We start from the raw sequence: 57,671 nt of genomic DNA, 5'->3' as shown, positions 1-57,671 counted from the left end.
GAGGTGTTTGAAAGCTTTCTTCAAGCAGTGGAAGAGCTTCTGAATAGACATGAGGAAAAGAGAGAGCATGTGACTTATATGGCTTTTTCCAGTGCCATGCACAGCCTGATTCTCATGGATGAAAAAGATCAGCCTTTGACAAAAAGCATACTCTGGTCTGACAGCCGTGCAGAAGAACTTGTGGAGGAGTTTAAGAAAAGAGAGGATGCAGGAGCTTTTTACCAAAAAACAGGTACGCCCCTTCATCCCATGAGCCCCTTTTTTAAACTTCTTTGGTTTCAAAAGAATACGGATCTTCTGAAAAAGACAAAAAAGGCCATTGGCATCAAAGAGTTCATCATGAGAAAACTCAGTGGAGAATATGTGGTGGACTATTCCATAGCCTCCGCCACAGGTCTTTTTCATCTTCAGGATTTGGTTTTTGATGAGGAGATTCTACAGGAGCTTTCCATGGTGCCTTCCCAGTTTTCAAGGCCAGTGGATGTGGAGGAGATGTTTTCATTGAAGAATCTGGAAGCTCTTTCAAGAACGAAACTGCCCTCCAGCTGCAAGGTTCTCATTGGCGGGTCTGACGGCTGCCTCGCAAATCTTGGGGGAGATGTGACAGAGCCTTATGAGGCTGCAGTGACCCTTGGCACCAGCGGCGCGGTGAGGATCACCTCTGACAGGATTCTTCTCCATCCGGAGGGGAAGATCTTCTGCTATTATCTCAGGAAGGGACAGTATGTCCTGGGGGGAGCAGTGAACAACGGAGGAAATGTTCTTGCTTATCTTAGTGGTCTCTTTTACGAGCATCCGGATCATTTTTACAGAGATCTTTCGAAGAATTTATTAGAGTCAGAACCGGGAGCTGAGGGGATCACTTTTATACCCTACCTTTATGGAGAGCGGGCGCCGTATTATGATGGCCATCTTTTTGCAGGTTTTGTGGGAATCACACCCAGGGCAGAAAAAAAGCATTTCATCCGTGCTGCAGTGGAAGGGATCTTTTTCAATCTGAAAGAAGTGTTGACGGAGATTGAAAGGCTTCATGGGAAGATCAGTCTCCTTAAGGTATCGGGAGGAGTCTTCGAGAATCATGAGATGGCAAGTATACTTGCTGAAGTCATGGGCCGTGAAGTACAAAGAGTGGATGCTGCCAGCAGCTCTTCTTTAGGGGCTGTCCGCTTGGGCATAGAAGGCATAAGGCTGAACACGAAGAAGAAAGAGATGTTTTTGCCGGGTGACAAGGCTCTTCAGTATGAAGAGAACTTCAAAAGGTATCAGAAAATCACCAAAGCTGTGGTTCGTCTCAAATATCTCTTGGATGAGGAAGACTGACAATCATAAACTAAATGAAAAAAGCGGTGCACAGTCCTTTTTTGGGGACCGGCGCCGCTTTTGCATTTATCGGATTTCAATGGTGTAGGAGAAGGTTCTGGATTCGTTTTGGTGTAAAAGGACATTATCTTCTTTTTCCAGATAATCCCCCTGGAACCCTTCATAATCCGCATGTCCTGCCCAAGGCTCCAAACAGAGGAACGGTGCATCATCGTCGGTGGTCCAGATGCCAAGAAAAGGGAATTCTTTGAAATGGAAACGGACAGTACCTTCATTTTTGAAAGACTCCAAAGAGACATAAGAGGACTCAAGATTCTGGAATATCAAGGCATCTTTCTTGAAAAGACTCTTTTGGAGGGGAATCCTGGAAGCTTTCTCCATGAAGGGTGTCTTTGGCTTTTTCAGGAGTCCGGTTTCGATATTGATGGGAATTCGTTCAAGACACTCCTCCTTTTCAAATACCAGAGCATAGTCTGTGAATTGGCCATCCTTATGGAATGGGACCCAGAAGGCTGGATGTGCACCAACAGAATAGGGCATTACTTCACTTCCTCTGTTCTCCACCTGATAGGAGATGGTCAGGGAGGTGTTTTTTAAGGTATAGATGACCCGGAATAAAAAATCGAAGGGATAAAGGGACTTTGTTTTTTCGCTGGAGATGAGATCGAAAACCAAGGTATCTTCGTCCTGGGAGGTTACCTGAAACTCCATGTTTCTGGCAAAGCCATGCCGTTTCTGAGGATAATCCTTGCCCTCATGACGAAGCGTCGAATCCTGAAGCATCCCAATGACAGGGAACAGATGGGGAGCGGTATAGCCCCAGTACCTTTCATCTCTCATGAGGTATTCGGTTCCCTTGGTGTCTTTTAGGGAAGTCAGTTCAGCGCCTGTGGTTATAAATGTTGCGGTGAGGTGTTCATTTTTAAGTTCTAGCATAGAAGACTCCTTTTTTCTCAATTGATATTATCTTCAGTATAGCATCTGATGTAAATTTTATTCACTTTTTTCAAAAAAGCTTTGCTCTTTTTGACTAAACTGCATAATTCAGTAGTGAAAGGGGTTGGTAAATATGACAGTATCACAAGAACTACAGTCCAAGGAGCTTATTCTTACCTTTACGAGGCTGAACGACCAGGGGAAGAATGTGGGGGAACTGAGAAGAGTCAAAAACTTCAAGGTTACTGCTCTTGCAGAAGACATTCATGAGGTGGCTATGCTCATTGCGGATCTTTCTGAACAGACCTTTGAAGGGGTTTCAGTTCAGGAAACCAGCAAAATTCAACTAGTGTAGGAGGTAAGGCAGTATGAACACATTAACCATGACATTCCTGACCAAAGAAGGCAAAAAGTGGAGCTTGAGACTTCCAAAGGTCCGTGAGGATATTTTGGATGAGGAAGTGGAGGCGCTCATGAGTGCCATCATTTCTAAGAATGTTCTTTTTGAAGGGGAGAAGGAGCTGGTGGACATTGAGTCAGCTTCCATCAACCGTGAAGAGGAACTCATCGCATAATTCTGTTAAAGGGCACTTGAATCCGGAAATCCGGATTCAAGTGCCCTTTTTCGTTCATGCCTTTTTCTCCTTTTGTTTACGGAAGAGAAAGATGGAAAGGACGTATCTGTAGTATAATAGAATTATATTTTCGTGATTCTGGGAAAAAAAGGAAGTGAAAAGATGAAGAAAGCAATTGATTTCATCATGGGATTCATCAAAAAAGTAGGCGCAGACGAGAGCATGGTCTATGCATACAGACTGACCTATGGTCTCCTTCTGTCCATTTTTCCATTTCTGATTTTTCTTTTATCCGTGATTGCTTACCTGGGTCTGGATGCGGGGTATATTCTAAATCTTATGGAAAATTCACTGCCCCAAGAGATTTATGAGCTCATCAGCGGTCCGGTGCTGGATCTGGTCCTGGTTCAGAGGGGTAGCCTTCTGACAGCATCGATTTTTGCAGCAGTTTACACAGCGTCTGGAGGTTTCCGGGCTTTTATGATTGCCATGAACCGGGCCATGGATTTTAAAGAGGACCGCAATATTATTAAGAAATATGTGGTATCCTTCCTCTGGGTGGTGCAGCTGGCCTTTGCCATCCTAGTCGCTTTGGTTGGTATTGTTTTTGGCAGAACGATTCTCAACATCATCTCCAGTTATTTCCCTCATTTTCCCACAGAAGGATTCATAACCCTCATCAGAATACTGCTGCCTGTGGGACTTATATTGGGGATTCTCATTCTAGCTTATATGTTTATTCCGGTAAAAAGCATCCGCTTCAGATATGCGTATCCCGGCGCGGTTTTTTCTACACTGGTTTGGATATTAGCCACACTGGGATTCCAGTACTACATTAATAATTTTGCCAATTACTCCAGGTTTTATGGCACGCTGGGCGCTGTCATTGGTCTTCTTCTTTGGCTTCTGCTCACATCCAGCATCATGGTTCTGGGAGCTGAACTCAATGCGTATCTTATTTTATACAGGAAGGTGGAACGGCCTTATCTTCGCAGCATCAGGGACTGGAGACGAGGGAAAATGGACAAGCAACCTGAAAAGAAAGAGGAAGCATTCGATTCCGCTCCCTTAAGCAGAACAGAAGGGAAATTTCAGAAACTGAAAAATCAGTTGGAGTCTTCAAAAGAGAGTGAAGCCAATGACTGATCCTTGGACCCGGAATGCCGGGTCTTTTTTATTGCAGTTCTCCATGGAGTGCTTCACTGTGCTGATGGATTTATGAACTTTTTGAGAATAATTTTCCGCGATGGAGCGAGAATGCTACTTTCATGAACTTTGAAACGATATAATGATAGAAATGAAAGGTGGGAGAAATGATGATTCTAGGTTCTGGTGTCGATATTATTGAGATTGAGCGGGTAGCGAAGACCTTCTCCACAAGAAAGAAAAAAGAACGTGTCTTTACGAAGAAGGAGATTGAGCGCATCGGTGAGCTGAATAAAGCAAGTCTAGCGGGATGTTTTGCAGCGAAAGAAGCTTGTTCTAAGGCTTTGGGCACCGGAGTCAGAGGCATTTCCTTTGTGGAGATGGAGGTTCTGAAAGATGAGCTTGGTAAACCGTATTTCAATATGGAGCTTTTATCTCCGCACTTGAAGAGAGTCTATGGAGATAAAAAAATGGCAGTACATCTTTCTTTATCCCATGATAAGGATAGAGCCATTGCCATGGTTATTATTGAGGAGGTCTGAACATATGGAGATTATGGATGTCAAAACCTTACGGTCCATGGATGAGAGAGCCATCAAAGAATATGGGATACCGGGAATCCTCCTCATGGAGGCAGCAGCCTCTTCTTTACTGCGTCATATCAATCCTTCTTTATCCTATGCAGTGATCCTGTGCGGGCGTGGAAATAATGGTGGCGATGGTATTGCACTGGCCATTAAACTGTTTCAGATGGGCAAAGAGGTGGATCTTTATCTTCTGAATGATGCGGACGAGATCAAAGGAGATGCTTCTGTATTTTATCAGATGGCAAATAACATGGAAATCCCTATGACAATACTCAGGGAAGAGGAAGACCTTTGGAGTTTTCAGGAGGCGCTTGGTGATGCGGATCTTATTGTGGACGCATTGTATGGCACGGGGTTTCATGGAGAAATGCCTCCATTTATAGGTCTTGTCATTGACATGGTCAATGAGTATCAGGAGAAAGTCATGGCGGTGGATGTTCCGTCAGGCATTCTTCCAGATCAAGGGACTCCTTCTCCTTATACGATTCATGCAAACAAAACTGTGACTTTTGAAGCGTATAAGAAAGGTTTTTTCTCCTATGAGGCCATGCCATATCTTGGAGAGGTTCTTTTGGAATCTGTGGGCATACCGAAGAAGTTGAAAGCTGAAATGACACAGTCCACATATTTTGTTACAGAGGACACTGCATGTGCTCTTCTTCCCAGAAGAAGAATCACCGGTCATAAGAATACCTACGGCAGAGTCCTTGCAGTGGCTGGATCACAAGGTTTTACAGGTGCGGCCATGCTGAGCGTGGATGCTGCAGTAGCCTCGGGATCGGGTCTAGTGGTCCTTACTTCCTTTGATGAAACCTTAAGGATTCTTGTGCCGAGGCTTACGGAAGTCATGAGCCTTCCTCTGGAAAAACTGGAAACTGGCGTGCGCAGTGCCCAGGCGGTAGCTTTTGGGCCGGGTCTTGGACAGCATCGGGATGTGTACAAAATGCTCTTAAGGACTGTAAAAACACTTCAGGAAGAAAAAGAAAGCCGAAAAACTCTGGTATTGGACGCTGATGGTCTCCGGGCGATGGTGGGAAAATGTGATCTTTTTGAAGAGATGTCTTTTCCTGTGATCATTACACCTCATCCGGGAGAGATGTCCATTCTTTCCGGTGTTTCCAAAGAAGAGCTGGAGAAAAACAGGCTGGAAACTGCAAAATCCTTTGCGAAAAAACATGGGGTTGTGGTGGTGCTGAAGGGATATTATACCGTGGTCACCGATGGGGAAAGGACCTATGTGAACTCCACAGGGTCTTCTGCCATGGCACAGGGAGGAATGGGAGATGCGCTTACAGGCATCATCGCTTCCTTTGCGGGCCAAGGGCTTCATCCCCTTGATGCAGCCGTCCTTGGGGTATATATCCATGGGGCCATCGGTGATGAGCTGTCGCAAACGAGATATACAGTGAAACCCAGCGAAGTGGTGGAGAACATACCCAAGTATCTGAAAAAGCTACTGGATAAAACCATTGTCAGAGAACGGGTATCCAAAGCTGGTGTATAAAATATCCGAAGAAATGGATGAAACATCATTGAGACCTATGTTAAGATAGAAGATGGATTTATTTTTAGGTGGAAGTGGAACTTCCGCTTACATCACAGGGAGGATACTGAGCTTGATGTTTACCGAAAAGCTACGTCCGGTATGGGCGGAAATTAATCTGGATCATTTGGCATATAATGTGAGAAATATAAAAAAACTAGTTGGAAACAGCCGTCTTATCGCCATTGTGAAAGCGGATGCTTATGGACATGGTGCTGCAGAGGTGGCAAAAACCATGCTGGCCAATGGAGCGGATGCTTTTGGTGTCGCCATCGCAGGAGAAGCTCTAGCTCTCAGGAAAAGCGGAATCAGGGAAGACATCATTGTGATGAGCTATACGCCCCCTGTTTTTTATGAGGAGGCAATCAAAGAAGATTTGACCCTTCATATGGTAAATTATGACGATGCGGTGATTCTTCATGAGGAGGCACTGAAGCAGGGGAAAAAAGCAAAGGTGTTGATTTCTCTTGATACAGGTATTGGACGTCTTGGTTATTCTCCAGAGAAGGACGGAACGGATGAAATCATAAAAATCAGCCGCCTGGAAGGCCTTTTCATGGACAGCATCTACACTCATTTTGCGGCTTCCGATGAAGAGGATAAGAGTCTTACTTACAGACAGCTTGAGAAGTATCATAGAGCCATGGAAGAACTTCGGGGGCAAGGAGTTCATTTTTTGCATGAGCATGTGGCCAACAGTGCGGCAATCGTAGACCTTAAGGAGACGTATCTTGAAAGTGTACGTCCAGGGATCATTCTTTATGGATATCATCCTTCCCATGAGGTAAGAAAAGAAAATCTATCTCTGAAACCGGTCATGAGCCTCAAAGGAACCATTGCGCAGCTGAAGACGGTGCCTAAAGGAACGGGAATCAGTTATGGACACCGTTTTGTAACAGAGCGGGAAGAAACAAAGATTGCAACCATTCCCATTGGATATGCCGATGGTTATTTCAGAAATCTTTCTGGCAAAGCGAAAGTCATTGTGCATGGCGTGCTCTGCCCCCAGGTGGGGTCTGTCTGCATGGACCATATCATGGTGGACGTGACAGAAGTTCCGGATGTGAAGCGTCTGGATACTGTAACACTCATGGGGGAAGAAGGCAGTGTGGTCTTTAATGCAGATGATATGGCAAGGATTCTTGGTACCATCAATTATGAGATTACTTGTGCTGTTTCAAAAAGAGTTCCCAGAGTCTACCTCAGTGAGGGGAAAGAGATTCTAAGTAAAGTTTATGTGTAGGAGATTGTATGAAAAAATCTAAAGAATATATTCTTATAACCATTGGAGCTCTTCTCGTGGCAGTGGCCATCCAGCTCTTTTTTGTTCCGAACCAAATCGCTCCAGGAGGGGTGTCTGGTATCGGTCTGATACTGAACTCCATTTTCCCTGGCGTATCGGTATCGACTTATGTCATTGTGCTCAATGGCATTCTTTTTCTTCTTGCGTTTAAACTGCTGGGGGGAGGATTCGGTTTTAAAACCCTCTACGCCAGTTTTTCCCTGTCGGGCATCATGTGGATCATTGAAAATGTAATCAGACCGGAAAAGGTCACAGGGGATCTCATGCTTGCAACCCTCCTGGGCATCCTTCTTCTGGGTACAGGACTGGGCATGGTTTTCAATCAGGATGCTTCCACGGGTGGGACGGATATCATTGCGAAAATACTGAACAAATATACCAATCTTTCCATGGGCGTCTCCATGACCATCATCGATCTTATGGTGGTGGTTCTCGTGGCAGCATTCTTTGGAATTGAGCGGGGACTCTACGCAGGTCTTGCTACTTTCCTTAATGGGGTGGTCATCGACAGAGTCGTTGGCGGATTCAATGAGAAGAAACAGGTCTTTATCATCACCAGAAACAAGGAAGAAGTGAAGTCCTATGTGGTGGATGTTCTGGAAAGAGGCGCCACCATCTTCACCGGAGAGGGTGCCTACTCGGGAGAAGGAAACTATGTGATTTATACGGTACTTTCCACCAAAGAGTTTGTTAGTCTAAAAACATTTCTCAGGGAGTTTTATCCAGATGCCTTTGTCACCGTCACAAGCACGACAGAGGTACTGGGGCAGGGATTTTCACTGCCAAAGAGAAAACCTGATAAGAAGGGGGTTATGGGATGAAAAGAATATTCAAGGATTTTAGCGTAAAAGACTTTATCATGATCACCATTGGTATTTTTCTGGTGGCTTTTGGCCTGGAGTATTTCCATATTCCAAACAACATTGCAGCCGGAGGAGTCTCGGGTCTTGCCATCATCATCAACAGCTTTCTTAGTATGATTCCTGTGGGAGCCATCATTTTAGTACTGAATGTGATTTTGTTTGCAGTGGCTTTTGTCACCGTGGGCGGTGGGTTCGGGGCTAAAACACTCTATGCTTCTTTTGGGCTGTCTGTGATCATGTGGGTGATGGAAACATTTTTTACTCCTGGAGTCCTTTCGGAAGACCTGTTTATCAATGCGGCTGTAGGAACTTTTGTCATCGGCATTGGAATGGCCATGGTGTTCAACTATGGTGCGTCCACTGGAGGCACAGATATTCTGGCAAAGATTCTTCATAAGTACATCCACATGGACATTGGAAAAGCGCTTCTTGTGGTGGACTTTGTCATAGGTCTAGCAAGTATTGCCACCTTTGGCATTACGGCGGGACTTTATGCGCTTCTAGCTGTTGTCATCAACGGGACCCTCATTGACCGATTGATCCTTGGATTCAACACCTCTAAGGAGCTGATGATCATCAGTAAGAAAGAACAGGAGATCATCAAGTTCATCATTGAAGAGCTGGATAAGTCCTGCACAGTGCTCAATGGATATGGTGGCTATACTTCAGAGGATATTCAGGTGCTTTATGTAATTTTAAGCAGAAGAGAATATATTAGACTAAGAGGTTTCATCAAGGAAATTGATCCAAGGGCCTTCATCTCCGTCAATGAAGTCCACGAAGTGCTCGGTGAGGGCTTTATTGATATCAAACTCTAAGAGGCTCAAGTGATAGCATGCACCTATGCTTCTTCATAAAATCTTCACATGGTTATGACATAATGTATAATCGTGAAGACGTGAATCACTTCAGCACCAGCTGAAGTCAGATGTGCTGATGGACAGCATAGTGAAGGGGAAGCTTCATTATGCAAAAAAAGAAACTTTGGGAGATGTAAAATGATTGAATTTAAGAATGTAACCAAAAAATATGACAATCATGTAGTAGCATTAAATGACATAAGTATAAAGATTGAGCCCGGCGAGTTTGTTTTTCTCGTGGGTGCCAGCGGCGCGGGTAAATCCACTTTTATCAAAATGCTTTTGAAAGAGATTGAACCGACCATGGGAGAGGTTGTGGTAGGAACCAAGAGCCTCAGAAATGTCACAAAGAAGGATATTCCGTACTATAGAAGAAAAATCGGTATGGTGTTTCAGGATTACCGCCTGATTCCTACACTGAATGTATATGAAAATGTGGCTTTCGCCATGAGAGTCATCGATGCTACCCCCAAAGAAATCAGAAGACGTGTACCTATGGTACTGGCTCTGGTGGGACTTTCCGACAGATCCAAGAGTTTTCCCAATGAACTGTCCGGTGGAGAGCAGCAGAGAGTATCCCTTGCAAGAGCCATCGCAAATAATCCCACTGTACTCATTGCGGATGAGCCAACGGGAAATCTGGACCCTGAAACAGCCAAGGATATCATGAGACTCATCATGGATATCAACAAGGCAGGAACAACAGTACTTATGGCAACCCATGCCAAAGATATTGTAGACTCCAGCAAGAGAAGAGTAATCGCCTTGGAAAAGGGTAGAATCGTTCGAGACGAAAAGAAGGGCAGGTACGAGTTCAATGCAGAAGTTTAAGATGTTTATCATAGATGCGCTGAAGAGTCTTAAAAGAAATAAGACCATCACCTTCGCAAGTATCATTACAGTTGCAGCAACGCTGTTCATTTTTGGTGTCTTTCTGATTGTGGCCCAGACCATCAATATGGGTGTGGAGTCTGTGGAGTCCAAAGTGGAAATCAAAGCCTATCTTATTGATGAGATCACCACTCAGGAACAGTCGAATATTGAGACCATTCTTCAAGGTGTTGAAGGGGTCAAAGAGATTACCTATGAGTCCAAAGAGGAAGCGTTTGACAAGTTTAAGGAAAGGCTTGGCGAAGACAATGCCATCCTTGCCGGATTTTCCGAAGATCGGAATCCGCTGCCAAACTCCTTTGTAGTGAGCTTGGAAGAACCTGAGGCGGCCATGCGTGTAGAAGAAGCCCTTTCTGGGGTAAGAGGCGTGGAAGATGTGGGTAATGAGAGAGAGACGGTGGAAAGAATCATCGGACTAGCGAAGATCATCCGAACCATGGGTGTTGTGATTTTCATCATCCTTGTGCTGGTATCCCTGTTCCTGATCTCCAATACCATCAAGCTGACAGTATATTCCAGACGAAGAGAGATTGGTATCATGAAATTTGTCGGTGCCACAGACTGGTTTATCAGATGGCCATTCCTTATAGAAGGGATGATCATGGGACTCATTGGAGGCATCATTGCTGTGGGTGTGGTTTTCTTTGCATACCAGCTGGTCTATGCAGATATCACACAGAGTCTTTTTTATGCAGGCCTTGTGAAGCCCAGTGAAGTGCTCAACAGCTTCTCCTGGCAGTTTGGACTTACCGGACTTGTCATAGGTGCACTGGGTAGTTTTATTGCACTAAAGAGATTCTTGGATGTATAATTGAATTCTTAGGTAAATGTAACGTTTGGAGAGTGATAGCTGTGTACGAGGAAGAAAAAAGAGGTTTTCCCAAAATCATACTGGTGATTCTGTTTCTGGTGGTAGCCATCGGATCCTTTTTCGGCGGATCCATTTATGGCTCCCTGAACAGTCCGGTCATACTTCCCGATGGCGGCGGAAGCTCAACAAATGACAGTTCTTTTGATAAGCTCTTTGAGGTCAAGGATGTGCTGCATCAACAATATTATCAGGATATTGATGATGAGGCTCTTCTGGAAGGGGCCATCAAAGGCATGGTAGATGCCGTGGGAGATCCTTATACGGTGTTTTTCAATCAGGAGGAGTATCAGGAGTTTCAAGATGATGGCCAAGGCAACTACGTTGGCATCGGTGTCATGGTAGGAATCAAGGAAGATAAAATTGTTGTCATCACACCTTTTGAAGGGTCACCTGCCTATGAGGCAGGAATCCGTGCTGGAGACTTTATTCTGAAAGTGGAAGGTGTGGAATATAAAGGTTCGGAAATGGACAAAGCGGTATCTGTAATCAAAGGGGAAGAAGGGAAACCTGTCACCTTAACCATTTCACAAAATGGAGTTGAGAAAGATGTGACCATTGTCCGTGCCAGCATAACCCTTGTGAATGTGCAGTCTGAGATGGTTGCTGGGAATATTGGACATGTGACCATGCTCCAGTTTACAAACAATACGGCAAAGCAGGTTCGTGAAGCCATGGAAGAGCTGAAAGCCCAGGGTGCCGAAGGATATATTCTCGATCTTCGAGGAAACCCCGGTGGATATCTGGATGAGGCTGTGGATACTGCATCTCTCTTTGTGGAAAAAGGAAAGACAGTCCTTTATACCCTGGATAAAGCCCAGCAGAAACGGGAATATCTTTCCAAGGGTGGAGATTTCATCGGTGCGCCTTTGGTGGTGCTTTTGGATGAAGGCAGTGCTTCTGCCTCTGAAGTTGTGGCTGGTGCTCTGAAGGATTATAAAGCCGCAACCATCGTTGGCCAGAAATCCTTTGGAAAAGGCATTGTTCAGATGGTGTTTAATGTGGGCAACAAGGAAGGTGTGAAAGTAACGGTATCTTCCTACTATTCACCAAATGGCATCAATATTCATGGGGAGGGAATTCTCCCGGATGTGGAAGTGCAGCTTCCAGAAGGTGTAGAAGCTCCACTGACCATAGATAATGATACACAGCTTCAGAAAGCTGTGGAGATTTTACAGGACGGCTTGCAATAAGAAAAGAGGAACATTGTATGTATAGTGAGATACTGCAGGGATATAGAAGCCTGCTTCATTCTCCGCAATGGATCATTTTAATCGCCGCAGCTGTGATGTTCTATTTGAAGAATGTCCAGGAAGCGTCACTGAGAAAATTAGTACTAGGGGAAAGTGAAAACCATCCCCTAGTTTTAACTTTTTATCAGGTATTTTATGGTCTTGTTGGCGGATTTGCCATCAGCCTTCTGGCTGGTATGTTTCAGATTGCCTTCTTCACCTACTTAGAAGTGGCCATCATTTTTATGCTGAGTATATTTTCTGTCACCCGATTTTCCGGTTATGTGAATGTCGGGTTTCATGCTCTTTCGGTTTTTCTTCTCATGTATCTTCTCCAGGGAAGACTCATCTCTTCCCATGACCTCATCCAGATTTTTTTGTTTCTTGGCATCTCCATGTTGGTTCAAGGGCTGATTTTTCTCGTATCCTATGAGGGAGGCACTTTGCCTGTTCTTTTCTCTAGAAAGGAGGAGCTCCGGGGAGGATTCCGTTTAGAGAAAAGTTTTATGCTTCCCTCTGTAGCTGCTTTTGTCACTGCAGGAGGAAGTATTCTGGGATCTTCTCTTCTTTTTCTGCCTGTGCTTCAGTTTTTCTCCATAAAAGAGACTGTGATGACTTTCGGAAAAAAAGAAGGAAGGTTTGTATTGAGTGCTCTGAAAATTCTTTTCGGCACAATGATTCTCCTTCTCTCCTATCTCATCAGTTTCCATATGGAGTGGACCTATCTTCTCCTTGCTTTGGTTCCAACACTTCTTTATCTGGAGCCTCTGGTTTTCCGGTATATGGAGAAGAGAAGAGCACCAAAGTTTGTGTCCAGTGAGGAAGAGATCACAGTATTAGAGGTTCGTGAGAATTCCGGAGCCTATCTTGCTGGGCTGAGATCTGGAGACAGAATCTATCAGGTGGATGGAAAGCTCAATCCAACCTATAAGAATCTTTTGGCCTTCATGGGTACCTTGTCTTATGAGCGGACCATTTCTCTGGAAGTCCGTTCAGCGGACCGTGTCCATAAAAGTATACGGTTTACCATCCTTCCGGGCACCAGCACCGGAATCCTTGTGGTTCCTCCCAGTGCGGAGTTTTTTCAGATGAAAAAGGACGGGAAACTGTAGCTGTTAAGAATAAGTGAACATATGTACTTTTTAAATAGAGAAGTGTATAATAGATGAGGAACAAGCAAAAAGGAGGGACTATGTTTTGGAAGGAACCTTTACCATTGCATCAAAATTCAAACCAACGGGTGATCAGCCGGAAGCCATAAACACACTGGTGAACTCCATTGAAAGTGGAAACAGAGGACAGACACTTTTAGGGGTGACGGGTTCTGGTAAGACCTTCACCATGGCGAATATCATTGAAAGAACCCAAAGACCCACCTTGGTTCTGGCACACAACAAGACCCTCGCTGCACAGCTCACCTCGGAGTTTCGGGAGTTCTTTCCAGACAGCGCCGTGGAGTATTTTGTTTCGTACTATGATTATTATCAGCCGGAAGCCTATGTGGCTCAGACGGACACCTATATTGAAAAAGACTCCTCCATCAATGAGGAGATTGATAAACTGAGGCACTCTGCGACTTCGGCTCTGTTTGAACGAAGAGATGTCATCATTGTCGCCTCTGTGTCTTGCATTTATGGCCTGGGTAATCCGGATGAGTACAAGAATCTCTCCATCTCCTTGAGACCCGGTATGACCAAGGATCGGGACGATATCATCAGAAAGCTCATTGAGATCCAGTATGAAAGAAATGATATTGATTTCGCCAGAGGTTCCTTCAGGGTTCGGGGAGATATTCTCGATGTGATTCCTGCCAACGAGTCCAGCCGAGGCGTCCGTATCGAATTTTTTGGTGATGAGATAGACAGAATCAGAGAGTTTGACGTTCTTACCGGGGAAATCCTCCATGAACTTTCCCATACGGTATTTTTCCCTGCTTCCCACTTTGCCACTTCCTATGAGAATCTTCAACGAGCCATCAAAGAGATTGAGGAAGAGATGGAGGCAAGGGTCCGGGAGCTGAACAGCCAGGATAAGCTTCTGGAAGCCCAGCGTCTGAGACAGAGGACCAACTTTGATATCGAAATGATGATGGAAATGGGATACTGCTCTGGTATCGAGAACTATTCCAGAATTCTTGATGGAAGACCACCACATACACCACCGAAGACCCTTCTGGATTACTTTCCAGAGGATTTCCTCATCTTTATCGATGAAAGTCATGTGACGCTACCTCAGCTGAGGGCCATGTATGCAGGAGACAGGTCCAGAAAACAGAATCTGGTGGAATATGGTTTCCGCCTGCCATCAGCTTTTGACAACAGACCGCTGAAATTTGAGGAATTTGAAGAAAAAATCAATCAGGTGCTTTTTGTCTCTGCCACACCTTCACTTTATGAGAAGGAGCATTCTGCTGTCATGGCAGAGCAGATCATAAGACCCACAGGTCTTCTGGACCCTGAGGTGATTGTACGCCCTGTGAAGGGACAGATTGATGATCTCTATGGAGAAATCAATAGAACCGTGGAGAAAGGCTTTAGAGTCCTCATCACTACGCTGACAAAGAGAATGGCGGAGGACCTCACCAAATATTTCCAGGAGCTGCGGGTCAAGGTGACTTATATGCATTCAGATATCGACACCATGGAGCGTATGAGAATCATCAGGGATCTAAGACTTGGTGAGATCGATGTGCTTGTGGGCATCAACCTCTTGAGAGAAGGACTGGATATTCCAGAGGTTGCTCTTGTAGCGATTCTAGATGCAGACAAGGAAGGGTTCTTGCGTTCAGAGACTTCACTCATTCAGACCATCGGCCGTGCTGCCAGAAACAGTGAGAGTAAAGTCATTCTTTATGCGGACACCATCACAAAATCCATGGACCGGGCCATGAAAGAGACGGAACGAAGAAGAAAACTTCAGGAAGAGTACAATACGAAGAATCATATCACGCCAACTACCATCATCAAGGACATCCGTGGAGTTCTGGAAATTTCACAGATTGTGGATGAGGTGCAGGAATTTGAGTCACTGGAAGATGTGGTGAAGTATAATAAAGAACAGCTGGAGAAAACCATCAAGAAGTTTGAGACAGAAATGTATAAAGCATCCAAAGATCTGGAGTTTGAGAAAGCTGCTTATCTCAGAGATGAGATTGCCAAACTGAAGAAAGAACTGATCAAGAACAGGAAAGGGTAGCTTTCCGCAGGTAGGAGTAAAATATGAGAAATATTGTCATCAAAGGCGCAAAAGTGAATAACCTGAAGAATATTGATGTGGAGATCCCAAGAGACAAACTGGTGGTTCTGACGGGCTTATCCGGGTCAGGCAAGTCTTCTCTGGCTTTTGACACTCTTTATGCGGAGGGTCAGAGAAGATATGTGGAGTCCCTGTCTTCCTATGCAAGGCAGTTTCTTGGCCAGATGGACAAACCGGATGTGGAGTCCATAGAAGGACTCAGCCCTTCCATTGCCATTGATCAGAAAACCACTTCGAAAAATCCGAGATCCACGGTGGGGACCGTCACAGAGATCTATGATTATCTGAGACTTCTCTATGCCAGGCTCGGTGTTCCCCACTGTCCCATCTGCCACCGGGAGATCTCTTCTCAGAGTGTGGACCAGATGGTGGATAAGATCATGGAGCTTCCGGAAAGGACAAGAATCCATGTGCTGGCGCCCATGATCAAAGGGAAAAAGGGAGAGCACGAAAAGATTTTTGAGACCATCAAGAAATCCGGATATGTCCGAGCAAGGATTGACGGAATCATTGTGGACATCACGGAAGAGGAAGTGAATCTGAAAAAGACCCTGAAACATAATATTGAAGCAGTGGTGGACAGACTGGTCATCCGCGAAGATATCAAGGGAAGACTGACTGAGTCAATAGAGCAGGCGCTGAAACTGGGGGAAGGAACCGTCATCATCAGTGTCATCGATGGGGAGGATCAGATATTCTCCGAAAAGTTCGCTTGCCCAGAGCATAACATCGGGCTGGAGGAGCTGGAACCAAGGCTGTTCTCCTTCAATGCTCCTTACGGAAAATGTGAGCACTGTGATGGTCTGGGAACGCTTCTTGAGATCGATGAGAACCTTGTGATTCCAGACAGAACAAAAAGCATCATGGATGGGGCCATGGCCTCCTGGGGAGACAGCAGACTGAAGGAAGATTCCTGGACATATGGTATTCTTCAGGCGCTTTCCAAAGAGTATAAGTTTGATCTCAATACCCCGATCGAAGATCTAAGCGATGAAGTTGTGGATATTCTTCTTTATGGAACCAGAGGCAAAAAGCTAAAAGTATTCTATACCAAGAATTATTCCAAAGGAGAATACATGTATGCCTATGAAGGGGAAGTGAACAACCTCAAGAGGCGCTATATGGAAAGCTGCTCCGATTACATCAAGGGCGAGATTGAGCAGTTTATGAGCAGCAACCCCTGTCCAACCTGTAATGGAGCAAGGCTGAAGCCGGAGGTGCTCTCCGTGACCATCGCAGGAAAGAATATCTTTGAGTTCACCACCATGAGCATTCAGGAAGCGCTGAACTTCATCAGAAGCTATGAGCTCACGGAGCGTCAGGTGATGATTGGCGAGCAGATTATGAGAGAAGTAGAAGCCAGGCTTCAGTTTCTGGTGAATGTGGGACTGGATTATCTGAATCTGGCCAGAAATGCTGGAACGCTCTCTGGAGGAGAAGCCCAGAGAATCCGCCTGGCCACCCAGATTGGTTCCAGCCTCATGGGAGTGCTCTACATTCTGGATGAGCCGTCCATCGGGCTTCATCAAAGAGACAACGATAAGCTCATTGAAACCTTGAAAGCGCTACGGGACAACGGGAATACCCTTGTGGTGGTAGAGCACGACGAGGACACCATCCGAAATGCGGACTATATTGTGGACATCGGACCAGGTGCAGGAGAGCACGGTGGTGAGGTGGTTGCCAAGGGAACGGTGAAGCAGGTCATGAGATCAAAGAAGAGCATCACCGCGAAGTATCTCACAGGAGAGATGAAAATTGAGGTGCCTTCAGAAAGAAGACCTGGTGACGGAACACACATTATTGTAAAAGGTGCAAAGGAGAACAATCTGAAGGACCTCACCGTTGAATTTCCACTGAGAAAGCTGGTGGCCGTGACAGGGGTTTCAGGATCCGGGAAATCCACCCTGGTCAATGAGATTCTTTATAAAGCCGTACATCGGAAGGTGAACAAGGCAAGAGTCCTTCCAGGAAGGCACGATGCGGTGACGGGGATCGAATACATTGATAAGATCATCGACATTGACCAAAGCCCCATCGGCAGAACCCCACGCTCCAATCCTGCCACCTATACAGGCGTCTTCGATAAGATCAGAGATCTTTATGCCAATACTCCGGAAGCCAAAGCAAGAGGCTATAAGCCAGGCAGATTCTCCTTCAATGTGAAGGGGGGAAGATGTGAAGCCTGCAGCGGAGACGGAATCATCAAGATTGAAATGCAGTTCCTTTCGGATGTCTATGTACCCTGTGAAGTATGTAAAGGAAAGCGGTACAACCGAGAAACCCTGGAAGTGAAATACAAAGGAAAGAACATCGCAGATGTCTTGGAAATGACCGTGGAAGAAGCAGAGCGGTTCTTTGAGAACCTTCCTTCCATCCATAGAAAGATTGAAACACTTATGGATGTAGGTATGGGCTACGTTAAGATGGGACAGCCTTCTACGCAGCTCTCCGGAGGAGAAGCCCAGAGAATCAAGCTCGCCTATGAGCTGTCTAAAGTCAGCACAGGCCAGACCCTCTATATTCTGGATGAACCCACCACGGGACTTCACACGGATGATGTGAAGAGACTGAACGAAATACTCCAGAAGCTGGTTTCTTTAGGAAATAGTGTCATCGTCATTGAGCATAACCTCGATATCATCAAATGCGCAGATCATATCATAGATCTGGGTCCAGAGGGTGGAGACAAAGGGGGTACCCTCCTTGCTGTGGGCACACCGGAAGAAGTGGCAATGAACGAAAACTCTTACACAGGACTCTACCTGAAAAAAATGCTGTAAAAAAGACTCCTTTTCCAGGGCGGATTTCTTCGGACCTAATCCTGGAGAGGGAGCCTTTTCTTTAGTTTTTCTGTATTTCTATGACTTTCATGGCAGATTCTTCAGACTTCTAGTAGAATAGTCCTAACAGAATTTTAGAATGATTTCAAAGATTCTTCATGTTTTCCTAGTAAAATAGGAATATCAATGCAATGTGCAAGGAGGCTTTATATGGATATCGAACGATTTATTGGATTGGTTTTTACAGGTTTTTTCGTCCTTATTCTTTTATATATCATCATCCGGTCTCTGATTCTCATGTCAAAAGACATGAGCGGAGAGGAGGTTGTGAGGGAGAAAGCTCTGCAGCTTCTTATCCTCCGGACCGGGGAGAATCATAAACTCAGCGAAGGGGGAAAGTTCAACATCAAAGAAGAGACCACCTTCGGCAGAAAAGAAGACAATACAGTGGTGCTGGAAGACCCCTATGTCTCAGGATACCATTTCCGGATTTTTCCCCATGAAGGGCGGTTTGTCATTGAGGACAATGAATCCACCAATGGGACCCTTCTCAATGACAAGAAACTGAAACAGAAGACGTATCTCAAGAGAGATGACGTGATTAAAGTGGGCAATCTCACCATGAAGGTGAAAATGCTCTAGGAGGATACCATGAGAGATTCTAAAATCAGAATGCTGATGCCCATTTTTCTTTTAACTTTTGGGCTCTTTTTCAATATTGCCATCTTCCAGCCGGTATTTGATATCGGGGCCATGGTCATGGCAGGGGTCATGTGTGTACTCATTGCCTATGCCCATTTTGTCATCAATAAATTTTTCGGGAATGGAGACAAGTTCCTTGTAACGTTTGTTTCGGTGCTGCCTGTCATTGGTATCGCGGTACTTTACAGACTGAATCCTTCCATCGCCATCAAACAGGTGCTGTGGTTTATCATCGGTATCAGCACCTATATTTCCCTGGTGATCGTACTTCCGGATCTGAAACGCTTTATGAAGTTCAGGTACCTGTATCTGGTGGGAACTGTGGTCTTCATGGCCATGGCCACCTTCATCGGCGAAACCCGATATGGTGCTAAAAACTGGGTGGACTTAGGGTTTATCTCTTTCCAGCCCTCGGAGTTTGGGAAGATCTTCTTCGTTTTTTATCTAGCCAGCAGTCTGAAGGATTTCAAGACGCTGAAATCCCTCATTGAGCCAGGAATCATTGTCCTGGTATCCATTGGGTTCATGGTTCTTCAGAGAGATCTGGGCTCTGCCATGATTTTTGCCTTCATTGGCATCGCCATGATCTTTGCGGCAACATCCAAGGTAAAGTATTTACTGGCTTCTTTCGGCATTGGTGCTGTAGGCGCTGTCCTCAGCTACTTTATCTTTCCCCATATCAGAAGACGTGTGATGATCTGGAGAAATCCTTGGGAGTATGCACAGAATGAAAGCTATCAGATTGTCCAGGGGCTTTATGCCATGGCGTCGGGTGGTCTCTTTGGAAGCGGCCTTGGACATGGGGCTCCGCAGTATATTCCTGTCCGTGAATCGGACTATATCTTTGCGGTGATCGTGGAGGAGCTCGGCATGATCTTTGCCTTCCTCATTCTCATCATTTATTTTCTGATGTTCTACCGGAATATCAGAAGTGCGCTGAAGGCGACGTCCACTTTTACATCCCTTCTTGCAGTAGGGTTTTCCGTGATGATTGCCATGCAGGTCATTGTCATCATCGGTGGTGTGCTGAATATGATTCCTCTGACAGGTATTACACTGCCCTTGATCAGCTACGGTGGAACTTCCATGCTGACGGTTTTCTTCAGCCTTGGCATCATTCAGAAAATTTCAGAGGAGGCGACGTCATGAATGAACTGGAACGAAAAAAAGCACTGAACAGAAATATCAAAGTCATCTCCGCTGTGATTCTTGCCCTCTTCATGGGTATCATGGGCTATATGCTCTATTTCCATGGTGTTCAGGCAGAAGAGATTGCTGCAAAACCTGGAAATGTGAGAGAGCAGGCCAAAAGAAATGAGATACTAAGAGGCGCAATTTTTGATAGAAATGGAAAAGTGCTGACTTATAGTGAACGGCAGTCGGACAACACACAAAAAAGAATCTATCAGGGGGCAGAAGCCTTTGCTCAGGTCCTTGGGTATGAGCAGAGAAATACGGTCACTGGGCTGGAATACGCTTTGGATGACATTCTCACCAAGGACGAGTTTGTCTTTGATTTTTCTAAGGAAGGCTTTCTGGAGATGCTGAAGGATCCTTCCTCTGTTTTAAACAGAACCAAAGAAGGAAACAGCGTTGTCACAACTTTAGATCAGGAGCTCCAGTGGAGAGCCTATGATCTTCTAGGAGATGAATTGGGAGAAAAAGGAGCCATCGTGGCCATGAACCCTAAAACAGGAGAAATCCTGGCCATGGTGAACAGACCCAGCTATGACCCCAACGGGCTCAAGGAGAATTATGCATCTCTTAATGAGAAGCAGTATGATGATGGTGTGTTCTTAAACACTGCAGCCAGAGGAAGTTATGCGCCTGGTTCTACCTATAAGATCATTACGCTTCTTGCAGCTTTGGAAAAGCTGGATGGCATTGAAGAGAGGACTTTTAAAGATAATGGAAAGCTGGATGTCAATGTAGGAAAGGATCTGCCCAACGTCAATGGAACTATCCATGGCAACATCAAGCTGAAGGAGGCCTTTGCGGTTTCCTCCAATGTGGTGTTCGGCACCCTGGCCATCGAGCTTGGTGGAGAATCCCTGGCGGAAGTGGCGGAGCGGTTTGGATTCAATAAGGAGCAGTCCTTCCCCTTCCTCAATATGAGCACTTCCAAGGCACCCAAGTATCCTAAAAATGAGGACGGTGCATTGGCTGCCTCGGGAGTGGGACAGACGGGGGTTTCGGCCTCTCCGCTTCAGATGGCCATGGTGGCTTCCGCCATAGCCAATGATGGGAACCTTATGACACCGATGATGGTGAATTCTGTTCTGAAATACGATGGAACCCAGAAAGAGAAGTTTGAACCGAAACTGTACAATACTGTAGCGGATACAGAAACTGCCCAGACGGTGAAAACCTATATGAAAAATAATGTGGATACCAGCAGAAATGAGACCATGAAAGCTTTGGCAAAACTGCGGGGAGCTGGAAAGACAGGGACAGCCCAGGATTTCTACCAGAAGACCGACGGCACAAAAATCGAGGTGGTGAATTCCTGGTTTGTGGGCTTCGCTCCTTATGAGGATCCTCAGATTGCTGTAGCTGTGGTGGTACTGGATGGTGGTTCAGGTGGCGGAAAAGCTGCCTCCATCGCCACAGAGCTCATGCGCTGGTACACAGAAAACAGGTGATGAAGTGTTTGATTTTGACTATCAGCTGAGTATACTCCCGGATAATCCGGGCGTATACCTTATGAAAAATGAATTGGGTGAGATCATCTATGTAGGAAAAGCGAAGAATCTCAAAAAGAGAGTGAAGTCGTATTTTCTGAACTCCAAAAACCACTCGGAAAAAACCAGAGTCATGGTCAGTAAAGTGGCGGAGTTTGAGTATATCCTTACGGACAGCGAGATGGAAGCGCTGATTCTCGAGATGAACCTCATTAAAAAATACAGTCCCCGATATAATGTGCTGCTGAAAGATGACAAGCACTTTCCCTTCATTAAGATCACCACCAATGAGGATTTTCCAAGGGTTTACGTGACAAGGACCTTTGCCAAGGATGGGAACCGGTATTTCGGTCCCTACACCGATGCCACAGCGGTCCATGAAACCCTTGATACCATCAAGAAGATTTATCCCATCCGGACCTGTAAAAGAATCATTCTGGAGTTCGGAGAAAGAACAAAGCCATGCCTCAATTATCATCTGGGTCTTTGTAAAGCACCTTGTGCGGGATACATCTCTAAGGAAGAGTATGGCTTTATGATCGAAGATATCATCCGTCTTCTGGAAGGAAAAGATGTGAAAATCAAAAAGAGTCTCAAGGATGAGATGATGGAAGCGGCTGAAAAGCTTGATTTTGAACGTGCTGCAGGACTTCGGGACAAACTGCTTTCCATTGAGAAGACGGTGCAGAAACAGAAAATTTTCACAGGTAGAATCGACGACGAGGACTATATTGGTCTCTTCAAGGACGAAGAGGATGTCTCCGTACAGGTCTTTAATGTACGGGATGGAAAACTCATGGGCAGAGAGCACCATATTCTGAAAGGCTTCGCCAAGGAAGAAGATGAGATCATTCTCATGGATTTTATGAAGAGTTATTACAGCGGTACGGCTTTCGTGCCCAAGAGTATCTACACTAGAGTGGAGATTACGGAAGAGGTGCTCCAGAAATGGCTGGAGATGAGAAGAGGAAAGAATGTTCTGCTCCACACACCCAAAAGAGGAGAGAAGCTCAATATGCTTACTTTGGCAGAGAGTAATGCCAGAGCCACCATGGAGCAGTTCAAGGAAAAAATCCTCAGCGAGTATGAGAGCAACATGGAAGCTCTAACGGATCTTGCCACACTGCTGGAGCTGGAGGATCTGCCGCGGAGGCTGGAAGCCTATGACATCTCGAACATCCAAGGGGTGGATTCTGTCGGCACCATGGTGGTTTATGAAGATCACAAGTTTAAAAAGAGCGACTATCGAAGATTCAAGATCAAAACCGTGAAAGGCGCCAACGACTATGATTCTATGAGGGAAATTCTCACCAGGCGTTTTCAGCGCGGCCTCAATGAGATTCGAGAGATACAAGCCCAGAAACTGGATTACCAGGGCGGAAAGTTCTCTATTTTTCCAGATCTGATCATTATGGACGGTGGAAAAGGGCAGGTGAACATTGCGCTGGAAGTGATGCAGGAGCTGGGGCTGGAAATTCCGGTTATGGGTCTTGTGAAGGATGATGCACATCGGACAAGAGGCATCATCTATAATAATGTGGAATACGGCTTGAGAGACCGCAAGGAGGCTAGAAACCTCCTCACAAGGATCCAGGACGAAGTCCACCGGTTTGCCATCACCTATCATAGAACTCTACGGGATAAAAGAACACTTCACTCCATTCTGGAAGATATTCCTCGAGTGGGAGAGAGAAGAAGGAAGAATCTTATGATGAAGTTTGGCTCCATTGAAGCCATAAGAGGGGCATCTGTGGAGGAGCTGAAAAAAACTCCAGGAATCAATCTGGAAACCGCCAAGAGTATCCACAGCTATTTTCATGGCAGAAAAGAAAAAGAGGCAGGTTCATTGCAAAATCCGCAGTCAGAATGATGGAATTCTGGAAAGGGTTTTATCAGGAAGAAGGAAAAAATTCACAATTTTTTTTCTCGTCATGATTCCTTAACCATTTCGTCAAAGAAGAGCGCTATGATGGGGATAGAGACAAAGATACATAGAGTCTCAAGTAACATTTGTCTTTCATTCTGTGCGAATGCCTATTTATTTCTTCCGCAGGATTGTGTATAATGCATAGATGGAATGAACTGTAAGGAGCACTGATGATGAACAAATATTTGTATGCCTATGAAGATTTGGCATCGATCCTCACCAAAGAGGAGATTTTACTGGACGAACCCATGAGAAACCATACTTGGTTTGAAATTGGCGGGACTGCAGATGTACTGGTTATACCGAATTCTGTGGATAAACTGGTTCAGATTATTGAATATGTAAGAAAAAAAGACATCCCTACTTTCCTCATTGGAAATGGCTCCAACCTTCTGGTGAAGGATGGGGGAATCCGGGGAATTGTCATTAAAACAGATAAAATCAACGGCATCACTGTCAAAGAAGACACCATTGTCGCAGAATGTGGAGCGCTTCTGGAGGATATTTCCAAGAAAGCCCTTGATGCAAGTCTCACAGGCTTTGAGTTTGCCTGCGGTATTCCGGGGACTCTGGGTGGAGCGGTGTTTATGAACGCAGGTGCCTATGATGGAGAAATGTCTTTTGTGCTGGAAAGTGTCCGGGTGATCACAAAAGATCTTAGAGTGATTACACTGAAAAAAGAAAGTCTGGAGATGGGGTACCGCACATCCATCATTAAGACGGAGAATTATGTGGTGCTGGATGCGGTAATCAAGCTCACGCCAGGCAGGGTAGAGGACATCAAGGAAAAGATTGATGATCTTACCCATAGAAGAGAAGAGCGTCAGCCGCTGGAGTTTCCCTCTGCAGGAAGCACATTTAAGAGACCTACAGGACATTATGCAGGAAAACTCATTCAGGATGCAGGTCTGAAGGGATATCAGATTGGCGGTGCTCAGGTTTCTGAAAAGCACAGCGGATTTGTCATCAACAAAGACCATGCGGAGGCGAAAGATGTGCTAAATCTCATCAGCTATATTCAGTCTACTGTTCTGGACAAGTTCAACGTCGAGCTCTGCACTGAAGTGCTCATTGTTGGGGAAGACTAATTATAGATCTTAAGAAGTTTAGAAGGAAAGATTCTTTGAATAGAACTCTCCTTCTTTTTTTTGTCTGAAACCAGTACATTCCAGAATAAAATCCCGGGTTGATTGACATAGGTACATAAGGTATCATGGGAGTATACGATTTCATTCAAGGGGGAAGAAAATGGAATTTAGAATCAGAGAAGAGATCAAGGCGATGAAACGCTATGTGGCGGGGAAGCCAATTTCTGAGGTTAAGCGTGAACTGGGGCTGGAAACTGTTGTTAAAATGGCATCCAATGAGAATCCCATGGGTGCCAGCCCAAAAGTAAAGGAAATGATGAAAAGAACACTGGAGGACATCAGCCTTTATCCGGACTCAGGGTCCTACGGCTTACGTCATGAACTGAGCCTTCGGACCGGAAGAGCCATGGAAGAAATCATCATCGGAGGAGGATCAGATTCACTGATTAAAGTGATTTCGTCCACCTTTCTGTATCCAGGGGATGAGATCATTATGGGGGAGCATTCCTTTTCACGTTATGAGGACAATGCGAAGCTCATGGGTGCAAAGGTTGTGAAAACAGCCATGGAAGATCTGACCCTCCATCTGGACCTGATGCTGGAGGCGGTTTCAGATAAAACAAAGATCATTTATCTTTGCAATCCCAACAATCCCACAGGTTCATCCTTTGGGAAAGAAGAGCTGGAAGCATTCCTGAAAAGCGTGCCATCTTCTGTCATGGTGATTCTAGACGAAGCTTACAGGGAGTATGTGACAAGAGAAGACTACTTTGACGCGTTGAACTATTTGGACGCCTATAAAAACCTCATTGTGCTCAGAACCTTCTCTAAAGCCTATGGTATGGCTTCGTTAAGAGTAGGGTATGGATTTGCAGATCCTGAGCTCATCGGATATTTCTACCGGGTGGTGGATCCCTTTGATGTGAATCTCTTTGCCCAGGAAGCTGCGGTGGCAGCCCTTCAGGATGAAGAGTTTTTAGATGAAGTAGTGACAGAAAACACCAGAGGGAAAGAGTTCTTCTACAAAGAGCTGGAAGATCTGGGACAGTCCTATGTGGTAACGGATGCGAACTTTATCCTCTGGGACACCAAAAGAGATGATATGGAGATTTTCAGAAGGCTCATGCAAAAAGGATATATCATAAGACCTGGCGGCTTCCTTGGAATTCCAGGTCATATCAGAGTATCTATCTCCACCATGGATCATAACATCGGATTTATGAAGGCATATAAAGAAGTTTTAGCAGAAATGGACGGCATCTAAAGGAGGAGTATCGTTGGACAATCAGGAACCAAGAGACAAAAAGAAAATATCTCCGGAGAGGAAAGGTCTGTACTATGCAGGCATGGCCATGATGGGCATTGGCATCATCCTCTTCCTGTCAGTCTTTTTCATCGCCTTTACAGGAGACCCTTTCGCTCATGAAGGAAACTTCATGCAAAACGGGTTCTTTGGCTTTATTCTGATCGGCATCGGATCCTTTGTGATGAATCTAGGGGCCAGAGGAGCCGCAGGGTCTGGCCTTGTGCTTGACCCTGAAAAAGCCAGGGAAGATCTCACTCCCTATACGAAAGCCGCTGGGGGGATGCTGAAAGATGCACTGGAAGAGATAGATCTACCTTCTTCGAAAAGTGTGCAGAAGGAAGTCGTTAGAATTCGCTGCCCCCATTGCAAGGAACTCAATGAAGAGGACGCCAGGTTCTGTAAAAGCTGTGGGAAGGAAATAGGCTAAATACCATCAGGATGCAGTGTGAATCGTCATGCTGCATCTTTTTTTGTTGAAGATATCCTTTGATACTCCAGTAATAATAAAGAGATTATATGGAGAAGATTGAAGAAATAAGGTTTGTAGTGTAGAATTTTTAGAAGAGAATAGAATTTGTAGTTTTATGAAATGTTCAAACCACAATGAGTGTGGTTTGAAGTCAGTATAGGGAGATAGAAGAATGGTGACGATTTACGATATTGCGAAAAAGGCTGGTTGCTCGTCCAGTACAGTCTCAAAGGCGCTCAATAACTCATCGACAATCAGCAAGAAAAGAAAAGAAGAAATCATTGCGATTGCGAAGCTTATGGGATATGTTCCGAATTCCAATGCAAGACAGCTTGCCACAAAAAACAGCTGGTCTATAGGAGTGCTTTTCAGCGAAGATATGAATATCGGACTGGAACATCATTTTTTCAGTGGTGTGTTGGAGGCGTTCAAGACCTATGTGGAAGACTTGGGTTATGAAGTGACTTTTGTTTCTAAAAAAGTGGGCCATCAGTCTCTGAGCTATCTTGAATGGTGCAAGTATAAGAATGTGGATGGAGTCTTCATTGTTACTGTCGATGTGGATGATGTCAGTCTGAAGGAGCTCACAGAAAGCGGAATCCCCATTGTCACCGTGGATAATGGCGTTCTCAACGTACCTACGATCATTTCAGACAATTATCAGGGTACAAGGATGGTTTTGAACTACCTGAGGCTAAAGGGGGCCAAGAAGATTGCCCACATCGCAGGACCTATGAGATCCTTTGCTGCGCAAGAGCGTATAGAAGCGTATAAAGACGTTTTAAGAAAGGCCGATGTGGAAATCGATGAGAAGCTGATCATTGAAGCCAATAACTATGATTTCAACAGCGGTAAAAATGCTCTTTATCAGCTAATCAGCCAGTATGGAGGTGTTCCGGATGCTATTTATGCTGCCAGCGATGATATTGCCCTTGGTGCAATCAGAGCGCTGAAAGAGTTAGGGTACAGAATACCAGAAGATGTGAGTGTTGTTGGATTCGACAATATCGAGCTGACCAAATATACATCGCCTTCCTTGACGACCATTGCTCAGGACAAGATCAGAATAGGCAGAGAGGCGGCAAAGCATCTCATTGCCCTGATCAATCATGAAACAGAGAGTGTTCCCGGTATTGTAAAGCGAGTTCCTGTGGAACTGGTGATACGGGAATCGACGATATAAGATAGAATAGTCAAACCTGGAAAAGAGATCTGAGGTGATACTTCAGATCTCTTCTTCATTTTAGAGTTTCCTGAGAGGCCTGAATTAGAGGGCTCTGATGAAAGGTGTTGAGGAATCTGGTTATATCAAAGCGTAAAACTAAAAGGGCGTTCCTAAAGGGAAACCTTTTGTTTGCTTTAAGGAAATCCTATGATATTATAGAGTTAACGAAACCGATTTCGTTAACTGGCATTTGGATGAAAACCTAGATAGCAGAGAGGAAATCGGCGTAATTTATTCGATGTATATCAGGGGGTACTATGCGCTATTATTTTAAAAATAAGGATTTTATCATAGAAAATTACGATAAAGGGAAACCCTTTTCCAGTTTTCTGCCAGGGATTGCAGGGTTGTATGGAATTCCTTTATGGGCATTTTATGCCAATCGGGGCCAAGGCATCACCAGTTTTGGTGTTCGAGACAAAAATGAGCCGATACAGGAATTCTTTCCCGCCAATACGAGCTATCAGTATGTGGACCGATATGGATTCCGCAGTTTCGTGAAGGTTGATGGGGAAGTATACGAACCCTTTGCTGTGAGCAGCCAAGATGAAGTGCAGAGAGATATGCAGATTTCCCGGGGGCATTTTTCTATAGTGGAAGTCAATAAGACCCGTAAGATTACGTACAAGGTCACATATTTTGGACTTGTGAATGAACCGGTGGCTGGGCTTGTCAGAAAGGTTGAAATCATCAATGAAGGAAGTCAGAGAGCCATTGAGATTGTAGATGGTCTTGCTAATATTCTTCCCTCAGGCACAACCAATGAAACCTATAAGAATATGTCAAATCTCATGGTTTCCTGGATGGGCGTCGAGAATATAGAAAATCATATTCCCTTTTATAAGTTCAAAGCATCCAGTGGGGATGATGCAGAAATCTCCATGAATCAGAAGGGGCATTTCTATCTTTCTTTTCTGGAGGATGGAGAGCTGATCAAGCCGGTTGTGGATCTGGAGAAGATTTTCGGATATGACACTTCACTTACTGTGCCGGTTCATATGGAGAACCAAAGTCTTCAAGAGTGGGATCTTCAGAATCAGATACTGGTCAATCAAGTACCTTGCGGCTTTACGCCGGTATTTAAAATCCTTGGGGCTGGAGAGCATCTTCACCTCCATACCATCATCGGCAATGTTTCTGATGTGGAGATCATCAACGAGAGAGCTTCCTCTTTTGCCAAAGGAGCCTATATTTCTCATAAGCTTCTTGAGGCGGAGAACATCATCGATGATATGGTTCGTGTCATAGAAACAGAATCCGGATTCCCTGTTTTCGATGCGTATCTGAAACAGAACTTTTTGGACAATACCTTGCGCGGAGGCTATCCGCTCATCTTTGGGGAAGGAGATAAGAAGAAAGTCTATCATGTGTTCTCCAGAAAGCATGGAGACCCAGAGCGGGACTATAATTTTTATTCTCTAGCCCCCGAGTTTTACTCTCAGGGAAATGGAAACTATCGGGATGTGAATCAGAACAGGCGTAATGATGTTCTTTTCGTGCCAGAGGCGGGTCTGTTTAATGTGAAGATGTTCATGAATCTTCTGCAGCTGGATGGATACAACCCATTGGGGGTTCAAGGCACTACTTTCACCATAGATACGGAAGCTGCAAATAATCTCCTGGAAAACTATATTCTTTCGGGTCAGGAACAGCTGAAAGAGATTCTTGCTGATCATTTTACACCGGGAGCTGTTATGATGAGGATCCAGCGTGAAGAAATCAAGCTTCTTGTCCGTGAAGAGGAGTTTTTATCAAGGCTTCTGGAAATGTCTGAGCAGCATACTGAGGCGGTATTCGGAGAAGGGTACTGGTCTGATCATTGGACGTATAATTTTGATCTGATTGAAACTTATCTCAGTGTTTACCCGGATCAGCTTCAGGAGCTTTTGTTTGAAGATAAGACATACCGGTATTATGAGAGCCCTGCCTATGTGCTGCCAAGACATGAGAAGTACGGGCTCACTGAAAATGGGACGATCAGACAGTATGGTGCCATCAAAGAAGAGAAGCATTCCATCCGCTTTGAACAGTCTAACTGGAGAATGGTGGACGGAAGAATCTATGAGACGAACCTTGCTCAGAAGCTTCTGAATCTTATCCTTGTGAAGTTTACTACACTGGATCCTTATGGAATGGGGATGGAAATGGAGGCCAACAGGCCTGGCTGGAACGATGCCATGAATGGTCTTCCAGGGGTATTTGGTTCTGGGATGAGCGAAACTGTGGAACTGGTCCGTGTGGTGAGATTTCTCAAGAATAATCTGACAGACCCTGTGAGTGTGTTGGATGTAACTTATGAACTCTATCGGGGGATTGTAGAAGTCCTTTCGAAGGGGCTGTCTCTTTTTGACCAATGGGATGAGATGTCCTCTCTTAGAGAAGGTTTCAGAAAGAAGATTCAGTATGAAATCACCGGTACAGAGAAGATTATGGGAGTCGAAGAAACTGTTGAGTTTCTTGAGCTGATCGAAAGGAAACTCCTGGATGGAATTGACCGGGCGAAGTCTTTCCATGGCGGTATGCTGCCTACATATCTGCATTATGAAGTCAGTGACTATGAAATGCTGGAGGGGCGAACCTTTTATGGGTTACAGGCCGTTCGCGCAAAAGCTTTTGAACTGATAAAACTTCCGTTTTTCTTGGAAGCTCCTGCAAGATACTATAAGATTGGGTCGCGGGAAGAAAATCAGAGGCTATATCACCTGGTCAGGAACTCAGGTATCTACGATGAGGTGCTGAATACTTATAAGACCAGTGAGTCTCTGGAGGAGATGAGCTACGAAATTGGCAGAATCAGAGCTTTCTCGCCAGGATGGCTGGAGCGGGAGAGTAATTTCCTTCATATGACGTATAAATATCTTCTGGGCCTATTGAAGGGAGGTCTTTATGACTTGTTCTTTGAAGAAATCAAAATGAACCTGGTCTGTTTCATGGACCCGCAGATTTATGGGCGTTCCACACTGGAGAACTCAAGTTTCATCGCAAGCAGTCTCAATCCAAACAGAAGTGTTCATGGTCAGGGATTTGTGGCCAGACTCAGTGGGTCCACTTCGGAGATGCTCAGTATCTGGCAGCACATGATGTTTGGAAAAATGCTGTTCACCTATACAGACACCTTGAGGTTTACGCCCGAACCAGTGCTGAATGTGGATTTCTTTGTGGAGGGACGTTTGAGAACGACACTCTTTTCAGAAATTGAGTTCATTATTGAGAATGCTACGGGGCTCCCAACCTATTCAGAACAGGTGGCTGTTGATTATTATAAGGTGGATGGGGAAAAATGTTCATCCATAAGCGGTGAATTGGCGCATAAAGTTCGAGAACGACAAGTGAAGCAGATTGTCATGGTGTATAAGGTTAAGGAGGAATTATGAAAATTAAAGCGGTAAGGTCTGAAAAGAGAGAATTGAAATTCTGGAAAACACTGCCTGATAGGGAAATGGGGTCTTATGATGCAAAGAGGCCTGTGATCGTCGTGAACAGCCAGATGGAGTATCAGGAGTTCATGGGCTTTGGTGGCGCATTTACGGAATCTGCGGCGTACACGTTATCCGAAGCTCCTGAAATGGTGAGGCAGGAAGCGCTTCGTGCCTATTTTTCGAAATCGGAAGGTTTGGGGTATGTTCTGGGGAGAGTTCATATTAATTCGTGTGACTTCTCGCTTGAAAATTATGTTTATGTGGAAGAGGGGGATCAGGATCTTCGCAGCTTTGATCTCTCCAGAGAAGACAAGTGGGTTGTTCCGATGATCAAAGATGCTGAGGGGTATGCAGGGGAGCCTCTGAAGCTTCTTGCGTCTCCTTGGAGCCCGCCGGGTTATATGAAAGATACAGGTGAAATGAACTATGGCGGAAAACTTCTTCCGGAATACAGCGAAACCTGGGCGAAATATTATGTGAGATACATTGAGGAGATGAAGAAGCGTGGCATTGACATCTGGGCGGTGAGCATACAAAATGAACCGCTCGCCACCCAGACTTGGGATTCCTGTATCTATACGGCTGAGGAAGAGAGAGATTTTATTAAGAATCATCTTGGGCCAGTGCTGAAAGAAGCTCATCCCGGTACAGAGATCATTGTGTGGGACCACAATAGGGATGTTCTCGTGGAACGTGGGTCTGTGGTGCTTTCAGACAAAGAAGCGGCAAAGTATGTGTGGGGTGTGGGAAATCACTGGTATGTCAGTGAAGCTTTCGAAAATCTTACAGCGCTTCATAACTTGTATCCAGAGAAGCATCTCCTTTTTACAGAGGGGTGCGTGGAGCTGACAACCACCTCTGAAAATGCGGTGCACAATGGGTATTTGGGCTCTTGGTCCAATGGGGAAAGATATGGCCGAAACATCATTGGTGACTTTAACAACTGGAGCCGAGGGTGGATTGACTGGAATCTCGTGCTGAATGAGATTGGGGGACCGAACCATGTCCACAATTACTGTGAAGCACCATTGATGTATGACCGCAACCAGAAGAGGCTGATCTATAATAATTCGTATTACTATATTGGTCATTTTTCGAAATATATCGCTGTAGGGGCGAAAAGGCTGGAGATCAGTGTCACAAAAGAAGGGGTATATGCAGTGGCGTTCCGTAATCCTGACGGCCGGATTGTTGTGGTTGCTCAGAATGAAGGTTTTATCGCGGAGCTGGCTCTGGTGGTGGATGGTCAAGGGATAAACATCAATCTTCCGGATCATTCCATTACAACATTTATGGTTGATTAAAGGAAAGCGGTTTCGAAAATTGCGGGATTAAGCGCTGAAACAGTCCGTTTTCTTCATGTGGGTTATGACTGGGGTTCTAGATCATTTTATTCTGATCAGGATGACTTTTCTGAACGGCTGTTATCTGCTGAAAAGTCGAAAGTCATTGAATATCAATGTGTTAGAAGATTAAATCAATCTTTTTTAATGATGGAGAGCAAAATGGCATCTTCGATGAGTGGTGGTTCAATAAAGATAAAAAGGTTTTCATTTTTTAAAAAATCTTTCGAAAAAGCATTGAAACCGCTTTCGTGATTGTGTTATATTATGGGTACGACATTACTGTGTGTTGAAAAAACTTTAAAAAGGGGTTAATCGGATGAATATCAAAAAAATTCTTTCATTCTTACTGGCGTCTATGGTTGTTCTTTCTGCCTGTGGCAAGAAAGAGGATGCACCTTCTGTGGAGGTTGATCCAAATAAGGACTATTCCAATGAGAAGTTGGTAATCTGGTCTTTTACAGATGAACTTCAGACCGCTGGTGATATTGATAACTTTAAGGAGCTGTATACTGCAGACGGAAAGCCGTTTGCTGGAATGGAAGTAGAATTTGTAGCTGTATCCATTCAGGATGGTTACATGGATAAGATTTTACCAGCTCTGTCCTCCGGAAATGGACCAGACGTTTTTACAGGCGAGCTCGATCATATCAAGCAGTTTATTGAAGCTGGATACTATGCGGATATTGAAACCATGATGGAGAACGATAAAGATGTGGATCTGGCTGCTGAAAAAGCGGATTATGCTGAATACATCTGGCAGTCTGGAATTGATCCTGCAACCGGAAAGCTTGCCGCATTATCATGGCAGGTAACACCAGGCGCTATTTTCTTCAAGACAGATATGGCTGCTGAAGTTTGGGGAACAGAACCAGGCTTCCCAGCTGAGGGTACAGATGATTATAACGCTGCTGTCACAAACTGGATGAACGAAAACAAGTTCAATACCATTGACAACATGCTACAGGCTCAGGTGGAAGTGAAGGAGTTCAATCCAAACTGGCGTTTATTCCCAGATGATCAGGCTGTAAGACACTTTGCAGCAGGAACCAATGATCCTGCTAAGTGGATTGGAGAAGATGGAAAGCTGAATCCTGCGAAAATCAAAGAGCAGATTCCTTACATCAATCTGGTTAAGGGTATGTATGGAGAGACCATCAGTGATTCCTTGACAGCCAATGCAGCTGAGTGGAGTGGTCCTTGGTTTGATGCCATGGATAAGGATCTGACAGATGCAGAAGGAAAGAGCTGGCAGGTTATGGCATACTCCATGCCAACATGGGGTCTAAAGTATATTATCGAACCAAACATGGAAAAAGTGGATGCCAGTGGCAACACACTGCCTAAGCCAGCAGAGGACGCTGACCAGGCAAAGAAAGACGAGTATGAAAAGGCAGCGTTTAAAGGCAACTGGGGTATGGCTTCAGGTCCTAACTCTTATTTCTGGGGTGGAACTTATCTTGGAGTTAACGCAGACTCAAAGAATCCAGAAGCAGCATTTGCATTCCTGAAGTCCATGCTGTTTGACAAGGAAAGACTTGCAGAGAGACAGGCGGCTGACGGAGACATGTATTCTGTTGAATCTGTTATGGCACCAGTCATCGCTGACTATGCTGGAAGAGAATCCCTAGGCGGCATGAATCACCTGGAGGTGTTCAGTGAAGAAGCTTCCAAGATTGATCTATCCAACGTTACTGTGTATGACAGAGGACTAAATGATCTTCTAGGCATCCATATCACAAATTACAAGCAGGGTTCTGCAGGTTATGCTTCCGTAGCGGATGTGCTGACTGCATTCTACAATGATGTGAAGGTAACATATCCTGAAATCTATGTGGATGGACTGCCAACTGAATAAACAAAAACTATGCAGAAGTAGACGTAATGTCTACTTTTGCATATGGAGGTAAAAATGAGAAAAACAAAGGAAAGGAAAGGATATTTTTTCATCACACCATTTTTCCTGGTGTTTGCATTATTTAATGTATATCCGATTCTGTTTACACTCTATCTTTCTATGACCAGATATAAGGGCTATGGACCACAAGTGTTTATTGGAGCGGAGAATTTCAAGCTGGTTTTCAATGATCCCAATGTGGTGGATGCGTTCTTCAATACCATCAGAATCTGGGCTGTGAACATATTTTTCCAGATCTTTTTGGCATTTCTGCTGGTGATGATTTTTTCAGACATCAAATACAAAGTCAAAGGGCTGGGATTCTTCCGCGTGGTGTTTTATCTGCCGAATCTCATCGCTTCTGCGACCATAGCGTTGATTTTCTTTAAACTTCTAGATCGGGATTATGGAGTGGTGAATCAGGTTCTCTTTAACATCGGATGGATCGATCAAGCCATTGGTTGGCTTACAAAGCCTATTCTGGCTCAGATGAGTGTTTCAGGTATTCAGACTTGGATGTGGTTTGGCAACTCGTTTATTCTGTTCATGGCTTCTGTGCAGGCAGTAAGTAAAGAAACATTTGAAGCTGCAAGAATTGACGGTGCCACCAGACTTCAGATCATGAAAAACATCACCATACCCTCTATTAAACCCATCCTGATGTATGTCATGGTGACAGGGCTTATTGGTGGTCTTCAGCTTTTTGACATACCGTTTCTCATTACCGACGGCAAAGGTTTCCCGGAAGGCAGTCTGAACACAATGATTGTATACATCTATAACATGGCTTTTGTTTATCGAAACTACGGTTATGCATCCGCCCTTTCCTTTGTTTTATTTTTACTCATTATGGTCTTTACCGCTGTTTTTACCATCGCAACAAATAGACGAGAAATTAAAGAGTTTTTTATGAACCATAAAGAGAAGAAGTTGAGAAAGAAGCAGGCACTGATGATGAAAGGTGGTGATTCTCTTGAAAGGCAATAGAATCGTAGAGCGCAGCGCTCCACAGACCGAAGAGGAAAGACGGAGAGAAATTCGAAGAAATAAAATCAGAAAAGTGACGGTATATACGCTGATCTATCTTTTTCTGGCGTTTTTGGTGGTTATTGCAGTGATACCCTTCTGGATAGTGCTCATCAATGCCACCCGAGACGGCATGTCTATTTCGACTCAGGGAATCACGTTGATACCTGGAAAAAGTTTAATGGAAAACTATAAAATTCTCGTGGAGAACGTTGATGTGATGCGTGGTTTCAGAAACTCTCTGAAAATAGCCGTGTCCGTTACGGTTCTTTCAGCTTATTTTTCCGCTCTGACAGCATACGGGTTCCATATCTATAATTTTAGAGGGAAAAATGTTCTGTTTGGGCTGATTCTGATTTTCATGATGGTTCCCAGCCAACTGGCATTTCTAGGGTATGTCAGACTCATGACACAGATTGGTCTCATGGACAATCATCTTGCACTGATCATACCGTCCATTGCCTCTATCGGCACGGTATTTTTCCTCAGAGCCTATATCAGCTCATCTTTAGGAAGAGAGATCATAGAGGCTGCGAGAATAGACGGCGCAGGAGAGATGTACATCTTCCATAGGATCGCACTGCCTCTTATGGCACCAGGAGTTGCAACCATGTCCATCTTCACCTTCATCGGATCTTGGAACAATTATCTCAGTGCGCGAGTGATTTTAAGTTCCAAGGAAAATGAAACACTGCCCATGGTTATTTCCTCGCTGAAAGCGCTTCGGATCTGGTATCAGAATCAGGGAGCAATTTATCTGGGATTTGCCATCTCGATTGTACCAATTGTTATTGTGTTTATTTTCGCCTCGAAATATCTGATTGAAAATATCTCAGCAGGTGCAGTAAAAGGCTAACCATAGGATGAAAGGATAGTAAGATGAGAGATAAGAGTTTATATATCGGGGATTGTATTTTACAAGGAGATTCACCGGAAGTTTCTTTGAAAACAGTGGAAATGAACGGTGAAACATTTTTCAGAATCAGTGATTTTCATGAGATGCCTCCATTTTTCATGACCATTGTCAATGATGGGGATTTCTGGATGTTTGTGTCCAGTACCGGTGGTCTTACGGCGGGAAGAGAAAATGCGGATAATGCTCTGTTTCCCTACGTCACCGACGATAAAGTCCATGACAGCATAGAAACCACAGGACCAGATACCGCATTGATCGTTTCCTTGGGAGACCGGAGGGTTTTCTGGAAACCTTTTACGAACCATAATGCGGATTTATATAAAATCCAGAGAAATCTATACAAGAACACCATGGGGAACAAAATAGTATTCGAGGAAGAGAATCTTGATCTCAACCTGACCTACCGATACTCCTGGAAAATGAGCAGCCGTTATGGGGTGGTCAAAGAGTCAGAGATTGTCAGCAGCTGCGGCAAAACTGTAGAGATTTCTGTGCTGGACGGGATTCGGAACATCCTCCCTTATGGGGTCGATGCACTAACCCAGACAAGCCGAAGTACGCTCATTGATGGATACAAAAGAAATGAACTGATAGAAAGCGCTGCGCTTGGGATTTTTACACTGAGCTCCATCATTTCGGACCAGCCAGAACCCAGTGAATCACTGAAAGCGACAACGGTTTGGACAAAGGGCTTGGGGGATGCCAGGTATCTTCTCTCCGAAAAGCAGATCAGAAATTTCGCAAAGGGTCTTGAAGTGTCCACTGAGCATGATATCAAAGGACAACGAGGAGCGTTTTATGTCTCCGCTGAACTGATGCTTGAACCTTCTGACATAAAGAAGTGGGTGATTGTTTCAGAGCTGAAGCAGAGCGCATCAGATGTGGAATCCCTGATGAAAGAGATTGCGGATGGAGACAGCATACTGACTTCCTTGGAAGAGGATCTTGTAAGAGGTGACGAAAAGCTCAAAAAACTGGTCTTTGATGCAGATGGGTTCCAATTCACAGAAGATCGGTTGGCCGGGTACAGACATTTTTCGAATACGCTTTATAACATCATGCGTGGTGGGATTTATGCGGATGGGTATAGGATTACCACGAAGGACCTCATTGCCTTCATTGGAAAATGGAACAGTTCTATTATGGCGAAATACAAGGAAGAGCTGGAGAACTTGCCTGGGGAGATCAGTTATTTGGATCTGCTCGCTATGGTGGAGAAGACTGGAGACCCTGATTATGAGCGGTTGGTTCTTGAATATCTGCCTCTGACCTATTCCAGACGTCATGGAGATCCCAGCCGTCCATGGAATAAATTCAACATCAAGATCAATGGTGAAAATGGGGAACAGAATCTGAATTTTGAAGGCAACTGGAGAGATATTTTCCAGAACTGGGAAGCCCTTTCTATTTCCTTCCCAGAATATATTGAAAGCATCATTTCCAAGTTCGTGAATGCATCTACACCGGACGGATACAATCCGTACCGAATCACGAAGGATGGAATTGACTGGGAAGAACCGGATCCTTCTGATCCCTGGTCTAATATCGGTTACTGGGGAGATCATCAAGTGATCTATCTTTTAAAGATCCTGGAGATGTCAAGAAACTACCATCCAAAGAAATTGGGTGAAATGCTCTCAAAAGAAAGCTTTGTCTATGCCAATGTACCTTATAGAATCAAAGGAATAGACGGCCTGATCGAAAATTCGAAAGATACCATCGTCTATGATGAAGAATGCGCGGGACTCATCGAACAAAGAGTGGAGAACTGTGGTGCTGACGGCAAATTGCATTTTAGAGGAGAAGAGATTTATCATGTGAACCTGATGGAAAAACTCCTTGTGGTGATGCTTTCTAAGATGTCAAACTATATCCCAGGAGGGGGTATATGGATGAACACACAGCGTCCGGAATGGAATGATGCCAACAATGCTTTGGTTGGAAATGGCGTATCTATGGTTACGTTATACTATCTCTACAGGTACTTGAGCTTTATGGAGCGGCTGATGGATGAGGTATCTGGAACTGTAGATGTATCCTCTGAAGTGAAAGCCATGTTCGATCAGATGCTGAAGGTGCTTTCAGAAAGTGAGGAAGCTCTGGAGAGAGGGCTCACGGAAGAAGAGCGGTTTGAGATGGTCAAGAAACTTGGTAAGATTGGAGAATCCTACCGCCAAGCGATTTATGAGAATGGTTTTACAGGTGAAAAGATTCAACTTGATTATCTGGATGTCAGAAGATTTTTGAATACGGCAGAACGGCATCTGATCACGACCATCAAAGAAAACAGAAGAGAAGATGGACTCTATCATTCCTATAATCTGCTGAAGTTCTCTGGACATACCTGCACGCTATCTCATTTATATGAGATGCTTGAAGGCCAGGTGGCGGTGCTAAGCTCCGGAGCCTTAAGCGAGGATGAAGCGCTGAACGTGCTGGAAGCTCTCAGAAACAGTAAAATTTACCGTGAAGACCAGAACAGCTATATGCTGTATCCTGAAAGGGATTTGCCGAAGTTTTTGGAGAAAAACATCATTCCAGCGGAAGCGGTGGAATCCTCTCTGATTTTGAAGAAGGAACTTGAGATGGGTTCCCGGAAATTTGTGGAAAAGGATGTCAATGGTCAGTACCGGTTTAATGGACAATTCCGAAATGCCAAGGAAATCATGGATGCTTTAAGAAAAACTGATGCCTATGAGCATAAGGATATTCAGGCTGTGGGTGAGATATTCAGCAACTTGTTTGATCACCATGCCTTTACCGGCCGATCGGGGACCTTCTTCAAGTATGAGGGTCTAGGAAGCATTTACTGGCATATGGTTTCAAAACTGGTGCTGGCTGCGAAGGAAAATCACGACCATGCGGTTCTTAGGGGAGCTGCGGATGAGGCGGATCAGCTGAAAAAGCACTTCAGAGATTTAAAAGAAGGCATTGGCGTGACAAAATCACCAGTAAAATATGGCGCGTTCCCAACGGATGCCTACTCCCACACACCAAGTTTTGCTGGTGTCCAGCAGCCTGGCATGACGGGACAGGTCAAGGAGGATATCATAACAAGATTCAGTGAGCTTGGTGTCTTTGTATCGCAAGGGGAAATCTCCTTTGCACCGACTCTTTTATCGGAAGAGGAGTTCATAAAGAGCCCTGTGGATTGGATGCTGCCTGGACGGAAGCTGGATATTAGGGAGAACCAGCTCGGATTCACCCTATGTTCTGTGCCTGTGATATATGAATGTACAGACCATGATGCTGTCTCGGTGTTTTATGAGAATGGGGATAGATACACCTTTGAGAACTGCCTTAAGCTCAATAGAGAAATCTCATCCAGTATCTTCAGACGGGAAGCTAAATTTGACAAAATCATCGTACAGATCAACTGGGAGAAGGTAAAAAGCAAAAGATAATGTGCATGAACGATGTAGTTCATCTATATTGAATTGGTGAAAACCTGATTTTTAAAGGGAGAGGCTATGTTATCATAGTCTCCCCTTTCAGTTTGAGGAAAAGTGGCAGCTTCCACATGATGCATAAGAAAAGAGATTCTTCACATATGTATTTGAGTGGGACCTTATGGGTGCACTTTGTCTAGGGAAATGCGAAGTAAAGTTCAGTGCTAAGCTAAGAAAAGCATTGCCCGAACATCGTATGCCATACAGAGATTTGAGTTTTATCGACTTTGGAGCCAGAGGAGAAACAGGGATTCCGTGGAATTTACCGCAAGAACTTCTTATGTACTGGCGATATGTTCCCTATCCAAGCGGCTGTGGTATAATCTATGTAATAAATATGAGGGATTTGTGGTGCATAACTATGAAGATAAAAGACTGGCTTAATATGGGTGTGGGGTTGAAAAGATGGTTTGGACTGGGGATCGTAGGCATAGGACTCCTAATATTTGCGATCATAGAGCTTATTTTCAGACGCTTTGGAGAAGAAGCCTATAGCGTCTATTATGTGTATCTTCTGATACTGGGAGCTTCCACCTTGTATGTATCTACTGCGGAGCTTATCAAAAGCTTTATGAGTCTTGTGCAGGATGGTCTCATTCATTTCAATATGGACTCCAGGGAGATCGGAAGTCTCATTCATGACAAGAAGCTTCTGGTCCAAGGACCAAGAGTGGTCATCATTGGTGGAGGAACAGGTCTTTCCACCATATTGAAAGGGATCAAGAACTACACCAATAATATTACCGCCGTGGTGACCGTGGCCGATGACGGCGGCGGCTCAGGCGCGCTCAGAGAGGATCTTGGCATCCTGCCGCCTGGTGACATCAGAAACTGTCTGGTGGCCCTTGCCAACACAGAGCCTCTCATGGAGGAACTTATGCAGTACCGTTTTAAAGATGGTACGCTGAAAGGACAAAGCTTCGGTAATCTTTTTCTGGCGGCCATGGATGGAGTATCAGACAATTTTGAGGATGCAGTGCAGAAGATGGCCAGCGTCCTTGCCATCACTGGTAAGGTGCTCCCTGTGACCTTGGATAATGTGAAGATTCATGCGGTGCTGGATAACAATCAGCTGGTGGTGGGAGAGTCCCATATTCCAGATGTGAGTATCAAAGAAGGAGCGAGGATTCAAAGGCTCTATATTGTGCCCGAGGATGCAGAGGCATTAGAAGATGTGAAAAATGAAATTCTACGGGCAGATGCCATTATTTTAGGTCCAGGATCGCTATACACCTCTGTTATTCCAAACCTTCTGGTGAAAGGTGTGCCTGAAGCCATTAAAGAAAGCAGAGGCAGGAAGATTTACATCGCCAATGTCATGACTCAGCCTGGTGAAACAGATGGCTTTAAAGTATCGGATCATCTGAAAGCGCTCTATGCCCATGGGGACATCGGTCCGCTGGACTACGTTTTTGCCAATGATATGAAGATCAGAAATGATCATCTTCGGGAAAAGTATCATCGAATGAACCAGTTTGAAGTGGAGATTGATTATGAGAACCTTAAAGAAGAGCCTTTCAAACTGATCCAGGGAGACTTTATAAAACCAAGAGAATCTTCTGTACGGCATGATGCGGATAAGCTCTCACAGAAGCTCATGGAGATTGTTCTGGAAGAGACCTTGGTCAGTGACAAGAAGAGAATTCTGGAGTATGTGGCGCTGTCTGGAAAACTCAAAGGGAAGAAGCAGTAGGATTGAATGTAAAATTAGACCGGAATCTTTGATGTGCAGTCAGAGCTTTCGGTCTAATTTTATACGACGTAAAGGGGTCTTTTTGCGATGCACCAGGGATGGTTTATGTTATAATTGAAGGGTCAGCTGTACTAAAACTGTCTTGAAAAATACAGAAGATACAGAGAATTATCGAACTATAATAAAACAGGCTGGTGAGCTATATGTCTTTTTCCTCTACAGTGAAAAATGAAATCACGAAAAATACAGAAATTACAAGGGCAGAAATCATTGCTCTTTTATCCGCCATCATGCGTCTATCCGGAACCCTGGCCTTTGGGTCTGCGAAGCTGTCGTTTAAAATCACTACGGAGAACCCCTCCACAGCGAGGTTTATTTTTAAGCTTCTCAAGGACCATTTGAAAATTCATGGAAGGCTTCTCGTGAAAAAATCCGGATCTCTCAAGAAAAACAATGTCTATGTGATTGTCATCTCCGAGGATATGGGCCTTCGGGAACTTCTTCTGGAGACAGGAATACTGAAGGAAGAGGAAGGCGCTGTGGGGCTGAACTACTCCATCAGTCCCAATCTGGTGCATACGGATGCGCTGAAGAAAGCCTATATCAAAGGCTCCTTTCTGGGATCTGGCAGTGTGTCAAATCCGGAGAAAGCCTATCATCTGGAGTTTGTGGTGAACTCTCTGGAACTTGCAGAAGAGCTGAAAGAGCTGATTAATTCCTATGGGCTGACTTCAAAGGTCATCGCCCGAAAGAACTCCCACATTGTCTACCTGAAAGAGGGAGAACAGATCGTGGATATTCTTTCCATCATCGGTGCCTACAATAGTCTTTTTGAGTTCGAAAATGTCCGCATTGTCAAAGATATGAGGAACAATGTGAACCGACTGGTGAACTGCGAGACAGCAAACCTTTCAAAGACCGTTAATGCAGCGGTTCGGCAAGTGGAATCCATTAAGCTCATCGAAAAGGAGATTGGTCTGAAAAGACTCTCAAAGCCCCTGCGTGATATTGCAGAGCTGCGGCTTGAATATCCAGATGAGTCATTGAAGGAGCTTGGAGAAATGCTCGATCCGCCGGTTGGGAAATCCGGAGTGAACCATAGATTGAGAAAAATAGAAAAGATTGCAGATGAACTGAGAAAGGGAGGACTCTAATGGCGAAGATCGACCGTATCATGGAACATATTAAAGAAATGCAGCTGGGCACAAAACTCTCTGTCAGAACCCTGGCAAAAGACCGGGGAGTCAGTGATGCCACGGCTTATAAAGCCATTAAGCTCATGGAGGAGGAAGGGTATCTGGAAACCCTTCCCCGAACAGGAACCATCCGTGTGGAGAGTGAAAAAGAGAAAAAGATCGAATCCATCACCTACAATGAGATCATCCGTATAGTAGATGGAGAGCTTCTTGGTGGCAGAGATGGCATTGAAAAGACCATCTACAGGTTCAACATCGGAGCCATGACCATGGAAGCCATGAAAAAGTATCTCACAGTTGGTGGCCTTCTCATTGTGGGCAACCGGGATGAAGTGCATAGCCTTGCCCTCAACATGGGGGTTGGTGTGCTCATCACCGGTGGCTTCAAAGCTTCGGAGAAGAATGTGGCCCTGGCGGACAGGCTGAAGATTCCAATCATCTCCTGTTCCTATGACACATTCACCACAGCATCCATGATCAATCGTGGCATCTCAGAAAATCTCATCAAACAGACCATTCCCTATGTGAAAGACATCATCCAGAAGGAAACCTATCATCTGACAGTGCGGGACACCATCCATGACTATATCAGGCTGTCTGAGCGTTCTGGCCATGAAAAGTTTCCGGTGGTGGATGAGAAAATGGTGGTCCAGGGCATTATCACCCCCAAGGAAACCCTTGGCAGAGAAGACAGTGACCGGGTGGGAGAGGTGCTCCGCAAGGTGAATCTTTCTGTAACGCCCAAGACCACGGTATCCTATGTGGCACACATCATGGACTGGGAAAATCTTCCGCTGTGTCCTGTGACTGAAGATGGAGTCCTTGTGGGCGTCATTACGAGAACGGACATCCTGAAAGCTCTTCAGGAGCGTCATATGAAGCCCATGGAAACAGATACCATGGAGGATAAGATCATCCGGCACTTGACGGTGGAAAAAAGAGAAGGGAAGTTCTACTACAGTGGCGTGGTGACGGCAGAGTTTCTGGATCCCTTGGGTAATGCTTCCAGAGGACTCCTTTCCATGCTCATGTCAAAGACTGCCATCTCCCATCTTCAGAACCAGTACTACAGCTGCAGCCTGGATAAATGCGCTACGGACTTTTATGAAGTGCTGGGCATTGATGCGAAGTTCACCATGGAGATCAACATCATCAAGACATCTAAGCTCCACTCTAAAGTGGATGTGAATCTGAAATCAAGAGACAAGCTCATTGCCACATCCAGACTCAGTATTTTGCATACGCTGGATGAGTAAGAACGAAGGTGTAAAGAAAGCACATGGAGTAAATAGGGGGAAATCATATGTTTTATCATGTTGTGATGTTCAAGTTAAAAGAAAACTCTAAAGAGAATATGGAAAAGGCAAAGGGGCTGCTTCAGGCCATGGAGGGAAACATCCCCCAGCTGAAGCATCTGGTGGTAGGTCAAGATGAGTTGTTCACGGGAAGAAGCTACGACATCTGCCTCATTTCAGGTTTTGACTCCAAAGAAGCCATGGATGAGTATCAGGTGCATCCGTACCATGTGGATGAGGTGCTGGCGCACTTAAGACCCATGCTTGAAGATTCCAAAGCCTGTGACTTCAGCGCATAGGAACCTCTATTTGTCTTTGGTATAGAAAGGACTGAATTTATGGATAAACCATTTGCCCATCTTCACCTTCATACAGAATACAGTCTTCTGGATGGCTCGGCGAAGATCAGCGGAATCATCAGCCGTGTGAAAGAACTGGGCATGAAGCATGTGGCCATTACGGACCATGGCTCCATGTACGGCTGTGTGGATTTTTACAAAGAAGCAAAAAAAGCAGGCATCAAGCCCATCATCGGCTGTGAAATCTATGTGGCTGCGAAAGATATGAACATCAAGAACCAGGATCCGGAGAATACGACCCACCATCTTGTTCTTCTCGTAAAGAACGAGAGGGGCTATGAGAATCTCATGAAGATTGTGTCGGAAGCCTCCTTGTCTGGGTTTTACTATAAACCAAGGGTAGACCACGCTTTTCTGGAGAAGCATTCAGAAGGGCTTATTTGTCTTTCTGCTTGTCTCGGTGGCGAAGTGCAGGAGTTTTTCAATCTGGGGATGCCGGATAGAGCCAAGGAAGCCGCGAAGTTCTATCATGGACTGTTCGGGGAGGATTATTATCTGGAGCTTCAAGACCATGGACTGGAGGAGCAGAGAAAGGTCAATAAGCTGAACATCGCTTTGGCCAAAGAACTTGGGATCCCTCTTGTCTGCACCAATGATGTTCATTACCTGAAGAAAGAAGATGCCAGAGCCCATGACATTCTTCTTTGCATACAGACAGGAAAAACAGTGGAGGAAGAGAACCGTATGCGGTATCCTTCCGATGAGTTCTATCTGAAGTCCTATGAGGAAATGGAAGATCTCTTTTCCCATGTACCGGAAGCTCTGGAGAATACGGTGAAAATTGCGGAGATGTGCAGCTTTGACTATGAGTTCCACGTGTCGAAGCTGCCAAAGTTCCCGCTGCCAGAAGGAGCGGACCCTTACACCTATCTCACAGAAAGGACCTACGAAGGGATGGTGGAGAAGTATGATGCCTTCTCAGCCTATCGGGGTAAGCCTATTCATGTGGAAGAGCTGAGAGGTCTGGTGGAGAAAGAGCAGAAGGAGATCATCACAAGAATAGATTATGAGCTGAAGATCATGAATGATATGGGATATGTGGATTATTTCCTCATCGTATGGGACTTCATCAAGTTCGCCAATGACCATGGCATAGCCACTGGCGCCGGCAGAGGAAGCGCTGCGGGGTCTTGTGTGTCCTATTGCCTCAACATCACGAAGATTGACCCCATCAAGTATCAGCTGCTTTTCGAGCGTTTTCTCAATCCGGAAAGAATCTCCATGCCGGATATCGATTCGGACTTTTGCTACGAAAGGCGAGGTGAAGTCATTGACTATGTGGTAGGAAAATATGGAGCAGACAATGTGGCTCAGATCATCACCTTTGGTACCATGGCTGCAAGAGCTTGTATCCGGGATGTGGGCAGAGCCATGAACTACCCCTATGGGGAAGTGGATCAGATCGCCAAGATGATTCCAACGGTTCTGGGCATTACTTTAGAAGGAGCCATTGAGATGAATCCGGAACTGAAACGCGCCTATGAAAGTGATGGGCGTGTCATGGAGCTTCTAGACATCGCAAAGAAGCTGGAAGGTCTTTCAAGACACGCCTCCACCCATGCGGCAGGAGTTGTGATTTCTGAAAAGCCGCTGGTGAATTATGTTCCGCTTCAGAAAAATGAGGAGTCCATTGTAACGCAGTTCACCATGAACACCTTGGAAGAACTTGGACTTTTGAAAATGGACTTCCTGGGTCTTCGTACTCTCACCGTCATGCGGGATACCGTGGATATGGTGAAAGACAATAGAGGCGTGGACATTGATATCGACAACCTGCCTCTTCAGGACCCTGAGGTCTATAAGATGATTGGAGAAGGAAAAACCGTGGGGGTTTTCCAGCTGGAGTCTGCGGGCATGACAAGCTTCATGAAGGAGCTGAAACCAGACTCTTTAGAAGACATCATCGCGGGCATTTCTCTATACCGTCCAGGACCTATGGCGGAGATTCCAAGATACATCGAAAATAAGAACCATCCGGAAAAAGTCACCTATCTTTGTCCAGAACTGGAGCCTATTCTTTCAGTCACTTACGGAGTTATAATTTACCAGGAGCAAGTGATGCAAATTGTGCGGGACCTTGCAGGATACTCTCTGGGAAGGTCTGATCTTGTAAGGCGAGCCATGAGCAAGAAGAAGCATGATGTCATGGAAGAAGAGCGAAAGAACTTTATTTATGGACTGGATGATGAAAATGGAAATGTCATTGTGCCTGGCTGTGTTCGAAATGGAATCTCTGAGCAGGTAGCCAACACCATCTTCAACCAGATGATGGATTTTGCAAGCTATGCCTTCAATAAAGCGCATGCGGCAGCCTATGCGGTCATCGGTTATCAGACGGCCTATCTCATGCGGTATTACCCTGCTGAGTTTACAGCAGCTATGCTGAACTCCTTCCTGGGCAATGCGGATAAATGCTACGCTTATCTTAGATTTGCCAAAGGTTTGGGCATTGAAGTGGATGCTCCAGACGTCAACTTGTCTGAATGGAAATACAAGGTAAAGGATGGGAAGATTGTCTTTGGCCTCGGCGCCATCAAGGGTGTCGGTAAGCAGATGGTGGAGTCCCTGGTGGAAAACAGAAGATCCGGCGGCGTATATAAGACACTGATGGATTTTCTCGAGAGAAACACCAATGGAAGTCTTAATAAACGAGCAGTGGAAGCGCTGATCCGTGCGGGGGTTTTTGATGGACTCGATGGAAACAGAGCGCAGATGCTGGCGGTTTATGAGAAGATCATGGACAGCTTCACGCAGAAAAACAGAAAAAATATTGAAGGTCAGGTCTCTTTGTTTGGAGATCTTCTGGAAGAGGAGGAAATGATGACCATTTCCTATCCAAACCTTAAGGAGTTCAGGCATAAGGACCTGCTGTTCATGGAAAAGGAAATGACAGGGATGTACCTCTCGGGTCATCCGTTGGATGAGTATGAGGACAGGCTGGCAAGAAGTGTCAGCCACAAAGTGTCGGATATCCTCACGGAGGATCACAGCATCCTGGATGATGTCCGGGATGAAGCCTCTATGTTTGCGGATGCGGTTCTTCATGAGAAAGATCTGAAAGACGGTGACCGGGTGATTCTTGGGGGACTCATGAGAAACATCACGAGGAAAATCACAAGAAACTCTTCTATGATGGCCTTTCTGATGCTGGAGGATCTGTCTGGTGTCATCGAGTGCATTGTGTTTCCGAAAGCCTACGAAAAAGTAGTTTCAGAGCTGAAAGAAGACCGTATTGTGCTGATCCGGGGTAGAGTTTCCATTAAAGAGGAAGAGAATACAAAGATCATTGTGGAGTCCATCGGAAACCTGGAGGAGAAAAAGAAAAAGCTCTACCTGAGGTTTAAGGATATGGAAGAAGCAAGACTGATGGTGAAGACTTTACGAACGGTGTTTAAAACCTTCCATGGAGAAATGCCAGTCCATGTGGTTTCTTCCAAGACCAGAGAAGTGATGCAGCTGTCCAGGGATCTGTGGGTGGATGAATGGTCCCCCATTGTAAAGATGCTGGAGGAAAAACTTGGAGAGGATAATGTCAAAGTGGTTGAATCTTAGGAAAAGTCCAGACGGTGGTATCATGGAGATATTAACTTTTTCTCGCGGCAGAGCATCATCTTGAAATCATTTCATTTTAGAGATACAATAAGATGGGCTAAATTTTAATGGACGGAAGAGAACCTCTTCTGCCTCTTTAGGAGGGTATATAAAAATGAAGAAAATTGGGATACTGACCAGCGGTGGCGACGCGCCAGGAATGAATGCGGCCATCCGAGCTGTTGTACGTACTGCTCTTGTGAACAATATAGAAGTCATGGGGATTTACAAAGGATACTTAGGGCTCCATGAGGGAGAAATCCTTCCTATGGACAGAAGTTCTGTGTCTGATATCATCCAGAAGGGTGGAACCATCCTGAAAACTGCCAGATTCCCTGAGTTTGCGGATCCTAAGGTTCGCGAAAAGGCTGCGCAGGTGCTGAGAGTGTATGGCATAGAAGGGCTTGTGGTCATTGGTGGAGATGGATCCTTCATGGGGGCGAAGGGATTATCCGATCTTGGCATCAAAACCATAGGGATTCCTGGAACCATCGATAATGACATGGCTTATACGGACCGTACCATTGGATTTGACACTGCCCAGAATACTGTCATTGATGCCATCAATAAAATCCGTGATACCTCTTCCTCCCATCAGAGAGTCTCTGTGGTGGAAGTTATGGGAAGAAACTGTGGAGATCTTGCACTATATGCAGGAATTGCCGGTGGAGCCACCACCATTCTGGTTCCGGAAAAGAAATACAGCAAAGATGAAATCATCAAAACCGTCATGGACGGAAAAAGACACAAGAAGCACCACAACCTGGTGGTCATTGCTGAAGGTGTCGGAAATTCTGAAGAGATTGCAAAAGAGATTGAAGATGTGTCAGGTATAGAGACAAGAACTACCGTACTGGGCCATATTCAGAGAGGCGGCATGCCTACAGCCTATGACAGAATTCTTGCTACCCGTATGGGACACCGTGCGGTGGAGCTTCTGATAGAAGGTAAATCCGCAAGAGTCATCGGAACTGTAAAAGGAGATATTGTAGATTATGATATCCATGAAGCGCTGAGCATGACAAGACCTTTTAATGAAAAACTCTATCAGATTGCCATGGACCTTGTATAAGAAAAAATAGGAGGATGAACATGCGTAAAACGAAAATTATCTGTACCATTGGACCCACATCAGAAAGTGAGGAAACCATCCGGGAGCTGATTCAGGCGGGTATGAATGTTTCCAGACATAACTTTTCCCATGATACCCACGCGAATCACCGCATGAAAATGGAAAGAGTAAGAAAGATTGCTGAGGAGCAGGGGAAGACTGTGGCCATTCTTCTTGATACCAAGGGTCCTGAAATCAGAACCCACGATTTCAAAGATGCTCCAGTTCAATTGGAAGAAGGAAATTTCATTGAAATCCATACCAAGGAAGAGATTCTTGGGGATGCCACAAAGTTTTCTCTGACCTACAATAAGCTTGCGGAAGATGTGGAAGTGGGATCCAGAATCCTCATCGATGACGGTCTTATCGCATTAGAAGTCGTTTCCGTAGATCTTGTTTCAGGCGTGATCAAAGCAAAAATCCTGAACTCTGGTACAGTGTCCAACCATAAGGGGATCAATCTTCCTGGGATCAAGACGCAGCTTCCTGCGCTCACCGAGAAGGATCTCGAAGATTTGGCCTTTGGCGTGGAGATGGGTGTAGATATCGTTGCAGCATCGTTTATCCGTAAAGCAGACGACGTCCTTGCCATAAGAAAAGTGCTCAGAAATCTTGGAGCGGATGATATTTTCCTGATGTCCAAGATTGAGAACCAGGAAGGCGTAGACAACGTTGAAGAAATTGTGAAGTACTCTGACGGCGTCATGGTTGCCCGTGGAGATATGGGCGTGGAGATTCCCTTGGAGCAGGTGCCTGGAATCCAGAAGAAAATCATTGAACTGTGCAACTTGGCTGGAAAGCCTGTAGTCACAGCAACTCAGATGCTGGAGTCTATGGTCCGTTTCCCAAGACCAACAAGAGCTGAAGTTTCAGACGTGGCCAATGCAATCTTAGATGGCACCGACTGTATCATGCTTTCAGGAGAAACAGCCAATGGCAAGTATCCTGTAGAAGCAGTAAGGACCATGGTGAAGATTTCGGAAGACGTGGAAGGACGCATCAAGCACGATAAGGTGCTGTCCAAGCTCATGATGAGCCATGCTTCTTCTGTGCCCATGGCCATTTCCCTTGCCAGTGTGACTACAGCTTATGAGCTGGGGGCATCTGCCATCATCTCAGCGACGGTATCAGGAAGCACAGCGAAAAACGTGTCTAGATTCAGACCGGAGTGTCCGATTCTTGCCATCACACCAAGCAAGAATGTGGCAAGAAAGCTCTCTGTTTACTGGGGCGTGTACCCTATTGTTGCAGAGCTTTATGAATCCACAGACGAAATGATTGACAGCACTGCTGAGATCGCTAAGAGAAAAGGTTTCGTGAAGGATGGAGAACTTGTGGTCATCACTGCGGGTCTTCCGATAAACTTTGTAGGATCCACCAATATGATCAAGGTTCATCTCATTGGAGATGTGCTGCTGCAAGGAAAGAGGACCCATGAGACCAAGCAGGTGGTCAGTGGTGTCATCAAGAAAGCCATTAATTTCAAGATGGCCGATGAGAAGATTTCTGATGGAGATATTCTTGTGGTGAATGCTCTTACAGACGATTACCTCAATATCATCCATAAGACTGCAGGAGTCATAGTAGAAACCAATCAGGTGACCCCTGAAATCTCTGTGGAAGCCATGAAACATGACATTCCAGTCATCGCAGAAGCATTGGAGGCTATGTCTGTTCTGACTGAAGGCACTCTTGTGACCATCGATGGAAAGAGAAGTCTTGTGATCAATGGTAGAACAGTACTGAAGTCATAGAATTTAAGATATCCATGAGAGGAGCCTTCGGGCTCCTTTTTGTTGGGTTGTAAAATTAACAATTTATACATATTCTTGAAACGTGTTGAGAATCAATTAGTTTGGGTGTTCTCTGGTTATGATTTATAAAATTTAATAAAAAGTTTACAGTTTAGACTTTATAAATTTACATTTAGGCAAAAAACTGATGATATAGTAGTACATGTAAAAAATTGAATTATTGGCAACTGATTCAAAAACTTCAGCACCCTTTGAATGGGTGCATTTTTTTTGTGGTTCGGTAGCTTTATAGATTATAATGAGAGAAAGAATGAGAATGATGGGGTAGGTATACATGAAGAAGAATGATGAAATAAAGCTGGTCATATCGGGGCAGGGTCATACAGGGGAAGGCATTGGAAAAGTAGAAGGATATCCGCTGTTTGTGGAGTTTGCACTGCCTGGGGAAGAGATCCATGCTAAGGTGCTGAAGACCAATAAGTCTTACGGATTTGCGAAGATGATGGAAGTGGAGAAGGCGAGCAGCCACCGGGTGGAACCGCCCTGTCCCTATTATTACAGATGCGGAGGCTGTCATCTCATGCACTGCGATTATGAAGGACAGCTGGACTTTAAGAAAACCAGGGTCAAAGATTCCCTGGAACGGATCGGCAAGATCTCCCATGTGACGGTGGAGGATACACTGGGTATGGACACACCGTTCCGCTACAGGAATAAAGTTCAGATTCCTCTTGGCAGAGTGGATGGGGAATTTGTGGCAGGGTTTTACGCGAAAAGATCCCATAGAATCGTGGATATTGAAGCCTGCATCGTTCAGCACCAGGAAGCAGACGAAGTACTTTCTGTGCTTCGAACTTGGGCGGAGGCTTATGATGTTTCCACCTACCATCAGGATCTGGGGGTGAATCCTCAGGGAATTCTTAGACATCTTATGGTCAGAAAGGGATTCAGTACAGGAGATCTTATGGTGGTGCTGGTGGTTACAAGTAAGGATGTGCCACATCTGGATGTGCTTCTTACAAAACTGAAAGAACTTCCTGGGTTCCAATCACTGATTCTTAACGTGAATCGTGAAGATACCAATGTGGTTCTTGGTGGACAGAATCATCTGGTCTATGGAAAAGAGTTCATAGAAGACTACATCGGACCTTTTAAGTTTAAGATTTCTCCTCATTCATTTTTCCAGGTGAATCCAAAGCAGACGGAAGTGATGTATGGAAAGGCACTGGAATATGCAAACCTTTCTGGCAGTGAGACTGTCTTTGACTGCTACTGTGGTGCGGGAACCATTTCTCTTTTCCTTTCGCAGAAGGCAAAGAAAGTGTATGGTATTGAGATTGTACCGGAAGCTGTAGCTGACGCCATGGTAAATGCAAAGATCAATGGAGTTGAGAATGTAGAGTTCCTTCTTGGGAAATCAGAAGAGGTTATCGTAGACCTTATGGAGAGAGGGATTCATGCAGATGTGGTTGTTGTGGATCCTCCAAGAAAGGGATGTGACGGTTCTCTTCTTGAATCCATAGCGAAGATCCATCCTGAAAAGATTGTCTACGTTTCTTGTGACCCTGGTTCTCTTGGAAGAGATCTAGGTATACTGGAAACACTTGGGTATAGAACAGAGAAAGTGACTCCCATTGATAACTTTCCTCAGTCCTATCACGTTGAGACGGTAGTATTGATGTCAAGGGTAAAAGAGTAGGGACTTGTAAGGCCCAGTATATAAGCCATTCGTGTGTTTTGAGTTTGAAATCGGAGCATGAAAAAAATGATATTTTTTGCTTCGTGGAAACATATCGAAACAAGGCTTAAACCCTGTGACAGAGCGATTTAGATGTCAGTGGTTGGCGAGAAGTCAGGTTAGATGTCAGGGGTTTACAAGTGGTCGATTTAGATGTTTTATGAAAAAATCGAGGTTGTGTGGTCAGGTTGGATATTAGGGTTAAAAGGTTGAAGAATAGGATAACCAACATGACTGAAATATGCTAATATGTTTATTAGCCATAATGGTAAATGAAAAATTAATCAACGATAATAGGGAGATCAAACAGTTCGACAAGTTTGAATTTATCGAGCAGTGTAAATGTAAAGTTATTGATATAAAAGGGGATAGTTATATGATGGATTGGCACGTGATATATAGAGAATTGACAAGTAAACATAATTACATCAAGCCAAATCCCCCAGCCACAGAAAAGCAGATTTCTGATGTTGAAAAATCATTGGGCTGTAAATTGCCTAATGACTTAAAGGAACTGCTGCTAGATATGAACGGGGATAATTGGCTTATTTTTTCTACGGAGCAAATCACAGAAATAAATTTATCTGCAAGAAAACTTGATTGTTTTATGCCTCTTGACTGCTTATTATTTTTTGGAGGCAATGGCTGCGGCGATTATTATGGCTACCCGATAACATCTCAAGATGGAGTACGAAATGATAATGTGTTTATGTGGGATCACGAATATGATAATCGCATATGGAAAGCAAACAACTTAGAAGATGCAATAAAAAAATACTACAATGATGAAATATAGCATAGTATCTGTCATTTCCTATTCGATTTATTGTGAAGAAAATGGTCCATAACAGCAAAAAAGTAAAATTCAGTTTGTCTATTGACCAGGAGGTGTTGTCGTGGCTGATAATAAAACAATACATTTCATACCACCATTACCTCCAAAGCGGGAAAAGCGAGTAGGCATTTATTGTCGTGTGAGTACAAACAGTGCGGAACAGCTGAAAAGCCTCGCCGCTCAAGTATCAGCGCTAACAAGATTAACGGCAGCTAATCCCAAATGGTTATTAGTAGATGTGTACATTGATATTGCTTCAAGCAAGACAGGTTCATCTCGAAAAGAGTTTACCCGTATGCTGCAGGATTGTAAGTCACATGATATAGAAATTATTCTAACCAAGAGCATCAGCAGATTTGGCCGAGATACAGTAGAAGTTCTTGATGCGTTGAACCAGCTAAGGATTCTTGGTGTTCGTGTTATATTTGAACAGGAAGTGCTTGATACAGCAGATACAGATAACGACCTTATGATTTCAATTATAGAGTCAATTGCTCAGGCAGAGAATGAATCACGCAGCGATAATATCAAGTGGGGTATCAAACAACGCGCTGCACAAGGTACTTCAAAGCTATATAATAGAAAATGTTATGGGTATTACAATGAAGCAGACGGAAATTTGGCTATTGATGATGAGTAAGCCAAAAATGTCCGAATGATATTTAATCTCTATCTTCAGGGTAAGAGCGTTTTAGGTATTGTAAAAGAACTGGAACGGTTGGGGATCAAGTCCCCTATCGGAAAGGCTACATGGCCGAAGAGAACAATTGACGTAATGCTCAGTAATGAAAAGTATATAGGCAATGTGCGGTTGTTGGATAATAGAAAGCACGATTCATACTATCGGGCAGAGAATAACAACCCGGCTATAATATCTAAGGAAACATTCCAAGCGGTGCAGCATGAAAAACAACATCGTAGTAATGTGATAAAAGGTGAAGATACAAGCCAGCGGAAAAGCAAAAAATACAGTTCAAAGAAGTAAGAATCGAAAATAGCCTAATTGAGAATCATTTGGCGAGAGGACAGGATGGATATCAAACCAGCATAAACATTGCATTTTTACTGTATTTTTGAAAAGTGTGAAATAGCCTAAAAAATTCACGTCGAAACGGTAGTATTGATGTCAAGAAAATAGAAAAGTGTACTCTGGAAGGCTTGATATAAGCCTTTCAGGGTTTTTAGAGATAAACTTTTTAGTTAGAAAAACGATGATTTTTGCTCTGCGGGAATTAGTCCAAGAGGGGGTTAAAGCCCCGTACAGAGCGGATTAGATGTCAGAGGGTCCGTACAGAGCAGAATAGATGTTTTTGTTAACTGTAAGTGTTGAGAAAGCAGGTTGAATGTTTTATTGATCGAGCATATCGTATTCATTGTGTATCATGAAGCTATTGTGATCCTGAATATAATAGAAAACGGCTTACACAATAAGAAGAGGAATATATTTTCAACAAATCGTATGAAGTGAGGTGATAGTGTGAAAGGCTTATCATATAAAAAAGTATTCTCAAAATACTCAGTATCACTTTCTAGTAATCTCTCTCGTGTTGCCTATTCCTCGTATAAGAAAGTTCGTATTGGGGTATCAAAAAAGTTTCCATTGAAAGAATATGAAAGGAATAGTTTTGAGGACCATAGATTTAGAGACGACACCTCTACTGATATGCCACTAGGATTTAACTTCTCAACACAAGAAAATGAGGATGGATATTTAAATATAGAATATATTGATTTCTATGATTACTTACCTAAAGAAGATTTGGATATATTTAAAAAATCCATAAGAAAATTTGTTTCAAAAAATAAGCCCGCTCCATTTGGACCTTATCGTACCGTTGAAGATCTTGATAGAATTGATAACATGGGTAGATATGTTGATTTTGGGTCATTTTACAACCTTTATGTTGTTAAACTGATACGAAATGAATATCTCGAAAAATTCTCATCGCAGGTTGCTGTATCACTGATGAATTTATCCGCATCGTTTTTAGTAGTTAAATATCGTTTCTACATAACAGGCAACTTTAACGAGAAAGTTAATGAAATTTGCAAAAGAAAACATTTATCCTACACAGATGTCTCTAGACAGTTCAATATTCCTTGGTACAAACCTCAGAAATTTGGGAGGGTTAAGTATACAGGGGATGATGCAAGATATAAAGAGCTCTATACTCTTGTTTCTACACTGAAATGGAAAGCTTTTTCAGAATTGAAGCGCTATTTTAGAGTTTATTTTGAGTATAATCAACTGTTTCCACCCACTTTTGATACATACTCAACTAATATTAGGCCGAGCAGTTCAAGAGAAACTAGAGAATTTTGGTATAGTGTAATGCTTGGGTTTCACACGGATTATGCCCCAAAATATAATGCTTGTGTATGTTGGGATTATGAATGCAGTCAATATGAAGGTAAAAGACTTTCCGCGTATTGTGGAGGAAACTATACTAATACAGATCATCTGCCGGAAATAGCAAAGCATGATATTTCAGACATCTATGCAAATTACTTGACTGCTAGCAGCATGAGAAGAATTGCTGAAAGGGACATTGCTATTTGCAATAGAAGAATCAGTAAGGCTATTCGTAGAGCAAAAACATCTCAAGTTTTAAAAGTACGTGTGAGTGTCGAAAAAAAGTTATATTATAGTTATAGATTTATTAGTGAATTTACCGGTGATACGATTGATCATGATGATGGAATGGAGTTCAGAAGTAGTTTTATTAAAGATGGTTCTACTACTTCAAGTTGTCTGAAAGGCATTGCAAAGAATACTGCAGAGACTAAAAAGCAGATTGATAATCTTCTAAAGATTTTAGATGATGCCGCAGAGTATGGCAGTACAAAGTCAAATTTAAGCCTTCAATGGTTCATGATGGTTGTCACTGTTTTATCACTGATTGTAGCCATTGCGGCAATATTTGATCTTGAGCTATCTGATCTAAAAACTTTATGGAATGTTTTTTCTGATTTTATGAGATGAGTAAGATTAAGATATTATCTTTTATAGGAACTTATAACAAGGCACCCTACATTAACTTTGTAGAGTGCCTTGCTTTCTTTATTCTTCTATATGAACTGTCAGTCCAGATTTGAACTCTACTGTGAACGTGTCCTCGTGGATAGTGACCTTTTCAATCAGCCTCCTTACCAGTGCCTCATCATATTCGGTAATTGAGGTGTGCTGCTCCTTGAGGAATGTACTCATCTCAACGATCCGGTTCTTGATTTCATCCTTGCAAGCACTGTCCACTTGAACTTTTTGCTTTTCTTCTCTCAATGAGTAGATCTCTATTGATTTACACTGAATATTGACCCCCTTTTGACGTTGAAAGTTGACCCCCTCACAAGATGATAATATCCTTAGAATGTTGCTATTAGCATCCTAAGGAAGACAAGCAGGTGAAAGACATGCAAGATTGGTATGCAGTGAAAAGAATGTACGATAAGGGGGTATCCAAGAAACAGATCGCAAGAGAACTGAAAATGTCAAAGAATACGGTCAAAAGACTATTGTCACTGGAGAGCGAGCCCGTCTACCGACGGGAGCGAAGCCCAACTAAAGTGGAAGACTGCAAGGATATCATCAGACTCTGGTATCTTGACGGAGAATACAATTTTATTGGAACGAGGATATTCAACGAGCTGGTAAAAATGGGTTACACGGAGACGATCAATCCTGTGTACCGATACCTTAGAACACTGGATTCAGAGAAGAGGCAGATCAGTAAAAAAGCTACTGTAAGATTTGAGACTCTCGCAGGTGATCAGGCCCAGTTTGACTGGGCGGAATACTGGGTATATGTCGGTGGTAAGAAAATAAAGATTTATTGTTTCACCATGGTCTTAAGCTACTCCCGTACAAAAGCAGCAATCTGTTCCAAGGAAGTTAATGGATTGTGTATCTATGAAGCTATTCAGGACCTCTTCAAAGAGCTTGGAGGAGTGACTAGGGAGTTGGTCATCGATAGTCCTAAAGCACTGGTTGTTAAACATACTAAAGGGGAAGAAGTGGAATATAACTCAAATGCGCTGAAGTTATTTATGCATCTGAAAACTGCTCCTAACGCATGTGAGCCCTTTCGTCCCAGGACCAAAGGAAAGTAAGCGGACAATAAAGTACCGTATAGAAACCTCAGTACTCTAATGCGATAATTAGAGTAAAAGAAAGCGGCCTCTCGGCCGCGCGTTACGTTCATCATGAGCAAGTTTTTCGTATTTTATCATTCCATGGCATTATCAGTGCAAGATCGGTTTCAGTAGGTTCTTTCATCCGAGGCAGTTCTTCAAGTAGCTTCTGCAAATACTTATGGGGATTCAATCCATTGGCTTTCGCTGTTTCCACGATACTGTAAACAGCGGCGCTTGATGCTGCACCTTTAGGGCTTCCTGAGAACAACCAATTTTTCCTTCCTACAGTAAATGGACGAATACTGTTTTCCGCAGTATTATTGGAGATCTGGCAGCGCTATTTGTCAATATAGTTGTC

Annotated in this window: 44 protein-coding genes and 1 pseudogene (1 of these 45 running past the window's edge); 42 read left to right on the top strand and 3 right to left on the bottom strand. The window is 44.3% G+C overall.

From position 1 onward, the window contains the following. Positions 1–1,320, top strand: partial view of a gluconokinase gene (locus tag DEF30_RS10015; RefSeq protein WP_294098868.1) — the 3' portion only. 144 nt of this gene lie to the left of the window's left edge; only the last 1,320 of its 1,464 coding nucleotides appear in the window; its start codon lies off the left edge, out of view; it ends in the stop codon at positions 1,318–1,320. Between the two features lie 66 nt (positions 1,321–1,386). Here the strand turns inward: DEF30_RS10015 and DEF30_RS10010 are convergent, their stop codons facing one another. Beyond that, positions 1,387–2,256, bottom strand: a complete 870-nt coding sequence (locus DEF30_RS10010; RefSeq protein ID WP_294098866.1) for an aldose 1-epimerase family protein — start codon at positions 2,254–2,256, stop codon at positions 1,387–1,389. 133 nt (positions 2,257–2,389) lie between these two features. Here DEF30_RS10010 and DEF30_RS10005 point away from each other — a divergent pair, with 133 nt between their 5' ends. From DEF30_RS10005 to DEF30_RS09810, 40 genes and pseudogenes are all read left to right on the top strand, one after another. Further along, entirely contained in the window at positions 2,390–2,611 is a 222-nt protein-coding gene (locus DEF30_RS10005; protein ID WP_294098864.1) for a hypothetical protein, read from the top strand. A gap of 13 nt (positions 2,612–2,624) precedes the next feature. Beyond that, positions 2,625–2,831, top strand: a complete 207-nt coding sequence (locus tag DEF30_RS10000; protein ID WP_294098862.1) for a DUF2922 domain-containing protein — start codon at positions 2,625–2,627, stop codon at positions 2,829–2,831. A gap of 162 nt (positions 2,832–2,993) precedes the next feature. Continuing rightward, positions 2,994–3,977: a YihY/virulence factor BrkB family protein gene (locus DEF30_RS09995; protein WP_294098860.1), complete on the top strand. Its 984-nt coding sequence runs from the start codon at positions 2,994–2,996 to the stop codon at positions 3,975–3,977. Positions 3,978–4,144: 167 nt separating this feature from the next. After that, positions 4,145–4,519: a holo-ACP synthase gene (gene acpS, locus DEF30_RS09990; protein WP_294098858.1), complete on the top strand. Its 375-nt coding sequence runs from the start codon at positions 4,145–4,147 to the stop codon at positions 4,517–4,519. Positions 4,520–4,523: 4 nt separating this feature from the next. After that, a complete protein-coding gene (locus DEF30_RS09985; RefSeq protein ID WP_294098855.1) occupies positions 4,524–6,068 on the top strand; it encodes an NAD(P)H-hydrate dehydratase in 1,545 nt (514 codons plus the stop codon). A 115-nt stretch (positions 6,069–6,183) separates the two neighbouring features. After that, the gene (gene alr, locus DEF30_RS09980) at positions 6,184–7,350 is read left to right on the top strand and encodes an alanine racemase (protein ID WP_294098914.1); all 1,167 of its coding nucleotides are present in this window, start codon (positions 6,184–6,186) and stop codon (positions 7,348–7,350) included. An 8-nt stretch (positions 7,351–7,358) separates the two neighbouring features. Next, entirely contained in the window at positions 7,359–8,231 is an 873-nt protein-coding gene (locus DEF30_RS09975; protein WP_294098853.1) for a YitT family protein, read from the top strand. Further along, positions 8,228–9,091: a YitT family protein gene (locus DEF30_RS09970; RefSeq protein ID WP_294098851.1), complete on the top strand. Its 864-nt coding sequence runs from the start codon at positions 8,228–8,230 to the stop codon at positions 9,089–9,091. The genes DEF30_RS09975 and DEF30_RS09970 overlap by 4 nt, the downstream gene beginning before the upstream one ends. A 180-nt stretch (positions 9,092–9,271) precedes the next feature. After that, complete coding sequence (gene ftsE, locus DEF30_RS09965; protein WP_031574610.1) at positions 9,272–9,964, top strand: cell division ATP-binding protein FtsE; 693 nt, start codon at positions 9,272–9,274, stop codon at positions 9,962–9,964. Then, positions 9,951–10,835: a permease-like cell division protein FtsX gene (gene ftsX, locus DEF30_RS09960; RefSeq protein WP_074912596.1), complete on the top strand. Its 885-nt coding sequence runs from the start codon at positions 9,951–9,953 to the stop codon at positions 10,833–10,835. Before ftsE ends, ftsX begins: the two co-directional genes overlap by 14 nt. 41 nt (positions 10,836–10,876) lie before the next feature. Further along, complete coding sequence (locus DEF30_RS09955) at positions 10,877–12,085, top strand: S41 family peptidase (protein ID WP_294098842.1); 1,209 nt, start codon at positions 10,877–10,879, stop codon at positions 12,083–12,085. Positions 12,086–12,102: 17 nt separating this feature from the next. Beyond that, positions 12,103–13,236: a hypothetical protein gene (locus DEF30_RS09950; RefSeq protein ID WP_294098840.1), complete on the top strand. Its 1,134-nt coding sequence runs from the start codon at positions 12,103–12,105 to the stop codon at positions 13,234–13,236. Between the two features lie 85 nt (positions 13,237–13,321). Continuing rightward, positions 13,322–15,319, top strand: a complete 1,998-nt coding sequence (gene uvrB, locus DEF30_RS09945; protein WP_294098839.1) for an excinuclease ABC subunit UvrB — start codon at positions 13,322–13,324, stop codon at positions 15,317–15,319. Between the two features lie 23 nt (positions 15,320–15,342). Further along, positions 15,343–18,162 (top strand): excinuclease ABC subunit UvrA, encoded by a 2,820-nt coding sequence (gene uvrA / locus DEF30_RS09940; protein WP_294098837.1) that lies wholly within the window; start codon positions 15,343–15,345, stop codon positions 18,160–18,162. A 210-nt stretch (positions 18,163–18,372) separates the two neighbouring features. Further along, positions 18,373–18,804, top strand: coding sequence for an FHA domain-containing protein (locus DEF30_RS09935; RefSeq protein ID WP_294098835.1), 432 nt, complete (start codon positions 18,373–18,375; stop codon positions 18,802–18,804). A 9-nt stretch (positions 18,805–18,813) separates the two neighbouring features. Beyond that, the gene (locus DEF30_RS09930) at positions 18,814–20,013 is read left to right on the top strand and encodes an FtsW/RodA/SpoVE family cell cycle protein (RefSeq protein WP_294098833.1); all 1,200 of its coding nucleotides are present in this window, start codon (positions 18,814–18,816) and stop codon (positions 20,011–20,013) included. Beyond that, positions 20,010–21,506, top strand: a complete 1,497-nt coding sequence (locus tag DEF30_RS09925; protein WP_294098830.1) for a penicillin-binding protein 2 — start codon at positions 20,010–20,012, stop codon at positions 21,504–21,506. Before DEF30_RS09930 ends, DEF30_RS09925 begins: the two co-directional genes overlap by 4 nt. A 4-nt stretch (positions 21,507–21,510) precedes the next feature. Next, entirely contained in the window at positions 21,511–23,415 is a 1,905-nt protein-coding gene (gene uvrC, locus DEF30_RS09920) for an excinuclease ABC subunit UvrC (RefSeq protein ID WP_294098912.1), read from the top strand. Positions 23,416–23,645: 230 nt separating this feature from the next. Continuing rightward, entirely contained in the window at positions 23,646–24,560 is a 915-nt protein-coding gene (murB, locus tag DEF30_RS09915; protein WP_294098911.1) for a UDP-N-acetylmuramate dehydrogenase, read from the top strand. A gap of 160 nt (positions 24,561–24,720) precedes the next feature. Next, complete coding sequence (hisC, locus tag DEF30_RS09910) at positions 24,721–25,824, top strand: histidinol-phosphate transaminase (RefSeq protein ID WP_294098828.1); 1,104 nt, start codon at positions 24,721–24,723, stop codon at positions 25,822–25,824. A gap of 13 nt (positions 25,825–25,837) precedes the next feature. Continuing rightward, positions 25,838–26,293 carry a zinc ribbon domain-containing protein gene (locus DEF30_RS09905; protein WP_294098826.1) on the top strand — a complete coding sequence of 152 codons (456 nt, stop codon included), beginning with the start codon at positions 25,838–25,840 and terminating at the stop codon, positions 26,291–26,293. 214 nt (positions 26,294–26,507) lie between these two features. After that, on the top strand, positions 26,508–27,518 hold the full coding sequence (locus tag DEF30_RS09900) for a LacI family DNA-binding transcriptional regulator (protein WP_294098824.1): 1,011 nt from the start codon (positions 26,508–26,510) through the stop codon (positions 27,516–27,518). A 299-nt stretch (positions 27,519–27,817) separates the two neighbouring features. Then, positions 27,818–30,934: a hypothetical protein gene (locus tag DEF30_RS09895; RefSeq protein WP_294098822.1), complete on the top strand. Its 3,117-nt coding sequence runs from the start codon at positions 27,818–27,820 to the stop codon at positions 30,932–30,934. Then, on the top strand, positions 30,931–32,283 hold the full coding sequence (locus DEF30_RS09890; RefSeq protein ID WP_294098821.1) for a glycoside hydrolase family 30 protein: 1,353 nt from the start codon (positions 30,931–30,933) through the stop codon (positions 32,281–32,283). The genes DEF30_RS09895 and DEF30_RS09890 overlap by 4 nt, the downstream gene beginning before the upstream one ends. A gap of 358 nt (positions 32,284–32,641) precedes the next feature. Next, positions 32,642–34,180: an extracellular solute-binding protein gene (locus tag DEF30_RS09885; RefSeq protein WP_294098819.1), complete on the top strand. Its 1,539-nt coding sequence runs from the start codon at positions 32,642–32,644 to the stop codon at positions 34,178–34,180. Positions 34,181–34,234: 54 nt separating this feature from the next. Beyond that, positions 34,235–35,206 carry a sugar ABC transporter permease gene (locus DEF30_RS09880; RefSeq protein WP_294098817.1) on the top strand — a complete coding sequence of 324 codons (972 nt, stop codon included), beginning with the start codon at positions 34,235–34,237 and terminating at the stop codon, positions 35,204–35,206. Continuing rightward, positions 35,193–36,101 (top strand): carbohydrate ABC transporter permease, encoded by a 909-nt coding sequence (locus tag DEF30_RS09875; RefSeq protein WP_294098815.1) that lies wholly within the window; start codon positions 35,193–35,195, stop codon positions 36,099–36,101. Before DEF30_RS09880 ends, DEF30_RS09875 begins: the two co-directional genes overlap by 14 nt. Before the next feature lie 23 nt (positions 36,102–36,124). Further along, entirely contained in the window at positions 36,125–39,565 is a 3,441-nt protein-coding gene (locus DEF30_RS09870) for a hypothetical protein (RefSeq protein WP_294098813.1), read from the top strand. 406 nt (positions 39,566–39,971) lie between these two features. After that, entirely contained in the window at positions 39,972–41,303 is a 1,332-nt protein-coding gene (locus DEF30_RS09865) for a gluconeogenesis factor YvcK family protein (RefSeq protein ID WP_294098812.1), read from the top strand. Positions 41,304–41,506: 203 nt separating this feature from the next. Next, the gene (gene whiA / locus DEF30_RS09860) at positions 41,507–42,457 is read left to right on the top strand and encodes a DNA-binding protein WhiA (protein ID WP_294098909.1); all 951 of its coding nucleotides are present in this window, start codon (positions 41,507–41,509) and stop codon (positions 42,455–42,457) included. Next, positions 42,457–43,755, top strand: a complete 1,299-nt coding sequence (locus tag DEF30_RS09855) for a DRTGG domain-containing protein (RefSeq protein WP_074912615.1) — start codon at positions 42,457–42,459, stop codon at positions 43,753–43,755. Before whiA ends, DEF30_RS09855 begins: the two co-directional genes overlap by 1 nt. Before the next feature lie 47 nt (positions 43,756–43,802). Further along, positions 43,803–44,093 carry a Dabb family protein gene (locus tag DEF30_RS09850; protein ID WP_294098808.1) on the top strand — a complete coding sequence of 97 codons (291 nt, stop codon included), beginning with the start codon at positions 43,803–43,805 and terminating at the stop codon, positions 44,091–44,093. A gap of 39 nt (positions 44,094–44,132) precedes the next feature. Beyond that, complete coding sequence (locus DEF30_RS09845; RefSeq protein ID WP_294098806.1) at positions 44,133–47,705, top strand: DNA polymerase III subunit alpha; 3,573 nt, start codon at positions 44,133–44,135, stop codon at positions 47,703–47,705. A gap of 154 nt (positions 47,706–47,859) precedes the next feature. After that, positions 47,860–48,816 (top strand): 6-phosphofructokinase, encoded by a 957-nt coding sequence (gene pfkA, locus DEF30_RS09840; protein WP_294098805.1) that lies wholly within the window; start codon positions 47,860–47,862, stop codon positions 48,814–48,816. A gap of 20 nt (positions 48,817–48,836) precedes the next feature. Next, positions 48,837–50,609, top strand: a complete 1,773-nt coding sequence (pyk, locus tag DEF30_RS09835) for a pyruvate kinase (protein ID WP_294098803.1) — start codon at positions 48,837–48,839, stop codon at positions 50,607–50,609. 334 nt (positions 50,610–50,943) lie between these two features. Further along, the gene (rlmD, locus tag DEF30_RS09830) at positions 50,944–52,308 is read left to right on the top strand and encodes a 23S rRNA (uracil(1939)-C(5))-methyltransferase RlmD (RefSeq protein WP_294098801.1); all 1,365 of its coding nucleotides are present in this window, start codon (positions 50,944–50,946) and stop codon (positions 52,306–52,308) included. Between the two features lie 304 nt (positions 52,309–52,612). Continuing rightward, positions 52,613–53,143 carry an SMI1/KNR4 family protein gene (locus DEF30_RS09825; RefSeq protein WP_294098800.1) on the top strand — a complete coding sequence of 177 codons (531 nt, stop codon included), beginning with the start codon at positions 52,613–52,615 and terminating at the stop codon, positions 53,141–53,143. Positions 53,144–53,243: 100 nt separating this feature from the next. Further along, positions 53,244–53,822 carry a recombinase family protein gene (locus DEF30_RS09820; protein WP_294098799.1) on the top strand — a complete coding sequence of 193 codons (579 nt, stop codon included), beginning with the start codon at positions 53,244–53,246 and terminating at the stop codon, positions 53,820–53,822. Positions 53,823–53,834: 12 nt separating this feature from the next. Beyond that, positions 53,835–54,167, top strand: a pseudogene (locus tag DEF30_RS09815) (recombinase family protein); the annotation flags it as partial. 492 nt (positions 54,168–54,659) lie between these two features. After that, a complete protein-coding gene (locus tag DEF30_RS09810) occupies positions 54,660–56,165 on the top strand; it encodes a hypothetical protein (RefSeq protein ID WP_294098797.1) in 1,506 nt (501 codons plus the stop codon). Between the two features lie 78 nt (positions 56,166–56,243). On the opposite strand, the gene DEF30_RS09805 is transcribed toward DEF30_RS09810, so the two are convergent. Further along, on the bottom strand, positions 56,244–56,462 hold the full coding sequence (locus DEF30_RS09805) for a hypothetical protein (RefSeq protein ID WP_294098795.1): 219 nt from the start codon (positions 56,460–56,462) through the stop codon (positions 56,244–56,246). 131 nt (positions 56,463–56,593) lie between these two features. Between DEF30_RS09805 and istA the strand changes: the two genes are divergently transcribed. Then, positions 56,594–57,289, top strand: a complete 696-nt coding sequence (istA, locus tag DEF30_RS09800) for an IS21 family transposase (protein WP_294098793.1) — start codon at positions 56,594–56,596, stop codon at positions 57,287–57,289. A 91-nt stretch (positions 57,290–57,380) separates the two neighbouring features. On the opposite strand, the gene DEF30_RS09795 is transcribed toward istA, so the two are convergent. Continuing rightward, complete coding sequence (locus tag DEF30_RS09795; protein WP_294098907.1) at positions 57,381–57,641, bottom strand: transposase domain-containing protein; 261 nt, start codon at positions 57,639–57,641, stop codon at positions 57,381–57,383. Positions 57,642–57,671 lie beyond the last annotated feature (30 nt).

This window comes from Proteiniclasticum sp., from assembly GCF_003514505.1.
GTDB lineage: Bacteria > Bacillota > Clostridia > Clostridiales > Clostridiaceae > Proteiniclasticum.
The sequence above is the reverse complement of the archived record's forward strand: the minus strand, read 5'-3'. Positions and strand labels throughout refer to the sequence as shown.

Bases quoted from the DNA above. Each gene is read 5' to 3' on its own strand.
- ftsE (WP_031574610.1), top strand. From the start codon at position 9,272: ATGATTGAATTTAAGAATGTAACCAAAAAATATGACAATCATGTAGTA.
- DEF30_RS09885 (WP_294098819.1), top strand. From the start codon at position 32,642: ATGAATATCAAAAAAATTCTTTCATTCTTACTGGCGTCTATGGTTGTT.
- DEF30_RS09995 (WP_294098860.1), top strand. From the start codon at position 2,994: ATGAAGAAAGCAATTGATTTCATCATGGGATTCATCAAAAAAGTAGGC.
- DEF30_RS09950 (WP_294098840.1), top strand. From the start codon at position 12,103: ATGTATAGTGAGATACTGCAGGGATATAGAAGCCTGCTTCATTCTCCG.
- rlmD (WP_294098801.1), top strand. From the start codon at position 50,944: ATGAAGAAGAATGATGAAATAAAGCTGGTCATATCGGGGCAGGGTCAT.
- DEF30_RS09845 (WP_294098806.1), top strand. From the start codon at position 44,133: ATGGATAAACCATTTGCCCATCTTCACCTTCATACAGAATACAGTCTT.
- alr (WP_294098914.1), top strand. From the start codon at position 6,184: ATGTTTACCGAAAAGCTACGTCCGGTATGGGCGGAAATTAATCTGGAT.
- DEF30_RS09900 (WP_294098824.1), top strand. From the start codon at position 26,508: ATGGTGACGATTTACGATATTGCGAAAAAGGCTGGTTGCTCGTCCAGT.
- DEF30_RS09925 (WP_294098830.1), top strand. From the start codon at position 20,010: ATGAATGAACTGGAACGAAAAAAAGCACTGAACAGAAATATCAAAGTC.
- istA (WP_294098793.1), top strand. From the start codon at position 56,594: ATGCAAGATTGGTATGCAGTGAAAAGAATGTACGATAAGGGGGTATCC.
- DEF30_RS09850 (WP_294098808.1), top strand. From the start codon at position 43,803: ATGTTTTATCATGTTGTGATGTTCAAGTTAAAAGAAAACTCTAAAGAG.
- pyk (WP_294098803.1), top strand. From the start codon at position 48,837: ATGCGTAAAACGAAAATTATCTGTACCATTGGACCCACATCAGAAAGT.
- DEF30_RS09970 (WP_294098851.1), top strand. From the start codon at position 8,228: ATGAAAAGAATATTCAAGGATTTTAGCGTAAAAGACTTTATCATGATC.
- DEF30_RS09865 (WP_294098812.1), top strand. From the start codon at position 39,972: ATGAAGATAAAAGACTGGCTTAATATGGGTGTGGGGTTGAAAAGATGG.
- DEF30_RS09870 (WP_294098813.1), top strand. From the start codon at position 36,125: ATGAGAGATAAGAGTTTATATATCGGGGATTGTATTTTACAAGGAGAT.
- uvrA (WP_294098837.1), top strand. From the start codon at position 15,343: ATGAGAAATATTGTCATCAAAGGCGCAAAAGTGAATAACCTGAAGAAT.
- DEF30_RS09825 (WP_294098800.1), top strand. From the start codon at position 52,613: ATGGTAAATGAAAAATTAATCAACGATAATAGGGAGATCAAACAGTTC.
- DEF30_RS09855 (WP_074912615.1), top strand. From the start codon at position 42,457: ATGGCGAAGATCGACCGTATCATGGAACATATTAAAGAAATGCAGCTG.
- DEF30_RS10000 (WP_294098862.1), top strand. From the start codon at position 2,625: ATGAACACATTAACCATGACATTCCTGACCAAAGAAGGCAAAAAGTGG.
- murB (WP_294098911.1), top strand. From the start codon at position 23,646: ATGAACAAATATTTGTATGCCTATGAAGATTTGGCATCGATCCTCACC.
- pfkA (WP_294098805.1), top strand. From the start codon at position 47,860: ATGAAGAAAATTGGGATACTGACCAGCGGTGGCGACGCGCCAGGAATG.
- DEF30_RS09890 (WP_294098821.1), top strand. From the start codon at position 30,931: ATGAAAATTAAAGCGGTAAGGTCTGAAAAGAGAGAATTGAAATTCTGG.
- acpS (WP_294098858.1), top strand. From the start codon at position 4,145: ATGATGATTCTAGGTTCTGGTGTCGATATTATTGAGATTGAGCGGGTA.
- DEF30_RS10005 (WP_294098864.1), top strand. From the start codon at position 2,390: ATGACAGTATCACAAGAACTACAGTCCAAGGAGCTTATTCTTACCTTT.
- DEF30_RS09935 (WP_294098835.1), top strand. From the start codon at position 18,373: ATGGATATCGAACGATTTATTGGATTGGTTTTTACAGGTTTTTTCGTC.
- DEF30_RS09880 (WP_294098817.1), top strand. From the start codon at position 34,235: ATGAGAAAAACAAAGGAAAGGAAAGGATATTTTTTCATCACACCATTT.
- DEF30_RS09975 (WP_294098853.1), top strand. From the start codon at position 7,359: ATGAAAAAATCTAAAGAATATATTCTTATAACCATTGGAGCTCTTCTC.
- whiA (WP_294098909.1), top strand. From the start codon at position 41,507: ATGTCTTTTTCCTCTACAGTGAAAAATGAAATCACGAAAAATACAGAA.
- ftsX (WP_074912596.1), top strand. From the start codon at position 9,951: ATGCAGAAGTTTAAGATGTTTATCATAGATGCGCTGAAGAGTCTTAAA.
- DEF30_RS09930 (WP_294098833.1), top strand. From the start codon at position 18,814: ATGAGAGATTCTAAAATCAGAATGCTGATGCCCATTTTTCTTTTAACT.
- hisC (WP_294098828.1), top strand. From the start codon at position 24,721: ATGGAATTTAGAATCAGAGAAGAGATCAAGGCGATGAAACGCTATGTG.
- DEF30_RS10010 (WP_294098866.1), bottom strand. From the start codon at position 2,256: ATGCTAGAACTTAAAAATGAACACCTCACCGCAACATTTATAACCACA.
- DEF30_RS09985 (WP_294098855.1), top strand. From the start codon at position 4,524: ATGGAGATTATGGATGTCAAAACCTTACGGTCCATGGATGAGAGAGCC.
- DEF30_RS09895 (WP_294098822.1), top strand. From the start codon at position 27,818: ATGCGCTATTATTTTAAAAATAAGGATTTTATCATAGAAAATTACGAT.